This is a genomic window from Variovorax sp. OV700, assembly GCF_900099805.1.
GTDB lineage: Bacteria > Pseudomonadota > Gammaproteobacteria > Burkholderiales > Burkholderiaceae_C > Variovorax.
In genome coordinates this window covers 1-54,534 of sequence record NZ_FNDR01000003.1, presented here as the reverse complement: position 1 = coordinate 54,534, position 54,534 = coordinate 1, and the positions used below count along the sequence as shown (strand labels likewise).

Below are 54,534 nucleotides of genomic sequence, written 5' to 3'. Positions count from 1 at the left end.
GCTCGGCACGCTGCACCTGGCGCAGCAGGCTGGCCCGCGCGCCCACCGCGCGCATCACCGCGAACTCGCGCGCACGCTCCTCGCGTGTGGCCGTGACCGCGGCAAACAGCACCACCAGACCCGCCGCGAGCGTGAAGCCGAACAGGAACTCGACCGCGCGAACCACCTGGTCGAGCACCCGCTGCACCTGGTTGATGGTGGCGCTCATGTCGACGTTGGTCACGTTGGGGTAGCTGCGCACCAGCGCGTTGTCGAAGCCCCGGGTCTCGGGCGCGCGGAAGGCGCCCATGTAGGTCACGGGCACGTCGGGCAATGCGGCCACCGTGTACATCACGAAGAAGTTGGCATGCAGCGAACCCCAGTCGACCTTGCGCAGCGAGGTGATGCGCGCGTCGTTCTGCATGCCGCCGATGTCGAAGCGCATCGTGTCGCCCAGCTTCAGGCCAAGTGTTTCGGCCAGGCCTTCTTCCACGCTCACTTCGCCTGGCGCGTCGGGCTTCCACGTGCCCGCGACGATGCTGTTGTGCGGCGGGGCCTGCACGCTGTTGCTGAGGTTGAACTCGCGGTCCACCAGCCGCTTGGCGCGGTCTTCCACGTAGTCGTCGGGCGACACCGGCTTGCCGTTCACCGCCACCAGCCGGCCGCGGATCATCGGGTACCAGTCGAACTTGCTCACGCCGGCATCGCGCAATGATTTTTGGAACGCGGTGCTCTGGTCGGGCATGACGTTGATCACGAATCGGTTCGGCGCATCGGGCGGCGTGGCCTTGCGCCAGCTCGCGACCAGGTCGGTGCGCAGCAGCACCAGCAGCACCAGCGCCAGCAGGCCCACTGCGAGTGCGCTGACCTGCACCACCGCATAGGCCGGTCGCGCCGAGATCTGGCGCGTGGCCAGCACCAGCCAACGCGGTGCGGTGGTTTCGTTGACGCTGCGGCGCAGCACCCATACCGCCAGCCAGCTCAAGAGCGCGAACACGGCCACAGCGCCCGCGAAGCCGCCAACGGCGATCAGGCCCAGTTTCAGGTCGCTGCTGGCCGCGATCAGCAAGGCCGCGAAACCAGCCACGCCAATGCCCAGCACCGCGAGCGATGCGGGCTTGAGCCCGCCGACGTCGCGCCGGATCACCCGCAGTGGAGGCACCCGAGCCAGTTGCAGCACCGGCGGCAGGCCGAATGCGAACAGCAGCGTGAGCCCCATGCCCAGGCCGAAAGCCACCGGCCACAACGTTGCCGCGGGCAGCGCCGTTTCGACCAGCCCCGCGAGCAGCACGACGAAGACGTAGTGCACGCCAAACCCGAGCGCCACGCCCAGGCCGCTGGCCACGAGGCCGACGATTGCGAATTCGAACGAGTAAGCCAGCGCAATGGTGCGCTGGCTCTGGCCCAGCACGCGCAGCATGGCGCAGTCGTCGAGGTGGCCGGCCGCGAAGCCGCGCGCGGCCAGCGCCACGGCCACGGCCGAGAGCAGCGCCGCGAGCAACGCGACCAGGCTCAGGAATTTTTCGGCGCGATCGAGCGTCTGGCGCATTTCGGGGCGTCCGCCCTCGAAGGAGTCGAGCCGCACGCCGCGCAGGTCGCCTTTCTTGATCGCGGCCTCGGCCCAGTCGGAAAAACGCTTGACGGCTGCCTCGTCGCCCGCCACCGCATAGCGGTACCCGACGCGGCTCGCAGGCTGTACGAGACCGGTGCGCGGCACGTCCGCCTGGTTGAGCATCACGCGCGGCGCAAAGCTCATGAAGCCCGCCCCGCGGTCCGGCTCCAGCGTGATCACGCGGCCCACGCGCAGGCTGGCGTCGCCCAGAAGCAGCGGGTCGCCCACCTTGAGCCCCAGCGAATCGAGCAGCGAGGCATCGACCCACGCCTCGCCCGTCGCCGGAATGTCGCGCGTGACGGTGCCCGGCGCCTCGGCACTGCTTGCGGTCTGCAGGCTGCCGCGCAACGGGTAGCCCGCGGCCACGGCCTTGAGCGCGACCAGCTTGCTGGCGCCGCCCTGGGCGTCGTCGGTACGTGCCATGGTCGGGAAGCCATAGGTGCCTGATCCCTCCAGGCCGAAAGCACGGGCCTGCGCGATGAAGGCCGCCGGCGTGGGGTTGTCGCTCACGATCACTGCATCTCCGCCAAGCAATTGCCGCGCATCGCGCTGCAAGCCGCCCTGCAGCCGGTCGGCAAAGAAGCCGACCGCCGTGAGTGCGGCCACGGCCAGCAGCACGGCAACGATCAATAGGCGCAATTCGCCAGCGCGCAGATCGCGCCAAAGGGTGCGCCAGCCAAGGCGGAGGGAGGCATTCATGGGCGAGACGATAGCCGACGCGCGTGCGCCGGCGCCTTTCAGGGGCTTACCGCAAATGGTGAAGAGCCTTAGGCCGGACTTCGGCGCGCGAGTTCCGGCTGCAGCACCAGCCGGTCGACGCCCGCGTAGCAGACGAAGTGCCGGTTGGTCGCGCGGCCAATGGCGCACAGGCCCACGCGCGTGGCCACCTCATGGCCCATCTGCGTGATGCCGCTGCGCGAGACCACGATGGGCACGCCCATCTGGGCCGACTTGATCACCATTTCGCTCGTAAGGCGGCCGGTGGTGTAGAAGACCCGGTCGCCGGCCAGCGCATCCGGCGGCTGCATGGCGCACCAGCCCGCGATGGTGTCGATGGCGTTGTGGCGGCCCACGTCCTCGACGAAGCAATGCATCGTGGCCTCGGTGCCGCCGGGCTCGAGCGTGAACAGCGCGCAACCGTGCACCGAACCTGCCGACTTGTAGGTGCTCTCCTGGAGCCGGATGGCGTTGACCAGCGCATAGAGCTGCGCCTGAGTCATGCGCGTGGGCGGCAGTTCGAGGCTGTCGATGTCAGCCATCAGGTCACCGAACACGCTGCCCTGGCCGCAACCGGTGGTCACCACCTTCTTGGCGGTGCGCTCCTCGATGCGGTCGATGCCGGCGTGCGTCTTGACGGCGGCGGCGCCCACCTCCCAGTCGACCGTGACCGACTCCACGTCGCTGGCCGATTCGATGAGACGCTGATTCAGCAAATAGCCGAGCACCAGCAGTTCGGGCTGGGCGCCCAGCGTCATCAGCGTGACCAGCTCGCGGCGGTCCACGTACACCGTGAGATCGCGCTCGGCAGGAATGGAGACCGTGCCTCGCGCACCGTGCTCATCGACGACCTCGACCTCGCGCGTCAGTGCGGCGCGGGCCTGGGTGAGACGTGGGAGCGGCAACGGCGACAGCGGCGTTGTCACTGCGCCTTCTTCGGCGCAGGATTGACGGCGGCGTCAGGCTGCGTGGTGCTGGGCGGCGAAGCGGCCGTGGTGGCCGGCGAATGCGCGCCCGCAGCCTCGATGGGCTTGGCGTCCGGCGGCGGCGTATAGGCGAAGGGGCCGGGGTCGGTGCAGGGCGGCGTGGCAACCGCCGTTGGCACCGGCTTGGCGGCCGAGGCCGCGCTTGCGCGGTACTTGGCCACCACGCGGTCCTGCGCCTGGCAGAGCTTGTAGGCGTCGACCTTGGCTGTCCACGCGGTCTTGGCAGCGGCTTCGGCGGCCTTGGCCTTGGCCTCGGGAGTGGCGGCGGGTGGCGGCAGCTTGGCCCACGCCACGGGCGCGGCCAGCGCGAGCACCAGCATGCAGAAATTCAAAGACGGCTTTTTCATGAGGACGTTCCTTCGGCGGGTATCGCGGGCCGCGCGGCGGGCGGCACCGCCGAGCCGTCCGGCACCGAGCGCTGCGCCGGGATCTTGCCCGCGGCGATGTCGTCGTACCAGAGCTCGTGGTGTTCCCTGGCCCAGGTTTCGTCGACGTAGCCGGTGCGCATGGCCTTATAGGCGCCCGTCATCCCGAGCGTGCCGATGAAGATGTGGCCCATGATCATCGCCATCATCAGCAGCGTGGCAACGCCGTGGACCATGTGCGCCACCTGCATCTCGCCGCGCGTATAGACGAAGCCCGGCAGCAGCTTGTCCAGGAAGAGCCCCGATCCGATGACGAAGAGGCCGAGGAACAGCACGCCGCCCCAGAACACCACCTTCTCGCCCGCATTGAAGCGGTGCGACGGCACTTCCCTGCCGCCGAAGAGGCCGCCGAAGCGCGCGAGCCATTTCAGGTCGCCTGCGCGCGGAAGGTTGTCGCGAATGAAGGTGAACACCATGAACACCGTCGTCACCACGAACAGAGGTCCGACGAAGTTGTGTACGTTCTTGAGCGCGTAGGCAATCAAGCCGAAGAGCGTGGCGCCCATCCAGGGTAGGAGGAAGAACTTGCCGAAGGCCATCACGATGCCGGAGATCGCGAGCGTGACGAACGCGGTGGCGTTCGACCAGTGCGTGGCCCGCTCGAAAGGCGTGAAGCGCTCGATCTTGCGGCCCGTTTCCTGGCCGTGCAGGCGGATGGGGCCGCGCGTGAAATAGAAGATGGCCAGCGCCAGCAGCGTGACGAACAACAGTGCCGCGCCGTAGGGAATGATCCAGTCGTTGCGCACCTGCCGCCACGCTTCGCCGGCGTTGGTGAAGCGCGAACCCGGGTACTGAACGAAAGGCTGGATCAGGTTGCCGGCTTCGGGCGCTTCGCTCTTCGGCAGGCTGCTGTAGCCGGTCACGCCCTGCCCCACCTGGCGCCACATGGGCGCGTTGTTGCCGGGCTGCACCTTCATGCGCTCGCCGTTGGTCTGGTTCGCGTAGTTGGGATCGGCGCTGGCTTCGGGCTTCACCTCGAAGATGTTCTGGCCGCGGATGCCGCCCGCGGCCGGTGCCGGCGCGGCGAGCGCCGCGGGTGCGGACGTGGTTCCGGCTGCGGCCGGCGGCTGCGCCTGCCCGAAGGCCGGACCCAGCGCGGCACAACAAAGAACCAGAGCGGTCAGCGCTTGCTTCATGGGCTCTCCGTTCAGTTCTCTTTGTTGTATTCGTTCTGCCCGTTCTGCGCGCGGGTCTTGAGCTGCTGCTGCCAGGCGGTCTTGTCGCCGACCTTCCAGCCGGGTGCGGTGAACACCGTGCCGGCGTTCTCCTTGTTGCTCGTTCCGCTCCAGGGCACGGCGTCGCGTTTCACGCCCTGCGTGTTGGTCTGCGGCTTCTCGCCGCAGGCCACGAGGCAGGTTGCGGCCAGCGCAACGCCCAGGGCGAGGAGGCCCGGCCGCTTCACTTCTGCACTCCGCCGGCCGGCGGGGTGCCAGCCTGCTGCGAGCCGTAGGCGGTGCCCCAGCCCCAGACTTCGGCGCCCTTGCCGCGCTGGACCACGCGGGTGCGGAAGATGTCGGCCACCACGTCGCCGTCGCCGGCCAAAAGCGCCTTGGTCGAGCACATTTCGGCGCAGGCCGGAAGCTTGCCTTCGGCGAGCCGGTTGCGACCGTACTTCTCGAACTCGGCTTCGGAGCCGTTGGCCTCGGGGCCGCCGGCGCAGAAGGTGCACTTGTCCATCTTGCCGCGCACGCCGAAGGTGCCTTGCGACGGAAATTGCGGCGCGCCGAACGGGCATGCGTAGGAGCAGTAGCCGCAGCCGATGCACACGTCCTTGTCGTGCAGCACCACGCCCTCTTCGGTGCGGTAGAAGCACTGCACCGGGCACACCGCCATGCAGGGCGCGTCGGAGCAATGCATGCAGGCCACCGAGATCGACTTTTCGCCCGGCACCCCGTCGTTCAGCGTGACCACGCGGCGGCGGTTCACGCCCCAGGGCACTTCGTTCTCGTTCTTGCAGGCGGTGACGCAGCCGTTGCATTCGATGCAGCGTTCCGCGTCGCAGACAAATTTCATTCGTGCCATGGTGCCTCCTTATGCCTTTTCCACATTGCAGACCGTGGTCTTGGTCTCTTGCATCATGGTCACGCTGTCGTATCCGTAAGTCGTTGCCGTGTTGATCGCCTCGCCGCGCACCACGGGGGCTGCGCCGGCCGGGTAGTAGCCGAGCATGTCGACGCCCTGCCAATGGCCCGAGAAGTGGAACGGCATGAACACCGTGTCGGGCCCCACGCGCTCAGTTACCAAGGCCTGCACGTTGAGCTTTGCACCCGTGGGCGTGTGCACCCAGGCGCGCTCGCCGTTGCGAATGCCCTTCTCGGCCGCGACCTTGGGATTGATCTCGATGAACATCTCCTGCTGCAGCTCGGCGAGCCAGGGGTTCGAGCGGGTTTCCTCGCCGCCGCCCTCGTACTCGACCAGCCGGCCCGAGGTCATCACGTACGGGAATTTCTCGGCCACCTTGTCGGCGATGTTCTTCTGCTGCACGCTCTTGTAGAGCGTGGGCAGCCGCCAGAACGCCATCTTGTCGTCGTGCGTCGGGTACTTGGCCATGAGGTCGGGCCGGTTGCCGTAGAGAGGTTCGCGGTGCTGCGGAATCGCGTCCGGAAAGTTCCAGACCAGCGCGCGCGCCTTGGCATTGCCGAAAGGATGGCAGCCGTGGTTCTTCATGAACACGCGGATCATGCCGCCCGAGCTGTCGGTCTTCCAGTTCTTGCCTTCGGCCTTCGGCTTCTCGGCCTCGGTGAGCTCGTCCCACCAGCCCAGCTTCTTGAGCAGCACGTGGTCGAGTTCGGGGTAGCCGGTGGTGATGTCGGCGCCGACCGAATGCGAACCGTCCTCGGCCAGCAGGTTCTTGCCGTCGCGCTCCACGCCGAAGTTCGCGCGGAAGTTGCCGCCACCTTCCATCACGTGCTTGGACGTGTCGTAAAGGTTGGGCGAGCCCGGGTGCTTGAGTTCGGGCGTGCCGTAGCAGGGCCACGGGAGGCCGAAGTAGTCGCCCGTGAGGTCATAGCCGTTGACCTTGTCCTTCACGCCGGCCTTCACCTTGAGCGTGCGCACGTCGAAGGCGCCCATGTTGCGCATGTGCGCCTGCAGCCGCTCGGGGCTCTGTCCGGTGTAACCCACGGCCCAGCAGGTCTTGTTGATCTCGCGCAGGATGTCGTCGGGCAGGGGCTCGTCCATGCCCTTGACCTTCTGCATCTTGAAGTTCTTGCTGAGCTCCTTGCCGAAGCCCAGGCGATCGGCGAACTGCTGCATGATCATGTGGTCGCTGCGGCTTTCCCACAGCGGCTCGATCACCTTTTCGCGCCATTGAAGCGAGCGGTTCGACGCCGTCACGGAGCCGCTGGTCTCGAACTGCGTGCACGCGGGCAGCAGGTAGACGGCGCGGTTCTTGTTGAGGTCGTCGGGGTTGCCAGGCATGGCGGCCATGGCGGCCGTGGCCGAGGGATACGGGTCGACCACGACGAGCAGGTCGAGCTTGTCCATGGCGCGCTTCATCTCGAGGCCACGCGTCTGCGAGTTGGGCGCATGGCCCCAATAGAACACGCCGCGCAGGTTCGAGTCCTGGTCGATCAGCTCATTCTTCTCGAGCACGCCGTCGATCCACCGCGACACGGTGATGCCCGGCTTGGTCATCATCGCGGGCGATGCAAAGCGGCCCTTGATCCATTCGAAGTCGACGCCCCAGGTGGCAGCGAAGTGCTTCCACGAACCTTCGACGATGCCGTAGTAGCCCGGCAGCGAATCGGGGTTCGGGCCCACGTCGGTGGCGCCCTGCACGTTGTCGTGGCCGCGGAAGATGTTGGTGCCGCCGCCCGACTTGCCCACGTTGCCGAGCGCAAGCTGCAGGATGCACGAGGCGCGCACGATGGCATTGCCGATAGTGTGCTGGGTCTGGCCCATGCACCACACCACGGTGCCGGGGCGGTTCTCATTGAGCCAGGTGGCCACCTTGAGCACCTGAGCCTCTTTCACGCCGCAGGCCTCCTCGACCTTGTCGGGCGTCCACTTGGCCAGGACCTCTTCGCGCACCTTGTCCATGCCGAAGACGCGGTCGTTGATGTACTGCTTGTCTTCCCAGCCGTTCTTGAAGATGTGGTGCAGGATGCCGAACAGAAAAGCGATGTCGGAGCCCGAGCGGATGCGCACGTACTCGTCGGCCTTGGCCGCCGTGCGCGTGAAGCGCGGGTCGACCACGATCATCTTGCACCCATGCTCCTTGGCATGGAGCATGTGCAGCATGCTGACCGGGTGCGCCTCGGCGGCGTTGGAGCCGATGTACATCGCCACCTTGGCGCCGCGCATGTCGTTGTACGAATTGGTCATGGCGCCGTAGCCCCATGTATTCGCGACGCCGGCAACCGTGGTCGAGTGGCAGATGCGCGCCTGGTGGTCGCAGTTGTTGCTGCCCCAGAAGCTCACGAACTTGCGCATCAGGTACGACTGCTCGTTGCTGTGCTTGGACGAGCCGATCCAGTAGACCGAATCGGGTCCGCTGGCCTGGCGCAAGTCCTTCAGCCTGGCGGTGATTTCGTCCAGCGCGGTGTCCCAGCTGATGCGCTCGTACTTGCCGTTGACCAGCTTCATCGGATAGCGCAGCCGATATTCGCCGTGGCCGTGCTCGCGCAGCGCGGCGCCCTTGGCGCAATGCGCGCCGAGGTTGATCGGCGAATCGAACACCGGTTCCTGGCGCACCCACACTCCGTTTTCGACCACCGCATCGGAGGCGCAGCCGACCGAGCAGTGGGAGCACACGGTGCGCTTGATCTCGACCTTGCCGGCGCCGATCGCGGTGGGCCGCGCATCGCCTGCCGCCTCGGCCTTGCGCATCAGCGTGAGCTGGCCCGCGGCCAGCCCCACGCCCACGCCAAGCCCGGAACGCCGGAGGAACGCGCGCCGGTCCATGGTGGGCAGCGCACCCGAAAGGCCGCGCCGCAGGCTGTGAATGAACGCGGAAGAAGACTCGCGTTCCCCTTGCCGCGAGACACTGTTCGCGGGGGCTGTTTTCTTGGTCAACAACATCGTGGGGTCCGCTTCAGGCCGAAGCGGTCTTGTAGTAGCGCTTGACGTGTTCGCTCAGCGAATAGCCGCCGCCCTTTTCAGGCGCGGGCTTCGCCGCGGGCGCGACAGCTTCGACGGCCGCGGGGGTGTCGACCACCTTCGGGAGCACCGAAACCGCGGCAACCGCGGCACCGGCACTGGCGGCACCTAAAAAGAAACCTCGACGCGAGGCCGGCTTGACGCCGACCGCTTGGCTGTCCTGCATGTGATCTCCAGGAGTGGCTGGGGGCAAACCAGATATGAACTGATTTGCATACATCTGGATACTAGTCGAGACCCTTATTCCCGACAATCAAGCTCTTCCATTGATGCGATCAACCGAGCATGTCGAAGCCCTGCACTTCGACCTCGGCGAAGGCGCGGGTGAAACCGGCCAGCGAGGCATAGAAATGCGACTTCGGATGTTGCGCCACTGCGTCGCAGAGCGTCGGCAGCCACGACTGCAGGTGGGTGGCGAAAAAAGCCTGTTGCTGCGCAAGGTTGGCTACCGCCGCGTCGTCACCGGCAATAAGGTAGCGCATTACCTCGAACAGGCAGGCAACATGGTCTTCGCTTTCGGGCACGGCCTCGCCGCGCGCGAGCCCGAGCCGGGCGAGGTCGGTGCGCAGTTGCGCCAGCGGCTTGTCGTTGAGGAAGCCGCTCAGATAGTGCGAGCCGAACAGGTATATCTCGGGCTTGCCCATGCCGCCGAACAGCGCGTCGTACTCGGCATGCACCGCGGCGGCATCGGTGGCGCGCGCCGCGCCGACCAGCTGCCGCCAGGGCTCCTCGAGAAAGGCGCCGGCCGCGGGCGCCTCGGTGGGCGCCACGCCGAAGGCGCCGAGCAGTTCGGCATCGGGCGCCGCATACCAGAGGCGCGCGAGCAGGCCGTAGACCTCGGCCCGCGCAATTTCCTCGTCGAGCGCCGAGGTCATTGGAGGAAATTGACTCATAGCTGCGTGATCTTCATCTCGTTCTGCGCGCTGTACAGGTCGATCACCCGGCAGTCGCTGCACATCTTGAGCCGCTCGAGCGCCTCGCCCTGGAACATGGCGTGGCCCGCCAGCTTGCCGAGCATTGCCTCGATGGCTTTCTGCGTACCGAACGGCTTGCCGCAGCGGATGCAGGCCCACGGCTTGGCCTCGTTGAGCAGCACGGGCTGCTTGCGCTCGGGGGCGGCCAAAAGCCGCGGCACGAGCGCGATCGCGTTCTCGGGGCAGGTGGTTTCACAAAGCCCGCACTGCACGCAGTTCTTTTCGATGAAGCGCAGCTGCGGCGCATTCTGGTTGTCTTGCAGCGCGCTCGCGGGGCAGGCGCTCACACAGGCCAGGCACAGCGTGCAACTGTCCTTGTTGACGGTGATCGCGCCGAAGGGAGAGCCGTTCGGCAGCGGAATTTCGAGGGGTGCGGCGGCATCGTTCGAATGCGCCGAAAGCGCGGGCGCCTGGGCCATCAGGTGGTCCAGCGTCATCTCGAGCGTGCCGCGCTTCTCGGCACCCACGGCAAAGCGCGCCGCGGTGGCAGGCACGCGCTGCCGGGTGGCGCGCAGGCCCGCCAATGCCGCATCCAGCGCGGCGGGCGTGGCGGCCTCGATCAGATGGAAATGCGTGCCGGTGTAGCCCAGTCCGGTGAGCAGCGCCTGCGCCACGGCCATCTGATTCTTGAGTGCGTCCAGGTACTGGGGCGCCTCTTCGCCGGTGGAGAGCACCGCCACCTGCGACGCGCCGAACGCAACGGCGCTGAGCCAGAGGTCGATGCCGGTACTCGCGACATGCATCAGCGCCACCGGCAGCACATGCGCCGGCACGCCGCCGAGGCCGTCGCGCTTGCCGTGCCCGAGCTGCGCCTCGCGGCCGAGCCGCTCGACCAGCGCCTGCCCGCCCTCTTCGTTGTGCAGCAGCACCGTGGCATCGCGGCCGCCGGCGCCAAGGTAGGTTGTCAACAGCGTGCGCAGCTTGCGTCCCTGGTCGGGCGTGCGCGGATAGGTGTAGCCCAGCGCGCCGGTCGGGCACACGGTGGTGCAGGCACCGCAACCGACGCACAGCTGCGGATTCACGACGATGCGCTGGCGCTCCTTGTCGCTGGAGATGGCGTGCGCCGAGCACACCTCGACGCAGGCGTTGCAGCCCACCACTTCGTTGCGGCTGTGGGCGCAGAGCTTCTGCTTGTAGTCGAAGAACTTCGGCTTCTCGAACTCGCCCACCAGCTCGCGCAGGCGCAGCAGGGTCGACAGGCCTTCGGCATGCGTGAGTCCGCCCGCCAGGTGGAAATAACCTTGCGGCGGCGCATGCCAGTCGATCAGCGCAGTGGCGCCCAGGTCGAGCACCAGGTCGAACCCGGCATCGAGCGATTCGGGTGCCCGGCTGAAGTTGATGGCGCCGGCCACGCTGCAGGCTTTTTCGCAGTCGCGGTGCGAGGTGCACTTGGCCATGTCGATCTGGTAGTCGAGCCCGATCGCCTGCTCGGGGCAGGCGCTCACGCAGGCATTGCAGCGCGTGCACAGGTCGAGGTCGATAGGGTTGTCCCGCATCCATTTGAGCGAGAAGGCGCCGAGCCAGCCTTCGAGCGACGCGATGCGCCCCGCCATCACGGGCCAGCGGCGTTCCTGCCCGCCGCCGGTGGCGCCAGGACCGGTGGAGAAGATCGACACTTGCAGCGTGTCTGTCACCAGCGCGGCAGCCTTCTCGGCTTCGTCGAGCGGGCCGACGATCAGGAGCCGGCCCTGGCTGGCGTAGCTCACCGTGGAGACCGGATCGGGCTCCGGCAGGTGGGCCACCGCCAGCAACGCGGCGATCTTCGGGCTGGCGTTTTTCGCGTCGCGGCTCCAGCCGCCGGTTTCGCGGATGTTGACGAAGCGGATCGGCGAGGTCGCGCCTTCGGTCTGCTCGGCCAGCTCGGTGAACAGCTTGCGCTCCTGCGTGCAAGCCACCACCACGTCGTCGCCCGAGCGGATGGCGCGCTGGAAAGCCGGCGCTTCGCGACGGCACAGCGTGGAATGAAGGGGCAGCGACTCAGCCAGCGCTGCGCCGAGCGTCTTCGGCTCGAGCGGCATCGTCTGGTTGCAGTCGCAGATCAGCGTGGTGGTCATCGGTTTTGTGGCTTGCGGGTTGCGCATCGGCAACCTGCTGGCTGGGGATATCTCCCGGAGGCTCGGACTGTGCCATGTCCGGCGGCGCGGCGACGTGCGGGATTTCCGCGGGTTCTCCGGATCCTTGCACTTGCTCTTCTTCCTCGTGCTCGAACAGCTTGAGGAACTTGGCGCTGGCCATCTGGCGCAGCACGCTGTCGGGGATCGGCGTCGATTTGGAATAGTCGTCGACGTAGGTGTCCAGGCCGTCCATCACATTGAACTGCGGGTCGGCAAAGAGCTTCCTGAAGGCGGTGTTTTTCACCTCGGGCGCGACGTTCCTGGCCACGAAGGGCCGGAAGTCGGACTCGGGCGTGAGCGCTTCCGCATCGGCGAGCGTGGGTGCGGGTATTTCCCCCTGCCCTTCGGTGGGAAGGCCAGCCGCGGTGCTCGGCGCCGCGGGCAGGGGTGTTGCGGTTTCGACGCGTGCAGCGGCCGCGCCTTGCACCTCGTCCGCGGCCTGCAACTCGGGAGGCGGCGAAAGCTCTTCGCGCGCCTCCTTCTTGCGCCGCGACCAGCGGTCGAAAAAGTTCTCAGACATCGCCCGCTCCCGGCCCGCGCTTTTTCTCGGTCGACACGCTGGCCGGGTTGCCGAAGCGGTCGACCAGCGGGCGGAAACTCTCGGGCCGCTTGCGGCGCTTGGGCTCCATCACGTAGTGCGCCTGCACGAAGCCGCGCATCCACTCGATCACCTCTTCGGGCGCGGGCACCTGCTCCACCGTTTCCTGCGCATCGAGCCAGCGCCCGGCTTCGTTGTAGCTGAGGCTCACCACCACCGGCCGCGCCAGCGGCTCGTCGGCAATGCTGGGGTTTTCCTCCATGCGCCACAGCACGAACCAGCAGGGCGCGGGCGTGGTGGCGTTCAGGTGGTAGCCCTCCACTTCGTCGCGGAACAGTTCGGTCTTGAAACCGGGGTACAGCCAGCGCTGCGCGCCATCGCTCGCTTCGAGCAGGCGCGGCTCGTTGCCGAAGCCGGGCTGGTCGGGGCCGACGCTTTCGAGAATCCAGCGCCAGGACTGCCAACGGCTATCGACGCGCTCGCGGCGCATCACGACGGCAACATCGATGGAAGGATTCATGCCGCGATCGTAGCGCCGCCGCAAGGCGCTCTCGCGGCGAGGGTCATCCGCGCCCTCCGACGGCCGGCTCACGCGCCGCGCGCGTCCCGCAGCAGCAGCCCGCGCAGCTTTCGATGCAGCGGCGTGGCCTCCGTGGCCGGCACGCCGCCCACCTCGCGCAGGGCGAAATCGCGGCTCTGCGCGTTGTGCAGGTCGATCTCGCGCACCACCTGGCCGTTGTCGTAGACGAAAGCCACGTCGGCCAGCGCCAGCACGTCGTCGATGTCGTGCGTGATCATCAGCACCGGAATGCCCCACTGGCGGCGGACCTGCGCGAGCTCGTTGCGCAGTTCGCTGCGCAGCATCGGGTTGAGCGCGGCAAAGGGCTCGTCGAGCAGCAGCACCTGCGGCTGGCAGGCCAGCGCGCGGGCGAGCGCCACGCGTTGCTGCTGGCCGCCCGAGAGCTTCTGTGGCCGGCTGTCGGCCAGCGCCGCCAGACCGAAGCCTTCGAGCAGCGACTGCACCATCTCGGCCTCGCGCGGCGGCAGCTTGCGCTGGTGCCACGCGGTCAGGCCGAAGGCCACGTTCTCGCGCACCGAGAGGTGCGGGAACAGCGCGTAGTTCTGGAACAGGTAGCCGATGCGCCGCGCGGGCGCCGGCACGTCGATGCCGCGCGCGGAGTCGTAGAGCGTGCGGCCGTCGAGCCGCACATGGCCCGCGGACGGATGCAGCAGCCCCGCAATCGCTTGCAGCGTGAGCGTCTTGCCGGCGCCCGAGGGCCCGTAGAGCGCAGCAAAAGGCACGTCGGTCGCGAAGCGCGCCGCCAGATCGAAGCGGCGAGTGCCGTCAGTGACCGTGAGCTTCAGGTCGACGTCGATCATGGCTTGCCGAAGCCGTAGTGCGCCAGGACTTCACGCGCGGCGTCGCTCGAAAGAAAAGCCACGAAATCGCCGGCCAGCGCTTTCTGCCGGCTGTCGGCGACCACCGCGACCGGGTAGGTCACCGGCATGGAGGTTGCCGGCGCGAAGGCGACCCTGACCTTGTCGCCCATCACCGCCGCATCGGTGCGGTAGACGAAGCCGGCCTCGACCTCGCCGCGGGCCACGTAGTCGAGCACCTGGCGCACGCTGTCGGCCTGCACGAACTTGGGCTCGAGCGTGCTCCAGAGCCCCGCCCCTTCCAGCACCTGCCGCGAGTAGCGGCCGACCGGAACGGTGGCGGTCTTGCCGACCGCGATTTTCCGCACGCCCGCGCCGGCAAGGTCCTGCAGCGACCGGACGCCTGCCGCGTCTCTCAGCGGCTCGATCAGCACCAGGGCGTTGCTCGCAAAGTTCCGGCGCGTTGCCGCATCGATGAACTTCTGCTCGGCGGCGCGGCCCATGGTCTCCTGGTCGGCGCTGGCGAACACGTCGACCGGTGCGCCCTGTGCGATCTGCTGCAGCAGCACGCCCGAAGCCGCAAAGTTGAAGCGCACCGTGGCGCCCGGCTTGGTGGCCTCGAACTTCGGCCCCAGCGCCTTGAACGCGTCCGTCAGGCTGGCGGCCGCGGACACGGTGATCTGCTGGGCCGCCGCGCCCAGCGGCAGCGCCATGGCCAGAACAAGAGACAGGAGGCGAAGCGGACGCATGGAGGTTCTCGGGTAAGGGTGAGCCAGTCAGCGAAGCGAGAAAAAGCGGTTCGACAGCACCAGCACCGTGACCGACAGCACAGACGTCACCACCACCAGCAGCAACGCCAGCTCGTCATGACCGGCCTGCACGGCGTCGTAGATCGCCATCGACAAGGTCTGGGTCTGCTGCGGAATGGAGCCCGCCACCATCAGCGAGGCACCGAACTCGCCCATGGCCCGCGCGAACGCGAGCAGCGTGCCGGCCAGGATGCCGGGCCAGGCCAGCGGCAGCGTGACGCGCAGAAAAACCGAGAACGGCGACTGCCGCAGCGTGCTGGCGGCGGCTTCGAGCGAGCGGTCGACCCCCGCGAAGGCGGCGCTGGCCGACTTCAGCACCAACGGCAGCGCCACCACGGCCGAAGCCACGACGGCGCCATGCCAGCTGAAGATGATGGAATAGTCGAAATGCTCGCGCAGCCAGCTGCCGAGGGGGCTATGGCGCCCCGCCGCGACCAGGATGGCGTAGCCGATGACCGTGGGCGGCAGCACCAGCGGCAGCATGAACACCGCCTCCAGCACCGTGTCGCCCGGAAAACGCTTGCGCGCGAACACCCAGCCCAGCGCCACGCCGGCAACAAGCGCCAGCAGCGTCGCGACCGCGGCCACCTTGAGAGACAGCACCAGCGGAAACCAGTCGGCCGAGGCGATGAGGGAGTTCGTCGTATTCATGAAGATACAACGCAATTGTTGCACGAACGGACTTTCCCCCTCGAAAAGAGGTCCGTGGCGGCTGCGGGAGGATGGCGCCGATATCCTTGCGGATACAGCGCGGGCGACGGATCAGGGCGCCAGCAGGCGCGTCAGCGCGCGGACGTCGGCCGCCGTGGCCAGGCGCGCGGCGTTCTCGATGGCACGGTAGTGCTTGACGATTTCCTCGCCCACGGGCGTGAGCGCGGTGCCGCCGCCGCGCGAGCCGCCAGCGGCGGTGTTGACGGCCGGGGAGCTCAGAGCGTGGTTCATCTCGTCGATCAGCATCCAGGCACGCCGGTACGACATGCCCAGCTGGCGCGCCGCGGCCGAGATCGAGCCGGTTTGCGCCACGGCTTCCAGTACGTCGATCTTGCCGGGGCCGAAGGCAATGCTGTCGTCCCTGTAGATGCGCAGGCGGAACTGGACTCTGGTTTTCATGCCGGTGGTGGTGAGCGGTGCTGGGGCGACGGGGCGCAAAGGTTAAACCATGCGCGCCTCGACACCAGCGCGGCTTGCACCACCGCCCGCGTCAGTCCACCGTCGCCAGCACGCCCGACCCGGTGCCGTAGCCGGCCGCCGCCATCGGTTGCCCGCCGCGCTGGATGCGCACCGCGCAGTACTTGAACTCCGGGATCTTTCCCATCGGATCGAGCGCGGCGTTGGTCATCAGGTTGGCGGCCGCCTCGTAGTAGGCAAAGGGCACGAACACCGCGCCGTTCGGCGTGCCGTCGTCGCGCCGCACGTGGATGGCCACTTCTCCGCGCCGCGACTGCACGGTAATCACGTCGCCGGCCTGGAGCCCCAGCTTCAGCAGGTCGGCCTGGTTCATCGACGCTGTGGCCATGGGCTCCAGCGCATCGAGTACGGTGGCGCGGCGGGTCATGCTGCCGGTGTGCCAATGCTCGAGCTGGCGGCCCGTGATGAGCACGAACGGATACTGGGCGTCGGGCCGCTCGTCCGCCGGAATGATGTCAGCCGGCACCAGCTTCACGCGGCCGTCTGCGGTCGGGAAGTCGTCGATGAACACGGTCGGCTGGCCCGGATCTTCCTCGCTCAGGCAAGGGTAGGTCACGCTCGAATCGCGCTGCAGCCGCTCCCAGCTGATGCCGCTGATCACCGCGTGCATGGCCTGGCGCATTTCCTCGTAGACCGCGGCCACGCCGGACTCTTCGCCCTCGTAGTTCCACGCGAGGCCCATGCCCGTGGCGATCTGCTGGATGATCCAGAGATCGGGCCGCGCATCGCCCGGCGGATTGAGCGCGCGCTTGCCGAGCTGCACCATGCGGTCGGTGTTGCTCACCGTGCCGGTCTTCTCGGGCCAGGCGCTTGCGGGCAGCACCACGTCGGCGAGCCAGGCGGTCTCAGTCATGAAGATGTCCTGCACCACCAGGTGCTCGAGGCTCGCGAGCGCATGCCGCGCATGGTTCAGGTCGGGGTCGCTCATGGCCGGGTTCTCGCCCATGATGTACATGCCGCGCACCTTGTGCGGATCGGTGTCGGGCGCGAGCGCCTTGTGCATGATCTCGACCACGGTGTAGCCCGGCGTCGCGTCCAGCGCCGTGCCCCAGAAGTTCTCGAACCACGCATGCACGGCCGGGTTGTCGACGCGCTGGTAGTTGGGGAACATCATCGGGATCAGGCCCGCGTCGCTCGCGCCCTGCACGTTATTCTGGCCGCGCAGCGGATGCAGGCCCGAGCCCGGCTTGCCGATCTGCCCGGTCACGGTGGCCAGCGCAATGAGGCAGCGCGCGTTGTCGGTGCCGTGCACGTGCTGGCTCACGCCCATGCCCCAGAGAATCATCGAGCCCTTGGCGGTGGCAAAGGCGCGCGCCACTTCGCGCAGAGTTTCCGCCGGCACGCCGCAGATGGGTGCCATCGCCTCGGGGCTGTAGCCCTTCACGTTCTCGCGCAGCGCCTCGTAGTTGCTGGCCCGCGTGCGCACAAACTCCTGGTCGACCAGGCCTTCGTCGATCACGGCATGGATCAGCGCGTTGAGCATGGCCACGTCGGTGTCGGCCTTGAACTGGAGGGTGCGCCATGCGTGCCGGCTGATGTCGGTGCGGCGCGGGTCGGCCAGCACGATCTTCGCGCCGCGCTGGGCGGCGTTCTTCATCCAGGTGGCGGCGACCGGGTGGTTGGCCGTGGGGTTGGAGCCGATGACGAAGATCAGCCCCGCGTGCTCCACGTCGTTGACCTGGTTGCTCACCGCGCCCGAGCCCACGCCTTCGAGCAGCGCGGCAACGCTGGAGGCGTGGCACAGGCGCGTGCAGTGGTCGATGTTGTTGCTGCCGAAGCCGGTGCGCACCAGCTTCTGGAACAGGTAGGCCTCTTCGTTGCTGCCCTTGGCGGAGCCGAAGCCCGCGAGCGATTTGGCACCGTAGGTGTCGCGCAGCCCCGAGAGCTTGCCGGTGGTGAGCGCCAGCGCTTCTTCCCAGGTTGCTTCGCGGAAGTACTCGCTCCAGTCGTCCGGCCGCGGCGCATCGCCGAAGTCCTTCGGCATGCCCGGCTTGCGGATCAGCGGCTTGGTCAGGCGCTGCGGATGGTGCGCGTAGTCGAAGCCGAAGCGGCCCTTCACGCACAGGCGGTTGTGGTTGGCCGGTCCGTCGCGGCCATCGACGCTGACGATCTTTTCGTCCTTCACGTTGTAGGTCACGAGGCAGCCCACACCGCAGAACGGGCACACCGAATCGACCTTGCGGTCGACCTGCTGCGAGCCGATATGGCTCTTGGGCATGAGTGCGCCGGTCGGGCAGGCCTGCACGCATTCGCCGCAGGCCACGCAGGTGCTGTCGCCCATCGGGTCATCCAGGTCGAACACGATCTTGCTGTCGCCGCCGCGCAGGGCATAGCCGATGACGTCGTTGACCTGCTCTTCGCGGCAGGCGCGCACGCAGCGGTTGCACTGGATGCAGGCGTCCAGGTTGACGGCCATCGCGGGGTGCGAGATGTCGGTCTTCGGCTGCTCGCGGCGCAGCGCCTTGAGTTCGGGCCGCACCGCGATGTCTAGCTTCTTGGCCCAGGCGCTGAGTTCGCCGTGCTGCTGGGTGGCGTCGTCGCCGATCCATTTGTAGCCCTGGTCAGGCATGTCGGACAGCAGCATCTCGACCACCATCTTCTGACTCTTGAGCGCGCGTTCGCTGGTGGCCTTCACTTCCATGCCGGCCGTGACGTTGCGGCAGCAGCTGGGCGCGAGCGTGCGCTCGCCCTTCACCTCGACCACGCAGGCGCGGCAGTTGCCGTCGGCGCGGTAGCCGTCCTTGTAGCAAAGGTGCGGAATCTCCACGCCATGGCGCTCGGCCGCCTTGTAGATGGTCTCGCCGTCGAAGGCCTGGATGGCTTGGCCGTCGAGCGTGAATTCGATGGTTTGCGGCATCAGCTCCGCAAGTTTCGACGGGGCGTTCATGCCACCTCCTCCGGGAAATATTGCTGGATGCAGCGAATCGGGTTGGGGGCCGCCTGTCCGAGTCCGCAGATGGAGGCGTCCCCCATGACTTGCGCGAGGTCTTCGAGCGTGGTGTTGTCCCATACCGGCGCGTGCATCAGCGCCGCGGCCTTGGCGGTGCCGACGCGGCATGGCGTGCACTGCCCGCAGCTTTCGTGCTCGAAGAAGCGCATCACGTTGAGCGCGGCGTCGCGTGCGCGGTCGTGCTGGCTCAACACCATCACCGCGGCCGAGCCGATGAAGCAGCCGTAGGGCTGCAGCGTGTCGAAGTCGAGCGGAATGTCGTTCATGCGCGCCGGCAAAATGCCGCCCGACGCACCGCCCGGAAGGTAGGCATAGAGCGAGTGGCCGTTGAGCATGCCGCCGCAGTATTCGTCGATGAGTTCCTGCACCGTAATGCCCGCCGGTGCGAGCTTGACGCCCGGGTGCTTCACCCGGCCGCTCACGCTGAAGCTGCGCAGGCCCTTGCGGCCGTTGCGGCCGAAGCCGCTGAACCAGGCCGCGCCTTTTTCGATGATGTCGCGCACCCAATAAAGGGTTTCGAAGTTGTGCTCCAGCGTCGGGCGGCCGAACAGGCCCACCTGCGCGATGTACGGCGGGCGCATGCGCGGTTCGCCGCGCTTGCCTTCAATGCTTTCGATCATGGCCGACTCTTCACCGCAGATGTAGGCACCTGCGCCTCGCCGCAGCTCGATGCGCGGCAGCGCGCACGGCGGATCGGCCTGGAGCCGGGCCAGTTCTCTTTCCAGCAGCGCGCGGCAGTCGTGGTATTCGTCGCGCAAGTAGATGTAGCACTGCTCGATGCCGACGATCTGCGCCGCCACCACCAGGCCTTCGAGGAAACGGTGCGGGTCGCGCTCGAGGTACGTGCGGTCCTTGAAGGTGCCGGGCTCGCCTTCGTCGATGTTCACGGCCATGAGCCGGGGCGCCGGTTGGTCGCGCACGATGCGCCACTTGCGCCCGGCCGGAAAGCCTGCGCCGCCCAGGCCGCGCAGGCCCGAGTCTTCCATGGTCTTGATGATGGCCTCGGCGTCTTCCTCGCCGTTGACCAGCGCGGCTGCGAGCGCATAGCCGCCATGGGCACGGTAGGAGTCGTAGTCGGTGAATGCCGGCATGCGCTCGATGGCGCCGGGCGGCGGCGAGACGCTTTTCTCTGCGAACGCGGCGGCATCGAAATACGAGACCGTGGCTTCGTCTGGATCGGACTTCAGCGCTTGCAGCACCTTGCCCGTGGTCGCGAGCGGCACGGCCTGCTGGTCGACGACCGCCACCGGCGCCTGCTCGCAGCGGCCGACGCAAGGCGCGGCAATCACGCGCACGTCGCCGCCTTCAACCCCGAGCAGTTCGGGCAGCCGCGCCAGCAAATCCCTGGCGCCGGCCAGTTCGCAGGCCAAGCCGTCGCACACGCGTACCGTGAGCCCCGGCGCGGCATCGTCGCCTCGCACCACCTCGAAGTGGTGATAGAAGGTCGCGACTTCGTAGACCTCGGCCATCGGGATGTTCATTTCCCGCGCCAGCGCCACCAGGTGGCGGTCATGCAGGCAGCGGAAGGCGTCGTTGAGCTTGTGCAGGTGCTCGATGAGCAGGTCGCGCCGGTGGCCCTCGGCCGGGGGCGCGCCGATGAGCGTGCGCACTTCGAGCAATGCCGCTTCCTCGGGCTGGCGGCCCTTGAGCTTGCTCTTGCGGCGGATGCGCTCGCGCATTTCGTCGGCGGTGGCGAGCGGCACGATGGTGTGCGTAGTGGCCGCCTTTGTCGTTGTCTCGCGGGTCGTGGCTGGGTGGTTGTTCACTGCCTAGGCCTTTTTTCGGGTGTCTGTCTGGCTCTGCCCCGAGCGGATGCTGGGAGGCTGACCGAGTGTGTGGGGCCGCCCTGGGTGCGTCAAATTCGATCGGCGCATCGATCGATTCAATAACTAAATGGTGCGCCCGCTCAGGGCCGGCCGCCAGCTATTCGCCGAGCGCGCCGCTGTGCAGCCGCACCTGCTCGCGCCAGGCCGGCGTCTGCAGGAACACGAGGGCGGCATCGAGCGCGCGCGAGGGGCGCACGCCGGTCTGGGTCATGAAGCCCAGCGGAGTCTTGACCTCGGGCTCCACCAGCGGCAGCGCCTCCAGTTCGCGGTAGCTGCGCACGGCCGCGACCATCGACCCCGGCAGCACGCTGCTGACGGTCCCCGCGAGCACGGCCAATGCAAGGGTAAGTACCGAGTTCGTTTCAATGGCCGGCTCCACCACGGTGTCGGCATCGCGCAACGCCTGGTCGATGATGAAGCGGTTGTGCATGTCAGGCGTGAGCAGGCACAGCGGCAGCTTGCCGGCGTCGGCCCACGACATCGGCCGGCCGATGCGCAGCCGGTCTGCCGAGGGCTTGGCCGCGCGGCGCAGCAGAAAGTAGTGCTCAACGCTCTGCGGCCAGGCCGTGAGCTTGATGCCCGGCAGGTGCATGCGTTCGGTGTAGCCCAGCGCCAGGTCGACGGAAAGGCTTTCCAGCCCCATTTCGAGGTCTTGCGAGCTCATCGAGAGCACGGCCGGCACGATGCCCGGGTGCAGCTCGTGCAGCATCGCCGCAAAGCGCGACAGCATCGGAATGGCGGTAGGCACCGCCGCCATGCGCAGCCGACCGCGCGGATGGCCCTCTTCGCTGCGCAGCTCCTGCTGCAGCACCTCGTTGTCCCGCAACATGCGCTGCGCCGTGGCCAGCACGCGCTCGCCCTCGTGCGTGAGGCCCACGTACACGCGCGCCCGCTTGACGATGACCACGCCGAACTCGCCTTCGAGCGAGCGCAGCGCATTCGACAAGGCCGGCTGCGTGATGTGGCAGGCCTGCGCCGCGCGTCCGAAATGCTTGTGCTCGCTCAGTGCGACCAGGTAGCGCATCGACGCGAGAAGATTCACGAGGCGCGCCGCCGATCAGGTGTTCTTGCTGATGGAAATGGTCGGGAACTTCGCCGAGAAGTCCTTAGCCTTTTCGGCGATGCCCACGGCCACTTGCCGCGCGACGGCCTTGTAGATGCCAGCCACTTCGCCGTCAGGGTCGGCCACCACGGTCGGCTTGCCGCTGTCGGCCTGCAGCCGGATGTTGATGTCCAGCGGCAGCGCGCCGAGGTATTCCATCTGGTACTGCTCGGCCATCTTCTTGCCGCCTTCGGAGCCGAAGATGTGCTCCACGTGACCGCAGTTGGAGCAGATGTGCACCGCCATGTTTTCCACGATGCCCAGGATCGGCACGCCGACCTTCTCGAACATCTTGATGCCCTTCTTGGCGTCGAGCAGCGCGATGTCCTGCGGCGTGGTGACGATCACCGCGCCGGTCATCGGCACCCGCTGCGACAGGGTCAGCTGGATGTCGCCAGTGCCGGGCGGCATGTCGACGATCAGATAGTCGAGGTCTTTCCAGTTGGTCTGGCGCAGCAGCTGCTCCAGCGCCTGGGTGGCCATGGGGCCGCGCCAGATCATGGCCTCGTCCTGGTCGACCAGGAAACCGATCGACATGACCTGCACGCCGTGGTTCTCCAGCGGCTCCATGGTCTTGCCGTCCTCGCTCTCGGGCCGGCCCTCGATGCCCAGCATCATGGGCTGGCTCGGGCCGTAAATGTCGGCATCCAGCAGCCCGACGGCCGCCCCTTCGGCCGCCAGCGCCAGTGCCAGGTTGGCCGCCGTGGTGCTCTTGCCCACACCGCCCTTGCCGGAGGCCACCGCGATGATGTTCTTGACGTTGGGCATCAGCTGCACGCCGCGCTGCACCGCATGGCTGATGACCTTGGTCGTGATGTTGACCGAGACGTTGCTCACGCCCGGCACCGTCTTGGCGGCCGTCACCAGCGCCTTGCGAAGGGCCGGGTGCTGACTCTTGGCCGGGTAGCCGAGTTCGAGGTCGAACGAAACGTCGCCTTCGGAAATCTGCAGGTTCTTGAGCGAGCGCGTCGCCACGAAATTCTTGCCGGTGTTCGGGTCCTGGACGGCCTTGAGCGCGTCCATGAGCCCTTCTGGGGTGAGTGCCATTGATCTAACTCCTGAATGGCGGGTAGTCTAGTGGCTTGCCAGCGGGCCCCGCGCGCTTCGGGCCGCTTCGCCTTCCCGCTGCCGGGGGCAACACCCGCGAACCACGGGGGATGCAAGCGCTTTTTGAACAGCCACATCAACAAGAACAATGCCTGAGACACCCCCGGTCACCGGTCTTTTGCTCACCGGCGGCGGTGCCCGGGCCGCCTACCAGGTCGGCGTGCTCGAGGCCATTGCCGGCATCCGGCGTGCGGCAGGTTTCGCTCGCGAAGGCAATCCCTTTCCCGTGATCACCGGCACATCGGCCGGCGCCATCAACGCGGCGGCGCTGGCCTGCGGCGCCGACGACTTCGACGAAGCCGTCGCGCGCATCGCAGAGGTCTGGCGCGACTTCCACGCCGGGCAGGTCTACCACGCCGATTCGCTTTCGGTCATCGGCAGTGGTGCGCGCTGGCGCATGCTGCTCGGCCTCGGGCGCTTCGCGGCCAACTGGATGCGCATCAAGCCCCGCTCGCTGCTCGACAACACGCCGCTGGCCCAGCTGCTGGGCCGCATGGTGCCGCTCGACCGGCTGCCCCGGCTCATGCAAGAGGGCCACGTGCAGGCGCTGGCCGTTACCGCTTCGAGCTACAGCTCGGGCGAGCACGTCACCTTCTTCGAAGCGGCCGTGCCGATGGAACCATGGGTGCGTTCGCAGCGGCTCTCGGTGCGCAACCGCATCAGCCACGCGCACCTGCTGGCCTCGTCCGCCATTCCCTTCGTGTTCCCGGCCACGGCGCTGCCGATGCAGGGACATACCGAATATTTCGGCGACGGTTCGATGCGCCAGTCGGCGCCGATTGCCGCGGCCATCCACCTCGGCGCCAAGCGCATCCTGGTGATCGGTGCCGGACGCATGCACGAGCCGCGCGACGCCGACGCGCCCAACACCTACAGCGGCTACCCCACCATGGCACAGATCGCGGGCCATGCGCTGTCGAGCATCTTTCTCGATGCGCTGGCGGTGGACATCGAGCGGCTTCGGCGCATCAACCACACGCTCGGCCTCATCCCCGAGGAGGCGCGCGCCTCGAGCTCGCTGCGTCCGCTCGACCTGCTGGTGATTTCTCCGTCGGAGCGGCTCGACGTGATCGCGGCACGCCATGTCGACGCGCTGCCCGGCGCGGTGCGCCACCTGCTGGGCGGCTCCAAAGCCGCGGCCGATGTGAAGGGCGGCGCTCTCGCAAGCTACCTGCTGTTCGAATCGGCCTACACGCGCGAGCTGATGGCGCTCGGGCGCGCCGACGCGATGCGGCAGCAGGGCGAGGTGCTGCGGTTCTTCGGGTGGGATGCGGCTGCCTGAAGCAGATCAGCGGGCACTGCTGCCGCCGTCTGCGGAAAGGCCCGTCAGCAGCAACTCAAGGCTCACCTGGAACTCGATGTCCGCCGTGCTGTTTGCTGCTGCATTCGCAATGTCGATCAAGTGCGCAAAGCGTTCGGCCGGCAGAGCCCGGAATCGCGCGATGGTGAGCTCCGCCGACTCCGTGGCCTGGAGCGCCAGGGGCCCTGCCAGTTCGGATTGCGCAAGCCCTGTGATCAGCCCCGACACGGCGCGGAACGCAACGAGCAGGCCCTGCCCCGAGCGCCCGCTGCGGGCCAGGGCGCGCAGCATCGCCTCGGTCACATCGAAGACGGCCGGCGAACGGCTTCGGCGCGTGAGGATCAATGGAATGGCGTGGGGATGTGCCCGCACGGCCTGCCACAAGGCCGTGGCGATGGCCCGGACTTCATCCTGCCATTGCGCGTAGTCGGCAAGCGGCCAGCGCGCTTCGCCGATCACCGCCTCCACCACCAGCAGGTCGATGTCCTCGCGCTGCGACACATAGTTGTAGAGCGTCATTGCGCCGGTGCCCAGCTCGCCGGCAAGCGCGCGCATGGACAGCCCCGCCAGCCCTTCCCTGTCGACAAGGGCCAATGCGGCGGCCTGGAGTTGCGAATGCGTGAATTTGGCGGGTCGTCCCATGGAACCGGATGTTGACGCAGTTTGGAAGAGGCGAGTATATTTAATTACGTACATCGTACGTTTAAAGAGGAAAACTCATGAAATTCACACCCGGCGACACAGCTCCCGCGATTGCCGCCAGCACCATCCGTGGCAAGCCTGCCCATGTTCCGGACCCGCTGCCGCGCTACGTGCATCTTCAGTTCCGGCGCTTCGCAGGTTGTCCGGTGTGCAACTTTCATCTGCTGACCATGGGCAGGCGGCATGCGGAAACTGCCGCGGCCGGCATTCGCCAGCTCGTCTTCTTTCATTCGTCGCGCGAAGAAATGCTCAAGTACCAGGCGCAGCTTCCGTTCGATTGCATCGCCGACCCCGGGAAGAAGTACTTCAAGGCGTTCGGCGTCGAGACCTCCGTGCGAGCGCTCTTGAATCCCCGGGTCTTCTGGAGCGGGCTGCGGTGGATCCTGGCGGCCAGGCGCTTCTACACCCGGGCCGAGAACGGCATCCTGGGTCTGCCGGCGGACTTTCTCATCGACGCGCAGGGGCGCATCGTGGCGTGCAAGTACGGTGCGCATGCGGACGACCATTGGGAGGTCGACGAATTGCTGCAGCTGGCCGGCGAGGCGCGCTCTGCGCGGCCGGTGCCGCCGACAACACCGGCATTGATGGGCTAGTGCCGGCGGCGCCGGATCACTCCGCCTCGGAAATCCCAAGCTCCGAACACACCCGCCCCACCAGCGCCTTCAGCGACGCGAGTTCCGCCTCCAGCCGCGCCACGTTGGCCTTGAGCGCCGCCACCTCACCAAGCGACGCATCGTGAGATGCATACGCTCCCTCGGCCGAGCCGCCACCCGGCCCGGCAACCTCTTCCGCCGGCGCGCCGCTCAGCAGATGCGCCCAGCGGCTTTCGCGCGCACCCGGCAGGCGCGCGAGCTTCACCACCAAGGCGCCCGCCGGGCGCTCGGCGAGTTCATCGAGGAAGCCCTCGACCGAAGAGATGTCCGCGAAGTTGTGCATGCGGTCGCAGGCAATGCGGAGTTCGCCGGCCGTTTGCGGGCCGCGCAGCATCAGCACGGTGAGCAGGATGACCGACTGCGAAGGAATTCGCAGCACGCGGTCGATGTTGTGTTCGTAGCGAAAGGCCCGGCCGCCGCTGGTTTCCGCGACCAGGCTGTAGCCCTTCAGGCTGTCGATGGCGGCCTGCACCTGAGCCTCGCTCAGTTCGAGCACCGGGCTGCGGCTGGTCTTCTGGTTGCAGCCCGACACCAGCGAGTTGAGCGTCAGCGGATAGCTGTCGGGCACGGTGCGTTGCTTTTCGGCCAATACGCCGAGCACGCGGGTTTCGACGAGCGAAAGAATGGGAAGGGCCTGGGTCATTGCTCAATAAATCCTGAATGAAAACGCGGTGTCCTGAAGCCGGTTCATGGCACCACCACGCCGAGTATCGGGCCCAGCTCCCTGACGAAATCGCTGCGCCGCAAGGCGGGCGAATGCAAAGCCGACACGGTGCCGTCGAGGTAGAGCGCGTCGCGGCAGCGCAGCACGTCGCGAAAGTAGAGCGCGAATTCGTAGAAGTTCACGGGCTGCTCGCTGATCACGAAGATCGCGGTATGGCCCGACACACCCACGCCGTTGCGGATCTTCCGTGAATCCGAGTCGGGAATGAAAGCGGGATGCACGGCGCCGCGGCGCAGCAGCAGCGGGCCCGACTGCGTAGCCAGCCGAACGCCCTTGGACAGCGCAGGGTACTCCGACGACTCGACCACGCGCGGCCTCCCCGTGCGGGACACCAGGAACACGCCGTTGGGCTTGAGGAAGAAGTTGCCCGCGTCGGTCGACAGGTTGAGCGGCGAAACCTCCCGCCCATCCTGCACCAGGAGGCCCACCGGGGAAAAGTCGGCGTGGTACATGCCGGCATTCATCGCGAACACGAGCTGCCGGTTGTGCCCGGCGAGCCACGCCTCAAGGCGGTCGAAGCGCTTGAACTCGACGCCGGCGTCGTCGCGCAGGAACAGCTCGAGCCGTTCCTTGCGCAAGTCGATCTTCACGACGGTGTAGCGCGGCTCGGCATCGGCGGCCGCCGCGGCCAGGCTGGCCGCGGCGGCAACGCACAGGGCCAGCAGGAGCAGCAGCTTTCTCATGAAGTCACGGAAAGCCGCCTCCGCTTCAGCCGTTATGGATGCGGCTGACCAGCGCCTTCGTGAACGCCGCGGTGCCCGCGGTGCCGCCGAGGTCGCCGGTGCGCACCTTGTCGATGTTGAGCGTGTCGTCGATGGCCTTGCGCAGGCGCGTGGCGAGGTCGGGCAGCTTGACGTGCTCGAGCATCAGCGCGGCCGCCAAGAGCAGTGCGGTGGGGTTGGCAATGCCCTTGCCGGCAATGTCGGGCGCCGAGCCGTGCACGGCCTCGAAGATCGCGGCATCGGCGCCGATGTTGGCGCCCGGTGCCATGCCCAGGCCGCCGACCAGGCCCGCCACCAGGTCGGACAGGATGTCGCCGAACAGGTTGGTCGTCACCAGCATGTCGAACTGCCACGGGTTGAGCACCAGCTTCATCGCGCAGGCGTCGACGATGATCGTGTCGAGCTCGAACTTGCCCTTGTACTTTTCTTCATAGAGCCGGAGGCCGGTCTCCAGGAACAGGCCGGTCAGCACCTTCATGATGTTGGCCTTGTGGACCAGCGTGACCTTCTTGCGGCCGGTGGCAACGGCGGTCTCGAAAGCGTATTCGAGCAGGCGGAGGCACCCCTGGCGCGTGTTGATGCCGGTGGCCATGCCGACGGCATGCGGATCGCCGTCGATACGCACGTAGTGCTCGTGGCCGATGTACAGGCCCTCGAGGTTCTCGCGCACGACCATCAGGTCGATCTTGTCGAAGCGGCCGCCCGGAATGATGGTGCGTGCGGGGCGCAGGTTGGCGTACAGCTGAAATTCTTCGCGCAGCCGCACGTTCGACGAGCGGTAGCCGCCTCCCGAAGGCGTCTCCAGCGGGCCCTTGAGGGCAAGGCGGGTGCGGCGGATGCTGTCCAGCGTGGCTTGCGGCAGCGGATCGCCCGAAGCCTGGACGCCGCCGAGGCCGGCAATCTGGCGGTCCCACTCGAAGGGCGCCTTCAGCGCATCGAGCGCGGCAAGGGTGGCGTCGACGATTTCGGGGCCGATGCCATCGCCGGGAATCAGGGTTGCGGAAATGGGGGTGGTCATCGGAAACTCGCTTTCTGTATATCTATCTTGTATATCTCTTCGCCATATGGGGAGGGAGCGTGGCGAAACGCGCGGGGTGGAGCATACGTCGCGCCCGAGACACCCCGGTGCCGTTCGGGTCACTGGGGGTCCGGAACCTCTCGTCGAGCCTCCGAGATCGGGGGTCTTCGGCAAGGTGCGGTGCCGCCACCTAAAATGCCCGGTTCCCGAATGCGGCCCCCCAGGCCGCCCTCGTTGCCAGCAAGTTCGCCACTCCCGAAAGCGCCCTTCCCGATGTCCGCCCCGCGCAAGCTCTTCGTTACCACCGCCCTGCCCTATGCCAACGGCAAGTTCCATATCGGCCACATGATGGAATACATCCAGGCCGACATCTGGGTGCGGAACCAGCGAATGAATGGCGCCGAGGTCAACTTTGTCTGCGCCGACGATGCGCACGGCGCGGCCATCACCATCGCGGCCGACAAGGCCGGCGTGACGCCGCAGGCCTTCGTGGCCGAGATTGCCGCGGGCCGCAAGCCCTACCTCGACGGCTACTACATCTCCTTCGACAACTGGCACTCGACGGACGCGCCCGAGAACCACCAGCTGGCGCAGGACATCTACCGCGACCTGCGCGCCAACGGCTTCATCAGCAGCAAGAGCGTCGAGCAGTTCTACGATCCAGCCAAGGGCATGTTCCTGGCCGACCGGTTCATCAAGGGCGAATGCCCCAGCTGCCACTCGAAGGACCAGTACGGCGACAACTGCGAGGTGTGCGGCGCCGTCTACGCCCCCACCGAGCTGATCAACCCCTACTCGGCCCTGTCGGGCGCCAAGCCCGAGCTGCGCAGCTCCGAGCACTTCTTCTTCAAGCTCTCGGACCCGCGCTGCGAGGCCTACCTGAAGGAATGGACCGCCGCCGCCGGCCACGTCCAGCCCGAGGTGCAGAACAAGATCCGCGAGTGGCTCTACAAGGACGACGAAGGCAAGGGTGGCCTCGGCGACTGGGACATCAGCCGCGACGCGCCCTACTTCGGCATCGAGATTCCCGATGCGCCGGGCAAGTATTTCTACGTGTGGCTCGATGCGCCCGTGGGCTACCTGGCCTCGCTCAAGAACCTGCTCGACAAGCGCTGCATCGAGCTTGGCGGCGACGGCATCTCGTACACCGAGTACATGGCCGATCCCGACCTGGAGCAGGTGCACTTCATCGGCAAGGACATCATCACCTTCCACACGCTGTTCTGGCCCGCGATGCTGCATTTCAGCGGCCGCAAGGCGCCCGATGCCGTGTACGTGCACGGCCACCTGACGGTCAGCGGCGAGAAGATGAGCAAGAGCCGCGGTACGGGCATCGACCCGCTCAAGTACCTCTCGATCGGCCTGGACCCCGAGTGGCTGCGCTACTACATCGCGGCCAAGCTCAACGGCCGCAACGAGGACATCGACTTCAACCCCGAGGACTTCGTGGCGCGGGTCAACAGCGACCTCGTGGGCAAGTACATCAACATCGCGAGCCGCGCGGCCGGCTTTATCGGCAAGCGCTTCGGCGGCCAACTGGGCGAGGTGTCGGCCGACGGCGACGCGCTCTTGTTCGCGCTGCGCGACGCGGCGCCGCAGCTGCATTCGCTCTACGACGGCCGCGACTACGCCCGTGCGCTGCGCGAGGTGATGGCGCTGGCCGACAAGGTGAACGAATACGTCGACCAGAACAAGCCCTGGGAGCTGGCCAAGAAGGAAGGCCAGGAGGCGCGTCTGCACGACGTGTGCACGGTGTGCATCGAGGCCTTCCGCCTGCTCACGCTGTACCTGAAGCCGGTGCTGCCGGCGCTTGCCGTGAACGTCGAGGCCTTCCTCAAGATCGCACCGCTCGCGTGGCCCGATGCCGCGCAGGCGCTGCCCGTGGGCCATGCCATCGGCGAATACAAGCATCTGATGCAGCGCGCGGATGCCAAGGTTGTCGACAAGCTGTTCGACGCGCCCGAGCCAGTGCCGGCCGCCGAAGCTGCCACCGCCGGCGCGCTGCCCGGCGGCGAAGCCATCGCGCCCACCATCACCATCGACGATTTCGCGAAGATCGACCTGCGCATCGCGAAGATCGTGGCCTGCGAGAAGGTCGAGGGCTCGACCAAGCTGCTGCGGCTGACGCTCGATGCGGGCGAAGAGAAAACCCGCAACGTGTTCAGCGGCATCGCCTCGGCCTATGAGCCCGAGCAGCTGGTGGGCAAGCTCACCGTGCTGGTGGCCAACCTCGCGCCGCGCAAGATGAAGTTCGGCATCAGCGAAGGCATGGTGCTGGCCGCGAGCCACGCCGACGAAAAAGCCAACCCCGGCATCCATGTGCTCGAACCCTGGCCCGGCGCCACGCCCGGCATGCGGGTTCGCTGACAAAGAGGACCGCACCATGCTGAAGCGCGCGTTCCTTCTGGCGTCATTCGTTGCCATGCTGAGCGGCTGTGCGGTGGTGACCGTCGCAGGTACCGCCGTGAGCGTGGGTGCCAGTGCCGTCGGCCTGGCCGCGGATGCGGCCATCGGCACCGCACGCATCACGGGCAAGGCCGTGGGCGCGGCGGCCGACGCGGTGATTCCGGACAGCGACTGAACGGCGGCCACCCGGGCCGGCGCGGGGTACACAATGAGTGCCCCATGCAGTCACCGCTGAACATCACCCGCTTTCGCCCACGCCTGCTGGATGCGTTGGCGGGCTACGACCGGACACGCTTTTTCAAGGACCTGGGCGCGGGCGCCACGGTCGGCATCGTGGCGCTGCCGCTGGCCATGGCGTTTGCCATCGCCTCGGGGCTCAAGCCCGAGGCCGGCATCTGGACGGCGATCATCGCGGGCTTCCTGATCTCGCTCCTGGGCGGCTCGGCGGTGCAGATCGGCGGGCCGGCCGGTGCGTTCATCGTGATCGTCTACGGCATCGTCGAACGCTACGGCGTGGCGAACCTGCTGATATCGACCGCCTGCGCCGGGGTGCTGATGTTCGCGGCGGGGCTGTTCGGGCTCGGGCGGCTGGTGCGCTTCGTGCCGCTGTCGATCGTGGTGGGCTTCACCAACGGCATTGCGGTGCTGATCCTGCTGTCGCAGCTCAAGGACCTGCTCGGGCTCACGGTGGCCAAGATGCCGGCGGACGTGTTCTCGCAGCTGCATGCCATGGCGCTGCAGATCGGCACCTTCAATCCCTACGCCTTCGCGCTGGGGCTGGCCTGCGTGCTCGGCCTCGCGGTCTGGCCGATGCTGCTGCGCAATGAGTCGAAAGTGGGCCACGCGGTGCAGCGCCTGGCGGGCCGCATGGGGCGCTCGCGCGCGGTGCAGGTGGGCGCGCGCGTGCCGGGGCCCATCGTGGCGCTGGTGACGCTCACGCTGGTGTCATGGGGTTTCGAGCTGCCGGTGGAAACCATCGGCACGCGCTTCGGCGGCATTCCCGAGGGCGCCCCGGCCTTCGCGCTGCCCGACTTTTCGTGGGAAACGGTCAAGCAGCTGGTCACGCCCACGCTGACCATCGCGCTGCTGGGCGCCATCGAGTCGCTGCTGTGCGCCCGCGTGGCCGACCAGCTCAGCGGCCAGCCGCGCCACGACCCGAACCAGGAGCTGATGGCACAGGGCATTGCCAATTTGGTGACGCCTTTCTTTGGCGGCATGCCGGCCACCGGCACCATTGCACGCACGGTGACCAACATTCGCTCGGGCGGCAGCTCGCCGATTGCCGGCATCGTGCACGCGGTCACGCTGATGGTGGTGGTGCTGCTGGCCGCCCCGCTCGCGCGCCATGTGCCGCTCGCGGTGCTGGCGGGCATTCTGGTGTTCGTGGGCCTGAACATGGGCGAATGGCGCGAGTTCACGCCGGGGCAGCTGCGGCACTTCAGCCGCCACTACCGGCTGCTGATGCTCGGCACCTTCTTTCTCACAGTCGTGTTCGACCTGACCGTGGCGGTGCAGGTGGGGATCGTGCTCGCGTGCGCCCTCTTCATCCGGCGCATGAGCGAGCTTTTCAGCGTCGAACTGGTCACGATGCAGCCGCCGGTGCTCACCTACCGGCTCTACGGCGCGCTGTTCTTCGGGGCGGCGGCCAAGCTGGACGAGGCGGTGAACGCTGCCGAGAGCGCGCCGCGCGGCATGACGGTGGTGCTGGACGCCACGCACCTCATCTACCTGGACGCGACCGGCGTCGATGCGCTTCGCCAGCTGCACCGGGCAGTGCTGGCGCGCGACGGGCTGCTGCGCCTGGAGTCGCTGCAGCCGCAGCCGCTCGAGGTGATCGTGCGCTCGGGCTTTGCCGACGAGCTGACGAGCGGCCGACCCGGCGTAGGAGCGCATGCCTGAGGCAGACGGGCCCGCTATATATTAGTGGCCAGAAAGGCCCGATCGTGGCCTTCAGGGAGTTCCAGTGGCCAGCAGATCGTATCCATACAGCCTCAGCAAATGGCTCGACGCGTACGCCGACCGCCGCGAGACGCCCGGAGAACGGCAATGACCCTCACTCTGGACCCCGAAGACACGCTCAACCGCATTCATCAACTGGCGTGGGGTGGCTTTGTCCGCCTTGGCGACATCGGCTGGCTCATCGAGGACGAATATCTCGAGCCCGGCACCCTCACCGACGCGGATCGCGCGTGGATCCAGTCGCACGTCGGCGAGGCTGTCGCATCCAAGGCGGCTGCCGAAGCCGCTTGGCCCCCACGAACCACGTACGACCGCCTGGACGAGGTCTTCGTGGCGCTGCGAGAAACAGGCTTCATCGCGCTGCATCGTGCGGGCAATTCACGAGCCGAGGGGCTTGAAGAGGTCCGCCGGATCTTCTTCGAATCGGGTGGCATCGATTCCGGGCTGGTTGCATTTTGCTTCTATCACGCGCAGGACGTAGACGATGCCGTCGCCAGCGGTTGCCTTCGTCTCGCCTTCGGGGCGATCGGCAAAACGAGCGACGGACAGCGAGAAGAAAGGAACACCGAGGTCGGGCGCACGATCATGCAAACGCTGAGAACGTGCGCGTTCTCCCCGTCCTGGAGCGGCGATGTTGCACAGCGCATCGTGATCCCTGTCGATCCATGGCACAAGCGCAGCCCGTCGGCGTCCGATACCGTGCGCGAACGTTAGGCACTTCGATGCTCATCAAGATCGTTCTCACACTTCTTGGCACGGCCCTCGGCCTGATGTGCGCCTTTGTGGCGCTGGTGTTGGGGGGCATGGGAGAAGGCTGGACGGCCGCGTGGCCCTTCGGATTCATGGCGCTCATCCTCTTTCCGGCCGCCTTCTACAGCCTCGCCAATCACAAGAGATGGCCACGCTTCGGCAGCCTGGGCATGCTCGGTCTTGGCGTCGTACTCGACCTGGCGCTCTATTCAATGACAGTCAGCCAAGGCATCAAGTTCTTCGAGCGGGAGGCTTCCGCTGGATGGGCCTGGATCGGGCTTTGGTCGGTGTGGCAGATTGCTTTTTTGGCGGCCGCGTGTCTGGCACCGGCGCGGCCTTCGCCCGTATAGCCCACCGCGACGTCTTCGCCGACGGCTACATCCTGCCGCGCACCGGTGCCTGCCCGTTGACCGGGCGCCGCCGATAACCGCGGGACTATTGCTTTTCAGTGCTGCGGTCTGCAGTCGAGCCGCTGCGCAGCACGCGCTGGTCGCTGTTCAGGACCGCTGTAAACACCATTGGCGAATTCGGCGGCTGAACCCAGCGCCATTCCCATTCGGTTTCGCGCTTGAGCGCGTAGGGCGTGACCTTGGCGGGCTTGCCGAGCAGCTTGCGCAGGTCTTCCATCATCATGCCCGGCTGCACTTTGGCAAAGTTCTCAGGCGTCAGCACCTGGCGCAGCGCGCTCATCTTGCCGTCGGCGCCGATGGTGATCATGTAGTTCTTCTGGCCCTGCGGCTGGCGGTTGTATTCGAGCACGCGGCCGTTAGGCGCATCCCAGATGTTCTCGGGCTCGCCGAACCTGGCGCGCACGTCGGCCTCGGTCGAGACGCCTTCCTCCAGCTCGCCGATGCGCTGCGGGTCGCAACCCGAAAGCCCCATCAATGCCGCCGCCAATAACGCTGTTGCAAAGCCGATCCGCCACTGTTGTCGTCGCTTCATGCCATCCCCGGTAAAATTCGCGCTTCAAAGGTCCAGTCTATGTCCATCTTCCGCCGCCCCCACTACACCTCCGAGATCACCAGCTTCATCGAGGAGATGAAGGAAAAGAAGCCGACGCTGGAAGCCGAACAGCGCGCCGGCCGCGCCCTGCTGTGGGACAAGCACCTCGACCGCAGCCTGCTGGAGGAATACAGCGAGGCCAACGTACCGCAGCAGCCGTACGTCTACCAGACCCAAGTCAAGTAATGGTGCCCAGCCGGCATCCATCGTTCGTCCTCGTCGCCTGCAGCTATTGAAATGATAGCAAGCACCCGATGAAGGGCAACGAGGACAACGACACGCTCGTGGCCAGCATGCCCGAGGTGGTCGACCAGGTCGCGCTCGCCAGGCTCTATGGCGAGCCGCTGTTCGCGATGCCGAAGGACCTGTACATCCCGCCGGAGGCGCTGCAGGTCTTTCTCGAAGCCTTCGAAGGTCCGCTGGACCTGCTGCTCTACCTGATCAGGAAGCAGAACTTCAACATCCTCGACATCCCGATGGCGGGGCTCACGCGGCAGTACCTGAGCTACGTCGACGAGATCCGCCAGACGAATCTCGAACTCGCGGCCGAGTATCTGCTGATGGCCGCGATGCTGATCGAGATCAAGTCGCGCATGCTGCTGCCGCCCAAGAAGGTGGCGGAAGGCGAAGAGGCCGAAGACCCGCGCGCAGAGCTGGTGCGCCGCCTGCTCGAATACGAGCAGACCAAGCTGCAGGCCGCCGCCATCAGCGCCATGCCGACCTACGGGCGCGACTTCTGGAAGGGGCAGGTCTACATCGAGCAATCGCTCAAGCCCCGCTTTCCCGACATGAACGTGGTCGAGCTGCGCGACGCGTGGGCCGACATCATGAAGCGCGCCAAGCTCGTGCAGCACCACAAGATCTCGCGCGAGGAACTCAACGTGCGCGAGCACATGAGCATCGTGCTGCGCCACCTGCAGGGGCAGCGCTTCGTCGAGTTCGAGAAACTGTTCGACCCGTCGCGCGGCGCGCCGGTGCTGATCGTCACCTTCATCGCGATGCTCGAGCTCGCGAAGGAAACGCTGATCGACATCACGCAGGCGGAAGCCTTCGCGCCGATCTACGTGCGGCTGGCCTATTCACCAGCCTGACCCCCACCTACCCCCGGAATTCCGCCGTGCTCGATTTCGACGTCCTCATCGTCGGCAGCGGCCTCGCAGGCCTTTCTGCTGCGCTGCACCTGGCGCCCACGCACCGCGTGGCGGTGCTCACCAAGCGCGCATTGAACGATGGCTCCAGCGCCTGGGCGCAGGGCGGCATCGCGGCCGTGCTGGCCGCCGGCGACAGCTTCGACGCACACGTGCAAGACACGCTGGTGGCCGGCGCGGGCCTTTGCGACCCCGAGGCCACGCGCTTCGTGGTCGAGCATGCGCCCGAGGCCATCGGCTGGCTGCGCGAACTGGGCGTGCCCTTCTCCGAAGAAGGCGGCGGCCTGCACCTGACGCGCGAGGGCGGCCACAGCCAGCGCCGCATCGTGCATGTGACCGATGCCACCGGCGCGGCCGTGCAGCAGGTACTGATCGAGCGGGTGCGCCGCACGCCGAACATCACGCTGTTCGAGCATCACACGCTGGTCGACCTGATCACGGGGCCCAAGATCGGGCTCGATGACCCGGCCTGCCTGGGCCTCTACGCGCTGGACGACGAAACCGACGAAGTGCTGGCCTTCCGCGCGCAGCACACCATCCTGGCCACCGGCGGCGCGGGCAAGGTGTACCTTTACACGACCAACCCCGACACCGCCACCGGCGACGGCATTGCCGCTGCGTGGCGCGCGGGCTGCCGGGTGTCGAACATGGAGTTCGTCCAGTTCCACCCAACCTGCCTGTACCACCCGCACGCCAAGTCCTTCCTGATCAGCGAAGCGGTGCGCGGCGAAGGCGGGCTGCTGAAGCTGCCGGAATCGGCGGGAGGCACGCGCTTCATGCCGAAGCACGACGAGCGTGCCGAACTCGCACCGCGCGACGTGGTGGCCCGCGCCATCGACTTCGAGATGAAGAAGCACGGCCTGGACTGCGTGCACCTCGACATCTCGCACCAGCCGGCCGCGTTCCTGAAAGAGCACTTCCCCAACATCCTCGCGCGCTGCGCGGAGCTGGGCATCGACATCACGCGCGAGCCCATTCCGGTGGTGCCGGCCGCGCACTACACCTGCGGCGGCGTGCTGAGCGATCTGGCCGGCCGCACCGACGTGCCCGGCCTCTACGCCATCGGCGAAACCGCCTGCACTGGCCTGCACGGCGCCAACCGCCTCGCCAGCAACTCGCTGGTCGAATGCATGGTGTTCGCGCGCGCCGCGGCCGGCGCCATCGCCGCGGCACCCGCGCGCGGCAGCGCCGAACTGCCCGCCTGGGACGACAGCCGCGTCACCGACGCCGACGAGGCCGTGGTCATCTCCCACAACTGGGACGAACTGCGCCGCTTCATGTGGGACTACGTGGGCATCGTGCGCACCAACAAGCGCCTGGAGCGCGCGAGCCATCGCATCGCGTTGCTGCAGGCAGAGATCCAGGAGTTCTATGCGAACTTCCACGTCACGCGCGACCTGCTCGAACTGCGCAACCTGGTACAGGTGGCCGAGCTGATCGTGCGCTCCGCGCAGGCCCGCCACGAGAGCCGTGGCCTGCATTTCAGCCGCGACTATCCTTCGCTCGCCGAACCCACCGCAGCCACGGTGCTGGTGCCGGCCGACTGATCGACCCACCCGCTTCGTTTTCTTCATTCAAGGATGCCCGGCCACCGACGCCCGCAGGGAGAAACCCAACCATGTCCAACACCACACCCATTGCCGAAACACCCCCGGCCTCGCCCTACGGCACGCTGCCGCCGGCGTCCCCGCTTGCCTCGCGCAAGCCCGTGAGCCTGCCGCGCCTGGCCGACATGCACGCGCGCGGCGAGAAGATCGCAATGCTCACGGCCTACGACGCCACCTTCGCGGCCATGGCCGACGCGGCGGGCGTCGACTGCCTCCTGGTCGGCGATTCGCTCGGCATGGTCTGCCAGGGCCTGAACAGCACGGTGGGCGTGAGCCTGGACACCATGCGCTATCACACCGACAGCGTTTCGCGCGGCCTGCGCCGCGTGCAAGGCACGGCCTGGCTGATTGCCGACCTGCCCTTCGGCAGCTACCAGGAATCGCGCGAACAGGCGCTCGCCAGCGCCACCGTGCTGATGCAGGCCGGCGCGCACATGGTCAAGCTCGAAGGCGGCGGCTGGACCACCGAGACGGTGCGCTTCCTGGTCGAGCGCGGTATTCCCGTCTGCGCGCATCTGGGCCTGACGCCGCAGACCGTGCACGCGCTGGGCGGCTACCGCGTGCAGGGCAAGGGCGATGCTGGCGCGCTTCTGAAGCAGCAGGCCCATGCGCTGCAGGATGCGGGCGCCACGATGCTGGTTCTGGAGATGGTGCCGGCCGCGCTGGCCGCCGAACTCACCGCCGAACTGAAGCACTGCGCCACCATCGGCATCGGCGCGGGCAAGGCCACCGCCGGCCAGGTGCTGGTGTTGCACGACATGCTGGGCATCAACCTCGGCAAGATGCCGAAGTTCGTGCGCAACTTCATGGCCGACGCGCCGGGCGTGCTGCCCGCCCTCAAAGCCTACGTGCAAGCCGTCAAGGACGGCAGTTTCCCCGACGACCAACTCCACGCCTGGTAAGGAACCGAGACCATGTACATCGCACACACCGTTGCCGAACTGCGCGACCATCTGGCCGCATTCAAGCGTCCCGCCTTCGTTCCCACCATGGGCAACCTGCACGACGGTCACCTCGCGCTGATCAGGCAGGCCAAGCCGCTGGGCGACGTGACGGTGGCGAGCATCTTCGTCAATCGCCTGCAGTTTCTGCCGCACGAGGATTTCGACACCTATCCGCGCACCTGGGACAGCGACTGCGAGAAGCTGCGCGCGGCCGGCTGCGACGTGCTGTTCGCGCCGGATGAAAAGGCGCTCTACCCCGAGCCGCAAACCTGCAAGGTGCACCCGGACCCGGCGCTGGCCGACATCCTCGAAGGCCACTTCCGCCCGGGCTTCTTCGTCGGCGTGTGCACGGTGGTGATGAAGCTCTTCAGCTGCGTGCAGCCGCGCGTGGCCGTGTTCGGCAAGAAGGACTACCAGCAGCTGATGACGATCCGCCACATGGTGCGGCAGTTCGCGTTGCCGATCGAGATCATTGGCAGCGAAACCTTTCGCGCCGACGATGGGCTGGCGCTGTCGTCGCGCAACGGCTACCTGAGCAAGGAGGAGCGCGCGGAGGCCGTGCAGCTCTCGAAGGCGCTGAAGGCCATGGCTGAAGCCGTGCAAGCCGGCGAACACGATTTGGCCGCGATCGAAACGCGGGCAATGCAGGCGCTGTCTCAGCGCGGCTGGCAACCGGACTATCTTGTGCTGCGGCGCCGTTCCGATCTGCAGGGGCCCACCTCTGCCGATCTGGCTGGCGAGCCGCTCGTGGCGTTGGCCGCGGCTCGGTTGGGCGGCACGCGGCTGATCGACAACCTGGAGATCGAGGCACCGGCTTCATGACCTACAGCGTCAAGGAAATCTTCTACACCCTGCAGGGCGAAGGCGGCCAGGCGGGCATGCCGGCCGTGTTCTGCCGCTTCGCCGGCTGCAACCTCTGGACGGGCCGCGAGGAGGACCGCGCCACGGCTGTCTGCCGTTTCTGCGACACCGACTTCGTCGGCACCGACGGCACGCTTGGCGGCAAGTTCAAGGATGCCGGCCAGCTCGCCGACACCATCGCCGCGCAGTGGCCGGTTGGCGACGCCGAGCATCGGTTGGTGGTGCTGACCGGTGGCGAGCCGCTGCTGCAGGTGGATGCGGCGCTGGTCGACGCGCTGCATGCGCGGCGCTTTCGCATCGCGGTCGAAAGCAACGGCACCGTCGTGGCGCCCGAAGGCATCGACTGGCTCTGCATCAGCCCCAAGGCCGGTGCGCCCTGGGTGCAGCAGCGCGGACAGGAGCTGAAGCTGGTCTGGCCGCAGACCGAATTCGACCTCGACGCGATGGCGCGCACAGGCGAGTTCACCCACCGCTTCCTGCAGCCGATGGACGGGCCCGACCGGGTCGCGAACACCGAACTGTGCATTGCCGAGTGCATGCGCCATCCCACCTGGCGGCTCAGCGTCCAGACCCACAAGATCACTGGCATCCGCTGAGCGCGGAGAGACTTTTCAGATGCGATTCACCATCAGCCAACGCTTTTTCTTCGATGCCGCGCACACGCTGAAGCGCGACATCGAGGTCGAAGGCAGCCGCCGTATTCACGGCCACACCTACCACGCCGAAGTCTGGCTTTCGGGCCAGCGCGATCCCGTGACGGGCATGGTGATCGACCTGGGGCTGCTGCGCCGCCGGCTGGACGAGGTGCGCGAACTGCTGGACCACCACCTGCTGGACGACGTGGCGGGGCTGCATCCGCCGACGCTGGAGAATCTGTGCCTTTTCATTGCGGATGCGTTGCCGGAATTCCATGCGTCGCTCGCGCGGGTGCGTGTGTGGCGAGAGGCGCTGGGGGACAGCTGCACGCTGGAGTTCTAGGTTTTACTCCCTCTCCCCTTGGGGAGAGGGTTGGGGTGAGGGTGAGCGGCAATGAAGGCCGCGCGATGTTGTGAGAACCCCTCACCCTAGCCCTCTCCCGCACGCGGGAGAGGGAACAACGCGCAGTCAGGCGGCGCCGATACCTGCGATCAGGCTGCCGGCCGGCTGCCCATTCTTCAAACCGGCGGTGAACGCCAGCATCCGATCGATCGGCACCCGCGCGCGCAGCCCTAGCGCCGGATCGACATGGATCTCGCCCGCACCTGTTTCCAACGCATTCGCCAGTTCCACCAGCCCGTTCATCGCCATCCACGGGCAATGCGCGCAGCTCTTGCAGGTGCCGCCATTACCCGCGGTCGGCGCTTCGATGAAGGTCTTGCCGGGATTGAGCGTGCGCAGCTTGTGCAGCATGCCAGTGTCGGTGGCGACGATGAATTCCTTTGCGTCCATGCCCCGTGCCGCATTCAGGATCGCGGAGGTCGAGCCGACCGCATCGGCCAATGCGATCACGTCGGCTGGCGATTCAGGGTGCACCAGCACCTTCGCGGCCGGATGCTCTTTCATAAGCAGGTCGAGCTCGAGCGCCTTGAATTCGTCGTGCACGATGCAGGCGCCGTTCCAGCTCACCATGTCGGCGCCCGTCTGGCGCTGGATGTAGTCGCCCAGGTGGCGGTCCGGGCCCCAGAGGATCTTTCGGCCCTGTGCGTGCAGCGCGCTCACCACGTCGAGCGCGCAGCTCGACGTGACGAGCCAGTCGGCGCGCGCCTTCACGGCCGCGCTGGTGTTGGCATAGACGACCACGGTCCGATCGGGGTGCTGGTCGCAGAAGGCGCTGAATTCGTCGACCGGGCAGCCCAGGTCGAGCGAGCAGTTGGCGTCCAAGTCGGGCATCAGCACGCGCTTCTCGGGCGAGAGGATCTTGGCGGTCTCGCCCATGAAGCGCACGCCCGACACCACCAGCGTGGTGGCGGCATGGTCGCGGCCGAAGCGCGCCATCTCGAGCGAATCGCTCACGATGCCGCCGGTTTCCTCGGCCAGGTCCTGCAGGTCGGGGTGCACGTAGAAGTGCGACACCATGACGGCATTGCGCTCGCGCAGCAGGCGGCGAATGCGCTCCTTGAGGGCGATGCGCTCGCCGGGCGAGGGCTCGGGCGGAACGCGCGCCCAGGCGTGGCGGGTGTCGCAGACGCTGCCTTGCGCTGCGGGCTGTTCGTAGTCGACGTCGATGACGGATGCGTTCGCCATGGCGGTTCAGTCGTGCTCGGGTTGGAAGCGCATCGAATAGTCGATGGCTTTGACGTCCTTGGTCAACGCACCGACCGAGATGCGGTCGACACCGGTTTCGGCCAGGGTGCGCAGGCCCTCGAGCGTCACGCCGCCGGAGATTTCGAGCACGGCCTTGCGGTCGGCGCCGGTCTCGTCGTTGATGCGAACCGCCTCGCGCAAGGTCGGCAGGTCCATGTTGTCGAGCAGCACCATGCGCGCGCCGGCTTTGAGCGCCTCGCGCAGCTGCCCCAGCGTTTCGACCTCGACTTCGACGAAGGCCGCGCGCTCCGCGACGGGTGTCACGGCACGCAGCGCCGCGGCCACGCCGCCGGCAGCGGCGATGTGGTTTTCCTTGATGAGCACCGCGTCGTAAAGGCCGATGCGGTGGTTCAGGCCGCCGCCGGTGCGCACTGCGTATTTCTGCGCCAGGCGCAGGCCCGGCAGCGTCTTTCGCGTATCGACGATGCGGGCGCGCGTGCCGCGAACCGCATCGGCGTAAAGGGCGGTCTTGGTGGCGACCGCGCTCAGCAGCTGAAGAAAATTGAGCGCGGTGCGCTCGGCCGTCAGCAACGCGCGGGCACTGCCCTCGATTTCGAGCACAACCTGGTCGGCCGCACAGCGCTCGCCCTCGCCGCACAGCCAGCGGATGCGGGCCTCTGGATCGAGCTGCCGCACGGTGGCCTCGACCCAGGGCGCACCGCAGACCACGGCCGCCTCGCGCGCCAGCACGCGGGCCAGGGCCCGGCGGCCGGGATCGACCAGCGAAGCGGTCAGGTCGCCATCGGCCACATCTTCCTGCAGTGCGCGGGCGGCGTCGGCGTGGGCCAGCTCGGCCACGGCCGGCGCCGAAAAATCAAAGCGAAGGCTCATGGCTCTTGTCTCTTCAGTCTTGTTGGGGTGAACCGCGTGGTTCCGCGGGCGCGAGCACCGACTCGGGCACCGGATCGCGGCCGGTCAGCGAGGCGACGGCCTCCCGGGGGCTCAGCTTGCCGTCGAGCAGTGCGACCACGCCTTCGGCGATGGGCATTTCGACGCCCAGGCCCCGCGCGCGCTGCACCACGGTGCGTGCGCAATAGACGCCTTCGGCCACATGCCCCAGCGAAGCCACGGCCTCTGCCAGGGTGCGGCCCTGCGCCAGCAGCAGGCCGACCTTGCGATTGCGCGACAGGTCGCCAGTCGAGGTCAGCACCAGGTCGCCCAAGCCGGAAAGGCCCATGAAAGTCTCGGCGCGCGCACCGAGCGCCAAGCCGAAGCGCGTCATTTCCGCCAGGCCGCGCGTGATGAGCGCGGCGCGCGCATTGAGCCCCAGCGCCAGTCCGTCGCAAAGGCCGGTGGCAATGGCCAGCACGTTCTTGACCGCGCCGCCGACTTCGACACCCACGATGTCGTCGTTGGCGTAGACACGCAAGGCCGGTCCATGGAAGGCATCGACCAGCGCGTCGCGCACCGCCGCATGCGGGCTCGCGGCCACGAGCGCGGTGGGCCGTCCTTCGGCGACTTCCTGTGCAAAGCTCGGCCCGCTGAGCACGCCCGCTAGCAATTCAGGAGCAACTTGCGCCCAGATCTCATGGGCCAGCAAGCCAAAGGAGGCCGGAGATTGGTCAAGCGCAGGCTCCACGCCCTTGCACAGCCACGCCACTGGCGCGGTCGTGCCGCGCAGGTCCGTGAGCTGCTGGCGCAGGGCGGCCATGGGCGTGGCGACTATGACAAGTTCGGCGCCTACCGAAGCCTGGCGGAGATCGCCGGCCCGCACCGTGAGCGAGGGCGGCAAGGCCAGGCCAGGCAGGTAGCGGATGTTTTCGCGCGCGGCCGAGATCGCGGCGGCCTGGGCCGCGTCGCGCGCCCAGAGCGTGACCTCGTGGCGGTCCGCCGCGTTGACGGCCAGCGCCGTGCCCCAGGCACCGGCGCCATGAACGCAGATCTTCATCGGCGTTGCGGCGTTGTGCCAGGTTTACTGCGCGAGGGTCGGCGAGGGCTGGCCGGCGGCCTGAGCCTGCTGCTGCTCGTACATCGCCTGGAAATTGATTTCCGCCAGGTGCACGGGCGGGAAGCCACCGCGCTGGATCACGTCGGCCACGTTGCCGCGCAGGTAGGGATAGACGATCTGCGGGCAGGCGATGCCGAGGATCGGGCCCATCTGGTCTTCGGGCAGGTTGCGGATCTCGAAGATGCCGGCTTGCTTGGCTTCGACCAGGAACACGGTCTTGTCCTGGATCTTGGTCTGCACGGTGGCCGAAACGGTGATTTCGAAGATGCCTTCAGCCACCGGCTGGGCGTCCACGCCAAGCTGGATGTCGACGGTGGGCTGCTCCTGCTCGAGCAGGATGGCGGGTGAATTCGGCTGTTCGAGCGACAGGTCCTTGAGGTAGACGCGCTGGATCTGGAAAACGGGATCTTGGGCTTGCTGGTCGGCCATGGCTGAACTTTCGAGGATCAAAACAATGCCCGCCGGGGAGAGGTTCCCGCAGCGGGCTGCAGATGAATGAGCAGGCGATTATCGCCCGACGCCCGGACCGCTTTCGCGGCGTTCGGCTGCTTCGTACATCAAGCGCCCTGCAGGAGCGGAACCAGGCCGCCGCGACTGTCGAGCGCCATCAGGTCGTCGCAACCGCCCACGTGGGTGTCGCCGATGAAAATCTGCGGCACGGTGCGGCGCCGGGTGATCTCCATCATGGTGTTGCGGGCGTCCGGATCACTGTCGATGCGAATTTCTTCGATTTGCTCGACACCCTTGGACTTGAGGATCTGCTTGGCACGAATGCAATAGGGGCAGACGGCGGTGGTGTACATCTTGACGGCTTGCATACGCTTTAGCTGAGGCAGGCTCAGGCTTTTTCAACCGGCAGGTTAGCCTCTTTCCAAGCCTTGAGGCCGCCGGCCACCGCTTGGGCCTGCTCGTAGCCGAGTTTCTTGGCCATGGCCACGGCGCGCTGGGCACGGGCTCCGGTGGCGCACACCAGCAGCAGCGGCACGTTCTTGTTCTTGACCGTGCCGGTCAGCTTTTCTTCCAGCAGGTTCAGGGGAACGTTCTTGGCGCCGATCATGTGGCCGGTGGCGAACTCTTCGGGTTCGCGCACGTCGACCAGCACCGCGCGTTCGCGGTTGATGAGCTGCACCGCCCCTTGGGCCGTGAGGGTGCCGCCGCCGACGCCGCCGCGGATCAGCGGCCAGGCCAGCATGCCACCCGAGCTGAGTGCGATCAGGATCAGCATCCAGTTGGCGGTGACGAATTCGATCAATTTCACGGGGGTTCCTTGGATGGCAAACCCGGGATTTTAGAATGCTGGTTTTCCCAAGCGCTGCCAAAGGCTTCCCACATGCACAAACTGGTACTGATCCGCCATGGCGAATCGACCTGGAATCTCGAAAACCGCTTCACCGGATGGACGGATGTCGACCTGACCGAAACCGGCATCGAGCAGGCCAAACAGGCCGGCCGGCTGCTCAAGGCCGAGGGCTACGACTTCGACGTGGCCTACACCAGCGTGCTCAAGCGCGCTACCCGCACGCTCTGGCACACGCTGGACGAGCTCGACCGCACCTGGCTGCCGGTGGTGCATTCCTGGCGCCTGAACGAGCGCCACTACGGCGGCCTGCAGGGGCTGAACAAGGCCGAAACGGCCAAAAAATACGGCGATGAGCAGGTGCTGGTCTGGCGCCGCAGCTACAACACCCCTCCTCCGCCGCTGGAAGCCGACGACCCGCGCAGCGAACGCAGCGACGTGCGCTACGCCAAGCTGTCGCCCGAGCAGATCCCGCTGACCGAGTGCCTGAAGGACACGGTGGCGCGCGTGCTGCCGTTCTGGAACGAATCGATGGCGCCGGCCATCCGCGCCGGGCGCCGCCTGGTGGTGGCGGCGCACGGCAATTCGATCCGGGCGCTGGTCAAGTACCTGGACGGCATTTCGGACGACGCCATCGTCGGCCTGAACATTCCGAACGGCATTCCGCTGGTCTACGAACTCGATGACGAGCTCAAGCCGCTGCGGCACTACTACCTGGGCGATGCTGCGGCCGCCGAAAAGGCCGCCGCGGCGGTGGCGTCGCAGGGCAAAGGCTGAAGAAAAGAAAACCCTTGGCGGCGGTCCCCCGTGGAACCCCGGCAGGCAATTTGCTTCCAAGCTGTGTATATTGGCTCGACAGCCGACAAGGACAATCACTCATGATGGGCCAGAAATTGAAGATTACCGGCTGGGTCGCCGCTGGCGCCGTTGCCGGCGTCCTGACCACCGTCTCGTTGCAGACGGTCGCGCGCGGCTCGCTTGCGCCGCTCCCGCTCGAGGAATTGCAGCAGCTCGCTGCCGTTTTCGGCATGGTCAAGAGCGACTATGTCGAGCCGGTCGATGAGAAAAAGCTCATTTCCGATGCCATCTCCGGCATGGTGGCCGGCCTCGACCCGCATTCCCAGTACTTCGACAAGAAGTCCTTCAAGGAATTCAGGGAAGGCACGACCGGCCGATTCGTCGGCGTGGGCATCGAGATCTCGCAAGAAGACGGCCTGATCAAGGTGGTGTCGCCGATCGAGGGCTCGCCGGCCTTCCGCGCCGGCCTGAAGCCGAACGACCTGATCACCAAGATCGACGACACCGCGGTGCGCGGCCTGTCGCTCAACGAAGCCGTCAAGCGCATGCGCGGCGAGGCCAACACCAAGGTGCTGCTGACCATCTTCCGCAAGGACGAGAGCCGCACCTTCCCGGTCACGATCACGCGGGAAGAAATCCGGACCCAATCGGTGCGCGGCAAAGTCATGGAGCCGGGCTACGGCTGGATCCGGCTGTCACAGTTCCAGGAACGCACGGTCGACGACTTCGTGAAGAAGGTCGAAGACATCTACAAGGAAGAGCCCAACCTCAAGGGCATGGTGCTCGACCTGCGCAACGACCCGGGCGGCCTGCTCGACGCGGCGGTGGCCATCTCGGCTGCCTTCCTGCCCGAGAACGTCACGGTGGTGTCCACCGACGGCCAGCTGGCCGAGAGCAAGTCGGTCTACAAGGCGGCACCCGAGTTCTACCAGCGCCGCTCCGGCAGCGACCCGCTGCGCAACCTGCCCGCCGCCCTCAAGACGGTGCCGCTGGTGGTGCTGGTGAACGAAGGTTCGGCCTCCGCGAGCGAAATCGTCGCCGGTGCGCTGCAGGACCACAAGCGCGCCACCGTCATGGGCAGCCAGACCTTCGGCAAGGGCTCGGTGCAGACCGTGCGCCCGCTCGGACCGGACACGGGCCTCAAGATCACCACAGCGCGCTACTACACGCCAAGCGGCACCTCGATCCAGGCCAAGGGCATCGTGCCCAACGTGCTGGTCGACGAAAGCGCCGAGGGCAGCCCCTTCGCCGCCCTCCGCATGCGCGAGGCCGACCTTGAGAAGCACCTGGCCAGCGGCCAGGGCCCCGAGACCAAGGACCCGGAACGCGAAAAGGCCCGCGACGAAGCCCGCAAGCGCCTCGAGGAAGAAGCCAAGAAGCCGCCGCAGGACCGCAAGGTGCCCGAGTTCGGCACCGACAAGGACTTTCCGCTGGTGCAGGCGCTCAACCGCCTCAAGGGCCAGCCGGTGCTCGTGAGCAAGACGCAGGTCATCGTCGACAACAAGGAAGAGAAGAAGGAAAACTGAAGCGCGCACCTGTCAAGGCAGGGCGGGCCGAGGCGCGCATGGACGATCACGACCTGCTGCGCTATTCGCGGCACATCCTGCTCGAGGAGTTCGGCATCGACGGCCAGGAGCGCGTCACTGCCGGGCGCGCGCTGGTCATCGGCGCGGGTGGCCTGGGTTCGCCCGTGGCGCTGTACCTCGCGGCCGCCGGCGTCGGGCACATCGTGCTGGTGGACGACGACGAGGTCGACCTCACTAACCTGCAGCGCCAGGTCGCCCACACGAACGCACGCGTGGGTCGCCTCAAGGTCGAATCGGCCGCAGAGGCCATGCGCGGCATCAACCCCGACATCGCCATCGAGACGCACGCCCTGCGAGCGGACGAAGCGCTGCTCTCGCGCCTCGTCGCGGCGGCGGACGTGGTGGTCGACTGCTGCGACAACTTTGCCACCCGGCACGCCGTCAACCGCGCCTGCGTGGCGCACGGCAAGCCGCTGGTGGCCGGCGCGGCGATCCGCTTCGATGGCCAGTTGAGCGTGTACGACACGCGCGACCCCGCCTCCCCCTGCTATGCGTGCATCTTTCCACCCGACGCGGCCTTCGAGGAAACGCTTTGCGCGGTGCTTGGCGTGTTCGGCCCAGTGGTCGGCACCATCGGCACGCTGCAGGCCAGCGAAGCGCTCAAGCTGCTGGCGGGCATCGGTCCATCGCTGGCGGGCAAGCTCCTGATGTTCGACGGGCGCCGCACGGCGTTCGACACGCTGAAGATTGCGCGCGATCCGCATTGCAGCGTGTGCGCGCAACGCGCAGCAGCAGGCAACTAACGGAAAGCGCGGCGCCAAGGCGGCGCTGCAGGCGCAGAACGCATCAGCGCGGCGGCGGCTGCTGCTTCGCACCCTTCGCCTTGGCCGCACCCGCGGCCGCCGCACCGGTTGAAGGTTTGTTGGCTTGTGCCAGCACACCCTTGCAATCGGCATCCTCGCCCGGCCCGGTCTCGACGGTGGCAGCCAGGGCCAGCAGCGGATTGAGCGCGCCCAGCACCAGGGCGGCGATGCCGCGCTCCGCCAGCGGCGCCGCCTGCACCCCGCCGGTCGGCGCCCCGAAGGTGCCGCCGACGACCAGCGGCGAGCGCAGCGACAGGAAGCTTCGGTCCTTGGGCTGGGGGCGCACCACGAAGTCGAGCTTTTCGGTCGCCAGGTTGGCCTGGCCGCTGGCATAGAAAACGGTGTCTTCGGTGTCCAGCACCATGCTGCGGCTGGTCATGACGCCCTTGTTGACGTCGAAGGCCATGGCGGCGCAGCGCAGTTCGACGTTCTGGTCGCCGCGCAGCAGGAACTTGATGATCTCGGCGCCGTCCAGCCCCATGAACTCGAGCAACAGGTTGCTGAACCGCCCTCGCCCGGTCAGCGCCGCGACGTCGCCCGAGGCGCCGCCGAGCCAGCTTGCCACGGAGGTTCCCCGCCCCGACAGATTGATCCGGCCATCGAGCCTGCTGAAGCTGCTGCGCATGGTCTCGATCTTGGGAATCAGGCGGTTGAGTTGCACATTGCGCAGGTCGAGCGAGGCGCGGATGTCCGCCGGGTTCTGGGTGGCGTCGATGCGGATGGCGCCAGCCAGCTTGCCGCCGCCCACGCCCAGGTCGAGCGGCTCGAGCGCAAGCACGCTGTTGTTCAGCTTCACCTGCACGCTGCCGCGGTCGAGCGGCACGTCGCGCACGTTCTTGATCCGGTCGGCCACGTACTTGACGTCGGCGTTCATCGCGCGCAGCCGATCGAAGTCGAGGGTGGCGCTCGGCAGCACCTTGGCGTCCTTGCCTCGCTTGACCTGCTTGATGGTGGGAGGCGGCGCCACGCCCTCCACCGCCTTGGCCGACCGTTCGGTGGGCGGCAGGCCGATGAGCGGGCCGAGGTCGTCCATGTCCATCACCCGAGAGCGCAATTCACCCGCGAGGTGCGGCACCTTGCCCGCCTGGTCGAAACGCATGTCGCCGGCGATGTCGGACAGACCGAGCCGGCCCTTGAGTCCGGCCACCTCCCATTGCTTGCCGCGCTTGCGCAGGTCGCCGCTCAGCGCATAGGGGGAGGTTTCCGGCAGCGCGATGCCCAGCAGGGGGAACAGAGCGCCGAGGGTCTGGCCCTTGAGTTCGAACTTCGCGTCGATCCCGTCGAGGTCGGCAAAGTCGGTCACCGTGCCCGAGGCCTTGAGCCGCGTCTGGCCGGCGGCAGCATTTACCTCCAGCGGAAACGGCTGCGCGCCGGCCGCCTTGAGCTGCAACACGTTGCCGGTACGCCCTTCGGCGGTCAGCGGCTGGCCCTTGTAGCGGCCCTTGATCCGATAGCTGAGCGGAAGCGTGCCGAGACTGGTGTCGTAGTTCACATCGGCGTGCAGGTCGACTCCCAGGTGCTTGGCCAGGAAATCGACCGCGCCGCTGTCGACCTGCATCAGGCCGATGACGGGAACGGTGCCGGGGTCGGAGGTGTCCTTGCCGAGTGCCCATGTACGCCGCCCGTCGGCCTCCATCTGGAGACCGAGGGTGGGCGAAACGAGCGCCAGCCGCGGAATCACGATCTTCTGCCTGATGAGGGGCCAGAGCCGGATGTCGAATTCGGCGCGCTCCGCCTTGACCAGGTAAGGGTCGCGCGCCCACTGCGGATTGGCAAACTCGATGCCGTCGGCCTTGATGGTGGCTCCGCGCAGCCCGAGCCCGACGTCGAGCCGGCGCGTGATCTCGAACTTGCGTCCGGTTTTTTCGCTGACATAGCGGTTCAGGGGTTCGCGCAGCGTGTCCCACGGAAAAAGCGCCAGTACCACCGCCAGCAGGGCGAGCAGCAGCAAGAAGACCCCCAGCACCTTGAGCCAGAACTCTCCGGTGCGAAGCCGGTTGCCAAGGACGACATTCGTTGCCATGCCGTCTGGATAAACCGGCCGCGGCGCTCCACAGGTCGGCAGTGGACCGCAAAAACCGTGAGGCATTGCCTACGGAACGAAGAGATAAAGCGGCTTCGTCAGAACACGCCTACAACACGCGTCCCTCGAACCCTGCATGATGCTTGCCGGCGGGGCATCAATCTTCAATGCGCAGACACTCGCCAGCAGGAGTTCGGAGACACCTGCCAACGTCAGAGGAAGCGCGGTTCGGCATGGATACCAGATTGCAGACCTATATCGTCGAAGACAACCCCACGATCCGTGAAAACCTCATTGGCACTCTGGAAGAACTTACCTGCACGACGGTCGTCGGCTTTGCCGAAACCGAAGCAAATGCGAGGCAGTGGCTGCACGACCATAGCGAAGAGTGGGATCTGGCGGTGGTCGATCTTTTTCTCAAGCAAGGCAGCGGGCTTGGCGTGCTCCAGGCCTGCACCGCGCGCCGGGCCAACCAGAAGGTGGTGGTGCTCAGCAACTATGCGACGCCCGACATCCGGCGGCGCTGCGCCGAATTCGGTGTCGATGCGGTGTTCGACAAGTCGAACGAGATCGACGCGCTGGTCGACTTCTGCATCCTCGAGGCAGCGGCTCACCGTCCCGCCTCAGACTGAAAACGAAAAAGCGGCCGCAATGGGCCGCTTCTTGTTCGACACGGGGCTGTTGCCCTCAATCGATCAGCTTGTTCTTCAAGGCGTAGTACGTGAGGTCGCTGTTGGAAGACAGGTTCATCTTCTCCATCAAGCGCGTCCGGTAGGTACTGACGGTCTTGACCGACAACGACAGCGTCTTGGCAATGTCGCCCGCGGTTTCGCCTTTGGCGAGCTTCAGGAACACCTGGAATTCCCGCTCCGAGAGTTGTTCGTGCGGTGCAGCATCGTCCTTGCGGTCGAGCTGGCGTGCGAGCAACTCCGCAACGGCCGGCGTGATGTAACGGCGGCCGAGCGAGATGGTGCGAATCGCATTGACGATCTCGATCGGGTCGCACTCCTTGTTGAGGTACCCGCTCGCGCCCTGCCGGATGAGATTCATCGCGTAGTGCTCTTCGGGATAGCCGCTCAGGATCAGGATGCCCACGTCCGGCGCCTTGGCGCGGATCATGGCAAGAGCGTCGATGCCGCTCTGCCCGGGCATGGAAAGGTCCATCACCAGCACATCGAGTTCCGTGGTGCGCACGAGTTCGATGGCTTCGCGGCCACTGGCGGCTTCGCCGGCCACGCGCAAGTCGACGTGTTCGGAGAAGAACTGCCTCAGGCCAGATCTCACGATGGCGTGGTCGTCCACAATTCCAATTTTGATCATCTGTTACTTTCTTCGTTGTGTCGCATCTGTGGAAGCTGCAACATGCCGGTCCCCTGCTAGTTATCGATTATTCACGAACTTGTGTTGAAAGCACCTTCGAAAGTTTCATGCACTGGTTAGCTCCTCCAAAAATGGCCGTGAGCCTCCTGCTCGCGGCGCTGGCTGCGCTGGCACTCGTTGGCATCAACGAGGCCGGTTACCGCCAGTCGAGCCGTGCGCTGGCGGACATCGGCGAGGCGCAAAAGGTGCGCGCCACGCTCAACCTTATTCTGCAGAACATGCTCGATGCCGAAACCGGCCAGCGAGGCTATCTCCTGACCGGCGAAACCAGCTACCGCCAGCCCTACGACGCGGCAGTCAGACAGGTCGACGGGCATCTGGCCACACTACGCCAACTTTACGCCGAACGGCCGGCCGAGCGCACGCAGTTGGCGGACCTTTCCAAGCACGTACTGCGCAAGATCGCCGAAATGGACATGAGCGTGCGGCTGCGGCAGGACGGCAAGGACGACGCCTGGAAGTTCGTCATCACGACCGACGTCGGGCGCGAGGAAATGGACGCCATCCGCAAGAGCGCCCTCGACCTGGTCGCAAACAGCAACAGGACCCTGAACGAAAGCCAGGTGCAGGTGATGAGGTCACTGCAGCTGGCGCGCATCGGCACCGCCATCGTGGCGTTAGCCGCTTTTTTTGCGTTTTTCCTGTACCTGCGGCAGACGCATGCGCTGCGCTCGATCGGGGAGCGCCAGCAGGAAACGCTGCAGCGGGAACGCAACGCGCTCGAAGACGAGGTGCGCGAACGCACAGCGTCGCTGGCCGAACTGGCCACCCACCTGCAGGACGTGCGCGAAACAGAGCGCGGCTATCTCGCGCGCGAACTGCACGACGAACTCGGCTCGCTGCTCACGGCAGCCAAGCTGGACGTCGCCCGTCTCAAGTCGAGGCTGCTCGATGCGCCCGACGCCACCCAGCGGCTGCAGCATCTGACCGAGCTGCTGAACAGCGGCATCGCGCTCAAGCGCCGCATCATCGAAGACCTGCGACCCTCATCGCTTTCGAACCTCGGGCTGGTCGCATCGCTCGAGATTCTCGGACGCGAATTCGCCGAGCGATCGGGCATCCAGGTGCAGATGGCGCTCGAACCCGTGGCCATGGACGAATCGCGCCAGCTCACGATCTACCGCATGGTGCAGGAGAGCCTCACCAACATCGGCAAGTACGCGGAAGCCGGCGAAGCCACGATCGTCCTGAAGAACTACGAGAACCACGTGATCGTGGAAGTCGCCGACAACGGGAAGGGCTTTGATCCCCTGCGCGTCCACCCCTCGACCCACGGCCTCGCGGGCATGCGCCACCGGGTCGAGGCCGCCCGCGGCAGGCTCACGATCGCTTCTACGCCGGGGCGCGGCACCCGGCTGAGCGCCATGCTGCCGACCGTCAAGGTGCTTTGACGCAGCACCGGGGGCCGCGGCGCCGACGCCCTTGCGCGACTCGCCGCACAGGCGGCTTTTGAGGAACTCGGCCATCTCCTACGCACCCCGCGCCCGGTCGCTGACAGGGTCTGGCGGGGGGGCCACTTAAGGTTGATCCCGAGCCGTTCATCTCATTCCTCTTTTGAACGGGCCTTCTAAAAACTACGAGCGAAGCCTCGAAGGAGTCCACATGTTGTATTACGCAGTGGTGTTTCTGGTCATCGCCCTGATTGCCGCCGTATTCGGTTTCGGCGGCATTGCAGCCAGCGCAGTAGGAATCGCAAAGATCCTTTTCGTGATCTTCGCCGTGCTTGCCATCGCTAGTTTTCTGGCCGGCTTGCTCAGGCGCAAGTAGCGTCGTTACGATCAGCAGGCTCCCGCAATTCATCTCCCCGGAAAGGAAATTCTCATGAACACGACGACCAAGACTCCCTCGCAAATTGCCGAAGAGGCGCGCCAGACTGCCAACGACGCGGTCGACACGACCCGCGCTTATGCGCAGAACGCAGTGAATGCGGCCGGCGAGAAGGTGCGCGAACTGCGCCGCGATGCGGAACCCGCGGTCGAGCAACTGGCAGCGCGCGTGCAGCAGGCAGTGCAGCGCGGCCTCGATGCGGCATCGACCACGAGTGCCCGTGCCCAGCGCCGGCTCGAACAGGCTGCCGACGTCACTGGCCGCTATATCTCCGACCAGCCCGTGCGCTCGGTGCTGATTGCCGCCGCAGCCGGCGCCGCGATCACCGCGCTCATCGTGCTGGCCAGCCGCAACCATCGGGACGACTACTGATCCGCTGCCGCCAATCCGCCGCTCCACCCGATTCCCGCGCACCATGCTTCATCCGATCTTTTCCACGGTGCTCGGGCATCCGGAACTCATTGCCGAACACGCGGCGAACTACGCGGCGCTGGTCAGGCAGGAGGCCTCAGAGGCCGGGCGCGGCATTGTCGCGCGCATCGTGGCCGGCGTGCTGGCTGCGGCCAGCGCCATGCTGGCGCTCGGGCTCATCGGCGTTGCGGTGCTGATGGGCGTGCTGCATGGCAGCTTTCACTGGGTACTGGTCGCCGTTCCCGGCGCGGCGCTGGTATTTGCCGGCATCTGTGCCTGGCTGGCCGCGCGACCGTTCCCGGCCTACGGGTTCGACGATCTGCGCGAGCAGGTCCATGCAGACCTGACGGCATTGCACGAAGCAGGAGCCCGCCATGAACGACGTTGAGCGCAGTTTTCTCACGCCGAAGGAGCGGCTTGCCATTTCGCGCCGGGCGCTCGTCAAAGAGCTGAACGGTGACGACGAGCCGGACGACCGTCTCCGCAGCAGGCGCGGTGCAGCAGGGCAAGAGCCGGCGGGAATACCCGACGTCGACGACACCGCGGAGCCCGGCCATCCGTTCCGGGGGCACCGAAGATGGGTCTCCATGGCGCGCAGCATGACCGAGCGCTGGTGGCGCCGCCATCCAGCCCATGCGGTGGGCCAGCTTGCGCGGCCGGTGCTCGAGCACTATGCCCGCAAGGAGCCAGCGAAGCTCATGGCGATTGCTGCGGCCACGGGCGCGGCGATGGTGCTTCTCAAGCCGTGGCGCCTGCTCTCCTTTACGGCGGTGCTGGCGGCTGTGCTCAAGACATCCGACGTGGCTGACGTCGTCAACACGTTGATGCAGAAAAACACAAGCCCACGAAAGGACCCCTCATGAATGCCCAAGTTTCCACGGCCGCGAACCCGGCAGGACACAAGCGCCTGGTGCTCGACGAGAAAGCCATCGGCGAGGCAGCCAAGAGCCTCGACGAAGGCGCCGTCACCCCGAGCTACGGCCCCTGGCGGGACGACGTCGTGAAGCTGCTGAACGACGCGCTCGCCACCGAACTGGTCTGCGTGCTGCGCTACAAGCGCCACTACTTCACCGCCAACGGAGTGTCGTCGCCGAAGATCGCCGAAGAATTCCTGGTGCACGCCAACGCAGAGTCGGGACATGCCGACCGCATCGCGGAACGCATCGTGCAGTTGGGCGGCGAGCCCGACTTTGCACCCACGCATCTGCTTGATCGCAGCCACGCCAGCTACGACGAATCCACGGACCTGCAGTCCATGGTGCGCGCCAACCTCGTGGCGGAGCGTATTGCGGTGGAAACCTACCGTCAGATGATCAACCTGATCGGCGACAAGGATCCGACGACGCGGCGGATGCTGGAAGACATTCTTTCCGACGAGGAAGAGCATGCCGACGAGCTGAAGGATTGGCTCGGCCACTGAGCGGGCCCAAGCCCGCCACCACGCAGAAAAAAGCCCGGACGAACCGGGCATTTTTCTTGGGCGTGACCCGTCCTGAAATGGGTTGACACCTTTTCCCCCAAGAAAAGGCAAGTCAATGGAATCAGGCGTCAAACGCACGCAGCGTGACTACACGCTGG

57 protein-coding genes (1 of these 57 only partly in view) are annotated in these 54,534 nt (G+C 66.8%); 24 read left to right on the top strand and 33 right to left on the bottom strand.

All coding sequences use genetic code 11. The annotated features are described in order from the left end of the window. From BLR24_RS07390 to apbC, 20 genes are all read right to left on the bottom strand, one after another. On the bottom strand, positions 1-2,290 hold the 5' portion of the coding sequence (locus BLR24_RS07390; protein WP_093015039.1) for an ABC transporter permease. The gene continues 227 nt to the left of window position 1, outside the view; the window shows 2,290 of its 2,517 coding nt (coding positions 1-2,290); its start codon is at positions 2,288-2,290; the stop codon falls past the left edge of the window. Between the two features lie 68 nt (positions 2,291-2,358). Beyond that, positions 2,359-3,234 carry a formate dehydrogenase accessory sulfurtransferase FdhD gene (locus tag BLR24_RS07385; RefSeq protein ID WP_093015036.1) on the bottom strand — a complete coding sequence of 292 codons (876 nt, stop codon included), beginning with the start codon at positions 3,232-3,234 and terminating at the stop codon, positions 2,359-2,361. Beyond that, a complete protein-coding gene (locus BLR24_RS07380; RefSeq protein WP_093015033.1) occupies positions 3,231-3,641 on the bottom strand; it encodes a hypothetical protein in 411 nt (136 codons plus the stop codon). The genes BLR24_RS07385 and BLR24_RS07380 overlap by 4 nt, the downstream gene beginning before the upstream one ends. After that, the gene (locus BLR24_RS07375) at positions 3,638-4,855 is read right to left on the bottom strand and encodes a formate dehydrogenase subunit gamma (protein ID WP_093015031.1); all 1,218 of its coding nucleotides are present in this window, start codon (positions 4,853-4,855) and stop codon (positions 3,638-3,640) included. The genes BLR24_RS07380 and BLR24_RS07375 overlap by 4 nt, the downstream gene beginning before the upstream one ends. Before the next feature lie 11 nt (positions 4,856-4,866). Further along, the gene (locus tag BLR24_RS07370; protein ID WP_093015028.1) at positions 4,867-5,121 is read right to left on the bottom strand and encodes a hypothetical protein; all 255 of its coding nucleotides are present in this window, start codon (positions 5,119-5,121) and stop codon (positions 4,867-4,869) included. Then, the gene (gene fdh3B, locus BLR24_RS07365) at positions 5,118-5,741 is read right to left on the bottom strand and encodes a formate dehydrogenase FDH3 subunit beta (protein WP_093015025.1); all 624 of its coding nucleotides are present in this window, start codon (positions 5,739-5,741) and stop codon (positions 5,118-5,120) included. Before fdh3B ends, BLR24_RS07370 begins: the two co-directional genes overlap by 4 nt. Positions 5,742-5,750: 9 nt before the next feature. Then, positions 5,751-8,741, bottom strand: a complete 2,991-nt coding sequence (locus tag BLR24_RS07360; RefSeq protein ID WP_093015022.1) for a formate dehydrogenase subunit alpha — start codon at positions 8,739-8,741, stop codon at positions 5,751-5,753. Between the two features lie 13 nt (positions 8,742-8,754). Next, positions 8,755-8,985, bottom strand: coding sequence for a formate dehydrogenase (locus BLR24_RS07355; RefSeq protein WP_093015019.1), 231 nt, complete (start codon positions 8,983-8,985; stop codon positions 8,755-8,757). 109 nt (positions 8,986-9,094) lie between these two features. Continuing rightward, entirely contained in the window at positions 9,095-9,712 is a 618-nt protein-coding gene (locus BLR24_RS07350; RefSeq protein WP_093015016.1) for a TorD/DmsD family molecular chaperone, read from the bottom strand. Further along, complete coding sequence (locus BLR24_RS07345; protein ID WP_175543221.1) at positions 9,709-11,847, bottom strand: 4Fe-4S dicluster domain-containing protein; 2,139 nt, start codon at positions 11,845-11,847, stop codon at positions 9,709-9,711. Before BLR24_RS07345 ends, BLR24_RS07350 begins: the two co-directional genes overlap by 4 nt. Beyond that, positions 11,771-12,427 carry a DUF3306 domain-containing protein gene (locus BLR24_RS07340; protein WP_093015013.1) on the bottom strand — a complete coding sequence of 219 codons (657 nt, stop codon included), beginning with the start codon at positions 12,425-12,427 and terminating at the stop codon, positions 11,771-11,773. The genes BLR24_RS07345 and BLR24_RS07340 overlap by 77 nt, the downstream gene beginning before the upstream one ends. After that, entirely contained in the window at positions 12,420-12,965 is a 546-nt protein-coding gene (locus tag BLR24_RS07335; protein WP_175543220.1) for a DUF3305 domain-containing protein, read from the bottom strand. The genes BLR24_RS07340 and BLR24_RS07335 overlap by 8 nt, the downstream gene beginning before the upstream one ends. Before the next feature lie 68 nt (positions 12,966-13,033). After that, the gene (locus tag BLR24_RS07330; RefSeq protein WP_093015007.1) at positions 13,034-13,825 is read right to left on the bottom strand and encodes an ABC transporter ATP-binding protein; all 792 of its coding nucleotides are present in this window, start codon (positions 13,823-13,825) and stop codon (positions 13,034-13,036) included. After that, on the bottom strand, positions 13,822-14,571 hold the full coding sequence (gene modA, locus BLR24_RS07325) for a molybdate ABC transporter substrate-binding protein (RefSeq protein WP_093014975.1): 750 nt from the start codon (positions 14,569-14,571) through the stop codon (positions 13,822-13,824). The genes BLR24_RS07330 and modA overlap by 4 nt, the downstream gene beginning before the upstream one ends. 27 nt (positions 14,572-14,598) lie before the next feature. Beyond that, a complete protein-coding gene (gene modB / locus BLR24_RS07320) occupies positions 14,599-15,282 on the bottom strand; it encodes a molybdate ABC transporter permease subunit (protein ID WP_093014972.1) in 684 nt (227 codons plus the stop codon). A 111-nt stretch (positions 15,283-15,393) separates the two neighbouring features. Continuing rightward, positions 15,394-15,741: a winged helix-turn-helix domain-containing protein gene (locus BLR24_RS07315; protein ID WP_093016265.1), complete on the bottom strand. Its 348-nt coding sequence runs from the start codon at positions 15,739-15,741 to the stop codon at positions 15,394-15,396. A 91-nt stretch (positions 15,742-15,832) separates the two neighbouring features. Then, positions 15,833-18,706: a formate dehydrogenase subunit alpha gene (fdhF, locus tag BLR24_RS07310; protein WP_093014970.1), complete on the bottom strand. Its 2,874-nt coding sequence runs from the start codon at positions 18,704-18,706 to the stop codon at positions 15,833-15,835. Continuing rightward, positions 18,703-20,448: an NAD(P)H-dependent oxidoreductase subunit E gene (locus BLR24_RS07305; RefSeq protein ID WP_175543232.1), complete on the bottom strand. Its 1,746-nt coding sequence runs from the start codon at positions 20,446-20,448 to the stop codon at positions 18,703-18,705. Before BLR24_RS07305 ends, fdhF begins: the two co-directional genes overlap by 4 nt. Positions 20,449-20,692: 244 nt before the next feature. Continuing rightward, complete coding sequence (locus tag BLR24_RS07300; protein ID WP_093014964.1) at positions 20,693-21,637, bottom strand: LysR substrate-binding domain-containing protein; 945 nt, start codon at positions 21,635-21,637, stop codon at positions 20,693-20,695. 15 nt (positions 21,638-21,652) lie between these two features. Continuing rightward, complete coding sequence (gene apbC / locus BLR24_RS07295; protein ID WP_093014961.1) at positions 21,653-22,744, bottom strand: iron-sulfur cluster carrier protein ApbC; 1,092 nt, start codon at positions 22,742-22,744, stop codon at positions 21,653-21,655. Positions 22,745-22,892: 148 nt separating this feature from the next. Between apbC and BLR24_RS07290 the strand changes: the two genes are divergently transcribed. Further along, positions 22,893-24,086 carry a patatin-like phospholipase family protein gene (locus tag BLR24_RS07290; RefSeq protein ID WP_093014958.1) on the top strand — a complete coding sequence of 398 codons (1,194 nt, stop codon included), beginning with the start codon at positions 22,893-22,895 and terminating at the stop codon, positions 24,084-24,086. A 6-nt stretch (positions 24,087-24,092) separates the two neighbouring features. Here BLR24_RS07290 and BLR24_RS07285 read toward each other — a convergent pair whose 3' ends face one another. After that, positions 24,093-24,746, bottom strand: coding sequence for a TetR/AcrR family transcriptional regulator (locus BLR24_RS07285; RefSeq protein WP_093014955.1), 654 nt, complete (start codon positions 24,744-24,746; stop codon positions 24,093-24,095). 77 nt (positions 24,747-24,823) lie between these two features. Here BLR24_RS07285 and BLR24_RS07280 point away from each other — a divergent pair, with 77 nt between their 5' ends. After that, positions 24,824-25,399, top strand: coding sequence for a redoxin domain-containing protein (locus BLR24_RS07280; RefSeq protein ID WP_093014952.1), 576 nt, complete (start codon positions 24,824-24,826; stop codon positions 25,397-25,399). A 16-nt stretch (positions 25,400-25,415) separates the two neighbouring features. On the opposite strand, the gene BLR24_RS07275 is transcribed toward BLR24_RS07280, so the two are convergent. The 3 genes from BLR24_RS07275 to BLR24_RS07265 are packed head-to-tail and all read right to left on the bottom strand — an operon-like array spanning position 25,416 to position 27,923. Continuing rightward, a complete protein-coding gene (locus BLR24_RS07275) occupies positions 25,416-26,102 on the bottom strand; it encodes a YceH family protein (RefSeq protein ID WP_093014949.1) in 687 nt (228 codons plus the stop codon). 44 nt (positions 26,103-26,146) lie between these two features. Continuing rightward, positions 26,147-26,866, bottom strand: a complete 720-nt coding sequence (locus BLR24_RS07270) for a phosphodiester glycosidase family protein (protein WP_093014946.1) — start codon at positions 26,864-26,866, stop codon at positions 26,147-26,149. 25 nt (positions 26,867-26,891) lie between these two features. Then, positions 26,892-27,923 carry an isocitrate/isopropylmalate dehydrogenase family protein gene (locus BLR24_RS07265; protein ID WP_093014943.1) on the bottom strand — a complete coding sequence of 344 codons (1,032 nt, stop codon included), beginning with the start codon at positions 27,921-27,923 and terminating at the stop codon, positions 26,892-26,894. Positions 27,924-28,196: 273 nt separating this feature from the next. Here BLR24_RS07265 and metG point away from each other — a divergent pair, with 273 nt between their 5' ends. The 5 genes from metG (at position 28,197) to BLR24_RS07240 (ending at position 33,388) form a co-directional block, all read left to right on the top strand. After that, positions 28,197-30,290, top strand: a complete 2,094-nt coding sequence (metG, locus tag BLR24_RS07260; RefSeq protein WP_093014940.1) for a methionine--tRNA ligase — start codon at positions 28,197-28,199, stop codon at positions 30,288-30,290. Between the two features lie 16 nt (positions 30,291-30,306). Further along, entirely contained in the window at positions 30,307-30,504 is a 198-nt protein-coding gene (locus BLR24_RS07255) for a hypothetical protein (protein WP_093014937.1), read from the top strand. Between the two features lie 44 nt (positions 30,505-30,548). Further along, positions 30,549-32,228 (top strand): SulP family inorganic anion transporter, encoded by a 1,680-nt coding sequence (locus BLR24_RS07250; RefSeq protein WP_093014934.1) that lies wholly within the window; start codon positions 30,549-30,551, stop codon positions 32,226-32,228. 147 nt (positions 32,229-32,375) lie between these two features. After that, positions 32,376-33,002 carry a DUF6891 domain-containing protein gene (locus tag BLR24_RS07245; protein WP_093014931.1) on the top strand — a complete coding sequence of 209 codons (627 nt, stop codon included), beginning with the start codon at positions 32,376-32,378 and terminating at the stop codon, positions 33,000-33,002. Positions 33,003-33,010: 8 nt separating this feature from the next. After that, on the top strand, positions 33,011-33,388 hold the full coding sequence (locus BLR24_RS07240; RefSeq protein WP_093014928.1) for a hypothetical protein: 378 nt from the start codon (positions 33,011-33,013) through the stop codon (positions 33,386-33,388). 85 nt (positions 33,389-33,473) lie between these two features. On the opposite strand, the gene BLR24_RS07235 is transcribed toward BLR24_RS07240, so the two are convergent. Continuing rightward, the gene (locus BLR24_RS07235) at positions 33,474-33,980 is read right to left on the bottom strand and encodes an outer membrane protein assembly factor BamE (protein WP_093014925.1); all 507 of its coding nucleotides are present in this window, start codon (positions 33,978-33,980) and stop codon (positions 33,474-33,476) included. A 39-nt stretch (positions 33,981-34,019) separates the two neighbouring features. On the opposite strand from BLR24_RS07235, the gene BLR24_RS07230 reads away from it, so the two are divergent. The 7 genes from BLR24_RS07230 (at position 34,020) to BLR24_RS07200 (ending at position 39,578) form a co-directional block, all read left to right on the top strand. Next, positions 34,020-34,226, top strand: a complete 207-nt coding sequence (locus tag BLR24_RS07230) for a DUF3460 family protein (RefSeq protein ID WP_093014922.1) — start codon at positions 34,020-34,022, stop codon at positions 34,224-34,226. Between the two features lie 68 nt (positions 34,227-34,294). After that, positions 34,295-35,131, top strand: a complete 837-nt coding sequence (locus BLR24_RS07225) for a segregation and condensation protein A (RefSeq protein WP_093014920.1) — start codon at positions 34,295-34,297, stop codon at positions 35,129-35,131. A 26-nt stretch (positions 35,132-35,157) separates the two neighbouring features. Beyond that, positions 35,158-36,735, top strand: coding sequence for an L-aspartate oxidase (nadB, locus tag BLR24_RS07220; protein WP_093014918.1), 1,578 nt, complete (start codon positions 35,158-35,160; stop codon positions 36,733-36,735). Positions 36,736-36,806: 71 nt separating this feature from the next. Continuing rightward, positions 36,807-37,697 (top strand): 3-methyl-2-oxobutanoate hydroxymethyltransferase, encoded by an 891-nt coding sequence (gene panB, locus BLR24_RS07215; RefSeq protein WP_093014915.1) that lies wholly within the window; start codon positions 36,807-36,809, stop codon positions 37,695-37,697. Positions 37,698-37,709: 12 nt separating this feature from the next. Beyond that, on the top strand, positions 37,710-38,561 hold the full coding sequence (gene panC, locus BLR24_RS07210) for a pantoate--beta-alanine ligase (protein WP_093014912.1): 852 nt from the start codon (positions 37,710-37,712) through the stop codon (positions 38,559-38,561). Continuing rightward, the gene (gene queE, locus BLR24_RS07205) at positions 38,558-39,196 is read left to right on the top strand and encodes a 7-carboxy-7-deazaguanine synthase (protein ID WP_093014909.1); all 639 of its coding nucleotides are present in this window, start codon (positions 38,558-38,560) and stop codon (positions 39,194-39,196) included. The genes panC and queE overlap by 4 nt, the downstream gene beginning before the upstream one ends. A 19-nt stretch (positions 39,197-39,215) precedes the next feature. After that, positions 39,216-39,578: a 6-carboxytetrahydropterin synthase gene (locus BLR24_RS07200; RefSeq protein ID WP_093014906.1), complete on the top strand. Its 363-nt coding sequence runs from the start codon at positions 39,216-39,218 to the stop codon at positions 39,576-39,578. A 126-nt stretch (positions 39,579-39,704) separates the two neighbouring features. Here BLR24_RS07200 and nadA read toward each other — a convergent pair whose 3' ends face one another. The 6 genes from nadA to BLR24_RS07170 form a co-directional block, all read right to left on the bottom strand. Beyond that, positions 39,705-40,823, bottom strand: a complete 1,119-nt coding sequence (nadA, locus tag BLR24_RS07195; protein WP_093014903.1) for a quinolinate synthase NadA — start codon at positions 40,821-40,823, stop codon at positions 39,705-39,707. 6 nt (positions 40,824-40,829) lie between these two features. Next, on the bottom strand, positions 40,830-41,714 hold the full coding sequence (nadC, locus tag BLR24_RS07190; RefSeq protein WP_093014900.1) for a carboxylating nicotinate-nucleotide diphosphorylase: 885 nt from the start codon (positions 41,712-41,714) through the stop codon (positions 40,830-40,832). A 13-nt stretch (positions 41,715-41,727) separates the two neighbouring features. Beyond that, complete coding sequence (locus BLR24_RS07185) at positions 41,728-42,771, bottom strand: NAD(P)H-dependent glycerol-3-phosphate dehydrogenase (protein WP_093014897.1); 1,044 nt, start codon at positions 42,769-42,771, stop codon at positions 41,728-41,730. 24 nt (positions 42,772-42,795) lie between these two features. After that, on the bottom strand, positions 42,796-43,260 hold the full coding sequence (gene secB, locus BLR24_RS07180) for a protein-export chaperone SecB (RefSeq protein WP_093014894.1): 465 nt from the start codon (positions 43,258-43,260) through the stop codon (positions 42,796-42,798). A 128-nt stretch (positions 43,261-43,388) separates the two neighbouring features. Continuing rightward, positions 43,389-43,649, bottom strand: a complete 261-nt coding sequence (grxC, locus tag BLR24_RS07175) for a glutaredoxin 3 (RefSeq protein ID WP_093014891.1) — start codon at positions 43,647-43,649, stop codon at positions 43,389-43,391. Between the two features lie 20 nt (positions 43,650-43,669). After that, entirely contained in the window at positions 43,670-44,080 is a 411-nt protein-coding gene (locus BLR24_RS07170) for a rhodanese-like domain-containing protein (RefSeq protein WP_175543231.1), read from the bottom strand. An 81-nt stretch (positions 44,081-44,161) separates the two neighbouring features. On the opposite strand from BLR24_RS07170, the gene gpmA reads away from it, so the two are divergent. The 3 genes from gpmA to BLR24_RS07155 all read left to right on the top strand — a co-directional run bounded on the left by gpmA (position 44,162) and on the right by BLR24_RS07155 (position 47,255). Next, positions 44,162-44,905, top strand: a complete 744-nt coding sequence (gene gpmA, locus BLR24_RS07165) for a 2,3-diphosphoglycerate-dependent phosphoglycerate mutase (RefSeq protein WP_093014885.1) — start codon at positions 44,162-44,164, stop codon at positions 44,903-44,905. A 104-nt stretch (positions 44,906-45,009) separates the two neighbouring features. Next, positions 45,010-46,452, top strand: a complete 1,443-nt coding sequence (locus tag BLR24_RS07160) for a S41 family peptidase (RefSeq protein ID WP_055803425.1) — start codon at positions 45,010-45,012, stop codon at positions 46,450-46,452. A 38-nt stretch (positions 46,453-46,490) separates the two neighbouring features. Beyond that, a complete protein-coding gene (locus BLR24_RS07155; protein ID WP_093014882.1) occupies positions 46,491-47,255 on the top strand; it encodes a HesA/MoeB/ThiF family protein in 765 nt (254 codons plus the stop codon). Between the two features lie 43 nt (positions 47,256-47,298). Here the strand turns inward: BLR24_RS07155 and BLR24_RS07150 are convergent, their stop codons facing one another. After that, positions 47,299-49,338 (bottom strand): AsmA family protein, encoded by a 2,040-nt coding sequence (locus tag BLR24_RS07150; RefSeq protein ID WP_093014879.1) that lies wholly within the window; start codon positions 49,336-49,338, stop codon positions 47,299-47,301. A 233-nt stretch (positions 49,339-49,571) separates the two neighbouring features. Between BLR24_RS07150 and BLR24_RS07145 the strand changes: the two genes are divergently transcribed. Beyond that, positions 49,572-49,970, top strand: a complete 399-nt coding sequence (locus BLR24_RS07145) for a response regulator (protein ID WP_093014876.1) — start codon at positions 49,572-49,574, stop codon at positions 49,968-49,970. Between the two features lie 55 nt (positions 49,971-50,025). On the opposite strand, the gene BLR24_RS07140 is transcribed toward BLR24_RS07145, so the two are convergent. Continuing rightward, positions 50,026-50,658 carry a response regulator gene (locus BLR24_RS07140; RefSeq protein WP_007837167.1) on the bottom strand — a complete coding sequence of 211 codons (633 nt, stop codon included), beginning with the start codon at positions 50,656-50,658 and terminating at the stop codon, positions 50,026-50,028. A gap of 131 nt (positions 50,659-50,789) precedes the next feature. Here BLR24_RS07140 and BLR24_RS07135 point away from each other — a divergent pair, with 131 nt between their 5' ends. From BLR24_RS07135 to BLR24_RS07110, 6 genes are all read left to right on the top strand, one after another. Beyond that, complete coding sequence (locus BLR24_RS07135; protein ID WP_093014873.1) at positions 50,790-52,109, top strand: CHASE3 domain-containing protein; 1,320 nt, start codon at positions 50,790-50,792, stop codon at positions 52,107-52,109. A gap of 211 nt (positions 52,110-52,320) precedes the next feature. Then, positions 52,321-52,485 carry a DUF1328 domain-containing protein gene (locus BLR24_RS07130; protein WP_015866884.1) on the top strand — a complete coding sequence of 55 codons (165 nt, stop codon included), beginning with the start codon at positions 52,321-52,323 and terminating at the stop codon, positions 52,483-52,485. A gap of 54 nt (positions 52,486-52,539) precedes the next feature. Next, entirely contained in the window at positions 52,540-52,917 is a 378-nt protein-coding gene (locus tag BLR24_RS07125; RefSeq protein ID WP_093014870.1) for a hypothetical protein, read from the top strand. Between the two features lie 43 nt (positions 52,918-52,960). After that, positions 52,961-53,344 (top strand): hypothetical protein, encoded by a 384-nt coding sequence (locus tag BLR24_RS07120; protein WP_093014867.1) that lies wholly within the window; start codon positions 52,961-52,963, stop codon positions 53,342-53,344. After that, complete coding sequence (locus BLR24_RS07115; RefSeq protein WP_093014864.1) at positions 53,331-53,819, top strand: hypothetical protein; 489 nt, start codon at positions 53,331-53,333, stop codon at positions 53,817-53,819. Before BLR24_RS07120 ends, BLR24_RS07115 begins: the two co-directional genes overlap by 14 nt. Beyond that, a complete protein-coding gene (locus tag BLR24_RS07110) occupies positions 53,816-54,376 on the top strand; it encodes a ferritin-like domain-containing protein (RefSeq protein WP_093014861.1) in 561 nt (186 codons plus the stop codon). The genes BLR24_RS07115 and BLR24_RS07110 overlap by 4 nt, the downstream gene beginning before the upstream one ends. Positions 54,377-54,534: the final 158 nt, after the last annotated feature.

Bases quoted from the DNA above. Each gene is read 5' to 3' on its own strand.
- BLR24_RS07225 (WP_093014920.1), top strand. From the start codon at position 34,295: ATGAAGGGCAACGAGGACAACGACACGCTCGTGGCCAGCATGCCCGAG.
- BLR24_RS07355 (WP_093015019.1), bottom strand. From the start codon at position 8,985: ATGCAGGACAGCCAAGCGGTCGGCGTCAAGCCGGCCTCGCGTCGAGGT.
- BLR24_RS07360 (WP_093015022.1), bottom strand. From the start codon at position 8,741: ATGTTGTTGACCAAGAAAACAGCCCCCGCGAACAGTGTCTCGCGGCAA.
- gpmA (WP_093014885.1), top strand. From the start codon at position 44,162: ATGCACAAACTGGTACTGATCCGCCATGGCGAATCGACCTGGAATCTC.
- apbC (WP_093014961.1), bottom strand. From the start codon at position 22,744: ATGGCACTCACCCCAGAAGGGCTCATGGACGCGCTCAAGGCCGTCCAG.
- BLR24_RS07140 (WP_007837167.1), bottom strand. From the start codon at position 50,658: ATGATCAAAATTGGAATTGTGGACGACCACGCCATCGTGAGATCTGGC.
- BLR24_RS07150 (WP_093014879.1), bottom strand. From the start codon at position 49,338: ATGGCAACGAATGTCGTCCTTGGCAACCGGCTTCGCACCGGAGAGTTC.
- BLR24_RS07245 (WP_093014931.1), top strand. From the start codon at position 32,376: ATGACCCTCACTCTGGACCCCGAAGACACGCTCAACCGCATTCATCAA.
- metG (WP_093014940.1), top strand. From the start codon at position 28,197: ATGTCCGCCCCGCGCAAGCTCTTCGTTACCACCGCCCTGCCCTATGCC.
- BLR24_RS07275 (WP_093014949.1), bottom strand. From the start codon at position 26,102: ATGACCCAGGCCCTTCCCATTCTTTCGCTCGTCGAAACCCGCGTGCTC.
- BLR24_RS07285 (WP_093014955.1), bottom strand. From the start codon at position 24,746: ATGGGACGACCCGCCAAATTCACGCATTCGCAACTCCAGGCCGCCGCA.
- BLR24_RS07250 (WP_093014934.1), top strand. From the start codon at position 30,549: ATGCAGTCACCGCTGAACATCACCCGCTTTCGCCCACGCCTGCTGGAT.
- modA (WP_093014975.1), bottom strand. From the start codon at position 14,571: ATGCGTCCGCTTCGCCTCCTGTCTCTTGTTCTGGCCATGGCGCTGCCG.
- BLR24_RS07185 (WP_093014897.1), bottom strand. From the start codon at position 42,771: ATGAAGATCTGCGTTCATGGCGCCGGTGCCTGGGGCACGGCGCTGGCC.
- BLR24_RS07375 (WP_093015031.1), bottom strand. From the start codon at position 4,855: ATGAAGCAAGCGCTGACCGCTCTGGTTCTTTGTTGTGCCGCGCTGGGT.
- BLR24_RS07340 (WP_093015013.1), bottom strand. From the start codon at position 12,427: ATGTCTGAGAACTTTTTCGACCGCTGGTCGCGGCGCAAGAAGGAGGCG.
- fdhF (WP_093014970.1), bottom strand. From the start codon at position 18,706: ATGAACGCCCCGTCGAAACTTGCGGAGCTGATGCCGCAAACCATCGAA.
- grxC (WP_093014891.1), bottom strand. From the start codon at position 43,649: ATGCAAGCCGTCAAGATGTACACCACCGCCGTCTGCCCCTATTGCATT.
- BLR24_RS07305 (WP_175543232.1), bottom strand. From the start codon at position 20,448: ATGCGCGAGCGCATCCGCCGCAAGAGCAAGCTCAAGGGCCGCCAGCCC.
- BLR24_RS07380 (WP_093015033.1), bottom strand. From the start codon at position 3,641: ATGAAAAAGCCGTCTTTGAATTTCTGCATGCTGGTGCTCGCGCTGGCC.
- BLR24_RS07200 (WP_093014906.1), top strand. From the start codon at position 39,216: ATGCGATTCACCATCAGCCAACGCTTTTTCTTCGATGCCGCGCACACG.
- BLR24_RS07255 (WP_093014937.1), top strand. From the start codon at position 30,307: ATGCTGAAGCGCGCGTTCCTTCTGGCGTCATTCGTTGCCATGCTGAGC.
- BLR24_RS07335 (WP_175543220.1), bottom strand. From the start codon at position 12,965: ATGAATCCTTCCATCGATGTTGCCGTCGTGATGCGCCGCGAGCGCGTC.
- secB (WP_093014894.1), bottom strand. From the start codon at position 43,260: ATGGCCGACCAGCAAGCCCAAGATCCCGTTTTCCAGATCCAGCGCGTC.
- BLR24_RS07350 (WP_093015016.1), bottom strand. From the start codon at position 9,712: ATGAGTCAATTTCCTCCAATGACCTCGGCGCTCGACGAGGAAATTGCG.
- BLR24_RS07110 (WP_093014861.1), top strand. From the start codon at position 53,816: ATGAATGCCCAAGTTTCCACGGCCGCGAACCCGGCAGGACACAAGCGC.
- panC (WP_093014912.1), top strand. From the start codon at position 37,710: ATGTACATCGCACACACCGTTGCCGAACTGCGCGACCATCTGGCCGCA.
- BLR24_RS07135 (WP_093014873.1), top strand. From the start codon at position 50,790: ATGGCCGTGAGCCTCCTGCTCGCGGCGCTGGCTGCGCTGGCACTCGTT.
- BLR24_RS07345 (WP_175543221.1), bottom strand. From the start codon at position 11,847: ATGACCACCACGCTGATCTGCGACTGCAACCAGACGATGCCGCTCGAG.
- queE (WP_093014909.1), top strand. From the start codon at position 38,558: ATGACCTACAGCGTCAAGGAAATCTTCTACACCCTGCAGGGCGAAGGC.
- nadC (WP_093014900.1), bottom strand. From the start codon at position 41,714: ATGAGCCTTCGCTTTGATTTTTCGGCGCCGGCCGTGGCCGAGCTGGCC.
- BLR24_RS07240 (WP_093014928.1), top strand. From the start codon at position 33,011: ATGCTCATCAAGATCGTTCTCACACTTCTTGGCACGGCCCTCGGCCTG.
- BLR24_RS07125 (WP_093014870.1), top strand. From the start codon at position 52,540: ATGAACACGACGACCAAGACTCCCTCGCAAATTGCCGAAGAGGCGCGC.
- BLR24_RS07315 (WP_093016265.1), bottom strand. From the start codon at position 15,741: ATGAAAACCAGAGTCCAGTTCCGCCTGCGCATCTACAGGGACGACAGC.
- BLR24_RS07280 (WP_093014952.1), top strand. From the start codon at position 24,824: ATGAAATTCACACCCGGCGACACAGCTCCCGCGATTGCCGCCAGCACC.
- nadA (WP_093014903.1), bottom strand. From the start codon at position 40,823: ATGGCGAACGCATCCGTCATCGACGTCGACTACGAACAGCCCGCAGCG.
- BLR24_RS07145 (WP_093014876.1), top strand. From the start codon at position 49,572: ATGGATACCAGATTGCAGACCTATATCGTCGAAGACAACCCCACGATC.
- BLR24_RS07235 (WP_093014925.1), bottom strand. From the start codon at position 33,980: ATGAAGCGACGACAACAGTGGCGGATCGGCTTTGCAACAGCGTTATTG.
- BLR24_RS07290 (WP_093014958.1), top strand. From the start codon at position 22,893: ATGCCTGAGACACCCCCGGTCACCGGTCTTTTGCTCACCGGCGGCGGT.
- BLR24_RS07155 (WP_093014882.1), top strand. From the start codon at position 46,491: ATGGACGATCACGACCTGCTGCGCTATTCGCGGCACATCCTGCTCGAG.
- BLR24_RS07130 (WP_015866884.1), top strand. From the start codon at position 52,321: ATGTTGTATTACGCAGTGGTGTTTCTGGTCATCGCCCTGATTGCCGCC.
- BLR24_RS07330 (WP_093015007.1), bottom strand. From the start codon at position 13,825: ATGATCGACGTCGACCTGAAGCTCACGGTCACTGACGGCACTCGCCGC.
- BLR24_RS07270 (WP_093014946.1), bottom strand. From the start codon at position 26,866: ATGAGAAAGCTGCTGCTCCTGCTGGCCCTGTGCGTTGCCGCCGCGGCC.
- BLR24_RS07160 (WP_055803425.1), top strand. From the start codon at position 45,010: ATGGGCCAGAAATTGAAGATTACCGGCTGGGTCGCCGCTGGCGCCGTT.
- panB (WP_093014915.1), top strand. From the start codon at position 36,807: ATGTCCAACACCACACCCATTGCCGAAACACCCCCGGCCTCGCCCTAC.
- BLR24_RS07120 (WP_093014867.1), top strand. From the start codon at position 52,961: ATGCTTCATCCGATCTTTTCCACGGTGCTCGGGCATCCGGAACTCATT.
- fdh3B (WP_093015025.1), bottom strand. From the start codon at position 5,741: ATGGCACGAATGAAATTTGTCTGCGACGCGGAACGCTGCATCGAATGC.
- BLR24_RS07115 (WP_093014864.1), top strand. From the start codon at position 53,331: ATGAACGACGTTGAGCGCAGTTTTCTCACGCCGAAGGAGCGGCTTGCC.
- BLR24_RS07265 (WP_093014943.1), bottom strand. From the start codon at position 27,923: ATGACCACCCCCATTTCCGCAACCCTGATTCCCGGCGATGGCATCGGC.
- modB (WP_093014972.1), bottom strand. From the start codon at position 15,282: ATGAATACGACGAACTCCCTCATCGCCTCGGCCGACTGGTTTCCGCTG.
- BLR24_RS07230 (WP_093014922.1), top strand. From the start codon at position 34,020: ATGTCCATCTTCCGCCGCCCCCACTACACCTCCGAGATCACCAGCTTC.